Raw genomic sequence first — 57,671 nt, forward strand, 5'->3', positions numbered from 1 at the left:
CGCAGGCGCTTTAGCGCCGAGGAGGCTCACCGCCCGCCCCGCGGAAAGCGAAGCGCCTGGAACGGAAATCAACATTCACTTTTAACAGAGCCTTTATCAAAAAAGTGCAATAGGAGTTAGAGAGATGGGAAAAACGAACCATTCAACTAAAGAAATAGAATCAATATCTAATAGAGTAGAAAGATTACTTTCGAAAATGACCTTAAAGGAAAAAGTAGGCCAAGTGAACCAGAGGATGTACGGCTGGGAAGCTGTTAGGAAGACAGCAACGGGGTACGAATTGACAGAAAAATTTAAGGAACACGTTCGATTCGGTGATGGAATCGGTGTTCTCTATGGTCTGTTTCGTGCAGATCCGTGGTCAGGAATTAATTATGAAAATGGAATTCCTGAAAGCAAAAGTGCGGAAGTTGCCAATACGATTCAACAATATATTAAGCAAAATACAAGATTAGGGATTCCCGTCCTGTTATCAGAAGAGTGCTCCCACGGCCATCAAGGACTAGACAGCCTGATTACTCCCGTTAATTTAGGCGTGGGAGCAACTTGGAACCCAGACTTACATGAAGAATTGGTGGCAGCTGTTGCGGAACAAGTGCGGGCTAAAGGTGCTCATTTGGCACTCGTATCGACACTTGATATCCTCCGTGACCCAAGATGGGGGAGATCAGAAGAATGCTTCAGTGAAGATCCTTATCTTGCTGCCAGGTTAACCGAAGCTGTTTTAAAAGGGATGCAGGGGGAAGCAGACGGCCAGATTCCAGAAGGTAAAATGATTCCGGTATTAAAACATTTTGCGGCACAAGGTAATGGGACAGGGGGGCATAATGCGGCTCCAGCCTCGATAGGTGAAAGAGAACTAAGGGAAATTCATCTGCCGCCAATGATTTCAGCGATTCAATCAGGAGCCCTTGCTTGTATGGCTGCCTATAATGAAATTGACGGAATCCCATGCCATGCCAATGGTTATCTTCTCAATCAAATTCTTCGCGAAGAGTTAGGGTTTAAAGGGGCTGTTATGGCAGATGGCTGTGCTCTAGACCTTTTGGTCAATTTAACCCAGAGCCGGGAAAAGGCGGCAGCGTTAGCCCTTGAAAGCGGGGTAGATATAAGCCTCTGGGACAATGTGTATACGACATTGGAAAAGGCGGTTGAAGAAGGCCAAGTTAGTGAAGAAAAGCTTAATGACGCGGTAAGAAGGGTTTTAACACTTAAGTTTAAAATGGGATTGTTTGAAAATCCTTATACGGAAACCAATCTGTCTCAAAATAAGGAGCAAGCAGAAAAAGTCAATCTGGAATCCGCCCGGCAGTCGGTGGTGTTGTTGAAAAATAAAGGAATATTGCCATTAAAAGAGGCTGTAAAAAAAATAGCAGTCATTGGACCTAATGCAGCTGCCATCTATAATCAGCTTGGTGATTACACACCATTTCAACAAGAAGACAAGGTAATTACTGTGCTTCAGGGGATTACTACGTTAGCAGGAGATGCAGAAGTAGCCTATGAAAAGGGCTGTGGCATTCGTTCCGGCGAAAAGGAAGGAATAAAGAAGGCTGTTCATCTGGCTGACAATTCAGATGTTGCTATTGTTGTTTTAGGTGGTTCGAGTGCCAGAAATTTCGACGCCCAATTTGACCTGAATGGAGCTGTAGTTAATACATCTGGGGAAGAGGAAATGGATTGCGGTGAAAATGTGGACGTAGCTGACTTAGAGTTGGGTGGTCATCAACTGCATTTACTACAGGAAATCATGAAAACCGGAACACCAACCGTTGTGGTCCTGATACAGGGACGGCCATATGCCATTCCATGGATAGCAGAACATGCTCCGGCGATCTTAAGTGCATGGTATCCCGGACAAATGGGTGGCCAGGCCATTGCAGAAGTATTATTTGGACATGTCAATCCAAGTGGAAGATTGCCTGTTTCCATCCCAAGGTCTTCCATGCACCTCCCGGTTTTTTACAACCCCAAGGATGGGGGATATAAAAAGGACTATTTCGATTTGTCTGGAGAGGCACTATTCCCTTTTGGATTTGGACTTTCTTATACTGAATTTAAATATGAAAATCTTCGATTCACCTCTCAAACCATCCAGTCGGACAACCTGTTAGCAGGTGAAAAGTTTAAAATAATCGTTGATGTCACTAATAGTGGGGATCGCGACGGCTTTGATGTTATTCAGCTATACGTAAAAGGAAAGGGATCGAGTATTACAAGAAGAGTGAAGGAACTAAAAGGATTTAAGAAGGTATGGATTGCCGCTGGAGAAACCAAAGAAGTTCATTTGGAATTAGGGGTGGAAGAATTACGAGTATTTAGCAGCCAAAATCAATACGAGCTTGAGAAGGGCTTTTTTGAAATAGAAGTTGGAAATCCTGTCAACTATTTAAAAGCCATTCCAGAGATTGGCTAGGTCCCTAAGCTAAAAAATAAATAGATTGAAGGTGCTCATCAATGGATAATAAAACGAATAGAACGAGCCCTGAATACCGATTTCCTCAAGGCTTTTGGTGGGGAAGTGCGGCATCAGGTCCACAAACTGAAGGTGCAGCGGATCAGGACGGAAGGAAACCTAGTATTTGGGATTATTGGTACAGCATTGAACCAAATTGTTTCCACAATGATGTAGGACCTGAGAATACATCTAATTTCTATCATATGTTTAAAGAAGATATTCAACTGATGAAAGAAACGGGTCACACTTCCTTTCGAACATCAATCCAATGGTCAAGGTTGATTCCGGATGGAGTCGGGGATGTGAATGAGAAAGCCGTAACCTTTTACAACCAAGTGATAGATGAACTACTTGCAAATGATATTGAACCATTCATGAATCTTTACCATTTCGATATGCCGATGTGCATGCAGGAAAAAGGCGGCTGGGAAAGCCGGGAAGTTATCGAGGCCTATGTGAATTATGCGGCAACATGTTTTCGATTATTTGGGGACCGGGTCAAGCATTGGTTTACTTTTAACGAACCGATTGTTCCTGTTGAGGCCAGCTATTTATATGATTTACATTATCCAAATGTAGTAGATTTCAAACGTGGGGCGACTGTTGCTCATCATACCATTGTTGCCCATGCAAAAGCGGTTGAGGCTTTCAAGAAATTGAATGTAGACGGCAAAATTGGCATCATCCTAAACTTAACGCCATCTTATCCACGAAGTCAGGATGCTGCAGATGTAAAGGCTGCCCATATTGCGGACCTTATCTTTAACAGAAGCTTCCTCGATCCGGTCACAAAAGGGGAATACCCGAAAGATCTGATTGAGATTTTAAAAGATAGAGAGTTACTTCCAATAGTGGAACCGGGAGATTTAGCCGTCATTCGAGACAATCCCATTGATATTTTAGGAGTGAATTACTACCAGCCGCGCCGAGTCAAAGCAAAGGAACAGTCGGTGCCGGCAGGGAATCCGTTTATGCCGGAACATCTATTTGATCCGTATATTATGCCAGGCAGGAAAATCAATCCGCACCGCGGCTGGGAAATCTGCGAGGAAGTCATCTATGACATTATGATGGATATTCGTGACAATTATGGCAATCTACCATTCTTTATTTCAGAAAATGGCATGGGTGTTGAAGGGGAAGAGAAATTCCGAAATGAAGCAGGATTCATTGAGGATGATTACCGGATTGAATTTATCCAGGAACACCTGAAGTGGGTCCATAAAGGTCTGCAAGAAGGGGCAAATTGTCTTGGCTATCATCTTTGGACATTTATCGATAACTGGTCATGGACAAACGCCTATAAGAACCGATATGGATTAGTAGAGGTAGATTTACAGAACAACTATAAACGAACGATTAAAAAATCTGGCAGATGGTATAAAACATTAGCTGAAAATAATGGGTTTACTGTCGGATAAGTTGTGCCAACTGTCGTATAGGCAGGTCTAACTGTCGTATAAGCGATGTCAACTGTCGTATAAGTCGTTCCAACTGTCGTAAAACCCGTTCTTACTGTCGTTAGAAAATAAATCTGTAAAAAAGGGGGTGATACCAGTGAAAGCTTACATGGTTTTTGATATTGGCGGAACCTATATAAAGTATGCTGTGATGGATGATCATGCTAACAAACTTGAGAGCGGAAAGATTCCGACACCGTCAGCAGGATTGGAACCATTTTTGCAAAATATTACTGATATAGTAAAACAGTATGCACGCTCTTTTGAATTACAAGGGATCGCGTTAAGCTCGCCGGGTGCTGTCGATGTCGGCACTGGATTTATTGGTGGTGCAAGCGCCATTCCCTATATTCATGGTGTCTGCATGACTGATTTGCTGAAGGAACGGACCGGTCTAGAGGTATCAATTGAGAATGATGCCAACTGTGCTGCATTGGCTGAAGGGTGGCTGGGTGCTGCAAGAGATACGGATTATTATATATGTGTTGTCATTGGTACGGGAATTGGCGGCAGTATTGTCATGAATCAATCGATATTACGCGGAGCTACCCTTCATGGCGGAGAGTTTGGCTATATGATTATGGAAAGCTCGGCAAACCATCCGCTGCGAGCAACTTGGAGCCAAATGGCATCAACCAATGCCCTTGTAAAAGAAGTAGAAAGGCGAAAGTCGCTTGACAAAGGAACGTTGACTGGCGAAGACGTATTCCGTTTGGCGGCAGATGGGGATCCGATTGCTCGTGAATGTATTAGCAATTTATATAAAAAGCTGGCGATTGGAATCTATAACCTGAAATATGCCCTCGATCCGCAGAAAATTCTCATCGGTGGGGGGATTAGCAAGCGTCCAGATGTGATTAAAGGGATAAACGACGAATTAGCACAATTAAAAGACGAAATCTCGACTTTGGATATATCAGTTGAAGCGTGTCAATTTGATAATGATGCCAATTTAATTGGAGCCTTGTTTCATTTTTTGAAGGTGCATGCCGCATCAGGAATATAAACATAACAATATGGAGGAACCGAAAATGTTTGGTGCGATAGAAGCTGGAGGAACAAAATTTGTTTGTGCGGTCGGAGACGAGTTGGGCACGATTATTGACCGGATCAAGATCCCAACCACAGTGCCGGAGGAAACAATGGCCGAGGTAATGGCGTTTTTTAAAAAATATGATCTTGATGCGATTGGGATCGGTTCATTTGGTCCTGTCGATGTAAATCATGAAAGCCCGGCCTATGGGATGATAACCTCCACACCTAAATTGGCATGGAGGAATTTTCCGTTTGTCCAAGCATTAAAAGATGCTTTTTCAGTACCGATTGGTTTCAATACCGATGTGAATGCAGCGGCATTAGGGGAAGCCATCCATGGTGCGGCCAAAGGTTTAGACAGCTGTTTGTACATTACGGTTGGGACAGGAATTGGAGCAGGTGCAGTGGTTCAAGGAAAGCTTCTTCAAGGACTGTCCCACCCCGAAATGGGCCACATCCTTGTAAGGCGCCATCCGAATGATGAGTATCAAGGTAAATGCCCTTATCATGGAGATTGTTTAGAAGGTCTTGCGGCAGGTCCTGCGATTGAAGAACGTTGGGGGAGAAAAGGGTTCGACCTAGTGGACCAAAAGGAAGTATGGGAATTAGAAGGTTACTATATTGCTCAAGCCCTGATGCAATATATTTTAATTCTATCACCAAAAAGGATTATTCTTGGCGGCGGCGTGATGAACCAGAAACAAGTATTCACTTCCGTTTATCACTACTTGCAGGAGCTTCTAAATGATTATGTTTCCTTGCCGGATCTAACGGAATATATTGTGAGTCCTGGACTAGGCGATGATGCTGGGATAACGGGCTCTCTTTTGCTTGCCCATCAAGCATTTACAGAGGAAAACCGAAGAAAATAGGAACAATTAAAAGGAGAATATGGGGTACCGCCAAAACATATAGGTTACACCTCTTCTGTATGGTAGTGTTTTCTAGTCACTTACACTTTACCAAAGAACGAGGTGTTTTTCATTTTTTTAAAGTTGCCAATCAACATAATGAATATGCCACTGGCCTATACATAACAATCAATATTTATCACCTACTTTATTGGTGCGAAAGTTGAATAATAATAAGCAGAAAGTAGTGGACAAAAATGAAAGTACGCAATCAAGCAGCTAATTCATTATATGCTCAAATTGCAGATGATTTCCGTTTGAATATTCAAACGGAAAAATGGCGAGAAGGTGAGCGGATTCCTACCGAGCTGGAACTTTGTGATATGTATCACGTAAGTAGGATTACGATTCGGAAGGCGATTGATGAATTAATGAAAGAAAATTTACTTGTACGTATTCGATCGAAGGGAACCTTTGTTAAAGATACTTTTCAGGAAGAAGAACATTATACAATTATTAAAGGATTTACTCAAGAACTACAGGAGAAAGGAAAGCATGCTAAAACAGTAGATGTAGAGGTAAAGGTAGGGCATGCGAATAAACGTGTAGCAAAATATTTAAATATCGAGATTGGAAGTGCGGTTTTGATTCTAAAAAGGGTGCGGGGAGATGAGGATTCTGTTTTTGCCTTTTTTATCACTTATATTGCTTATAATCGCGATTATTCATTAGATACCAAAGATTATTCTTCCTCTTTCTACTCTTACTTACGTACAAAAAATATTATTGTGAATCAGGAAAGAGAATATGTTGAAGCTGTTTCACCTAATCGTGAAGTGCAAAAAAAGTTAAAAATAAAAGAATCAGAGCCTGTATTAAAAAGAGTTCGCTTTACTTCAAACGTTAGCCAGAATTTTTATGAGCTTTCAGAATGTTTCTATATTGGAAAAAAATATCGCTATTATTTAGACTTTCGAGAGTAGAGTAGTAGACAAACTTGGGTAGGAACCATTAATCGAAAATATATAACAAAGCCCGTGAACCCTACTGTCAGAAGGCTTTTAAAAAGACAATTTTACGTGTTTTTTTGTGCTAAAATCAAGAAAGTAGAAAATTTTGACTTTGGGAATTGTCCAGCTCCAGGCTCCATCGGCTCGAGGTCATAAGCCGATAGGCGGGCGCCTTGCACATTTCTTATATCTTGTCATTGCAGACAAAATAAAGGCGAGATAACACAATGTCATAATAATAGAATACTATCCTACTATGGAATCCGTTATAAAAAGCGAATCCCGCTTTTATAAATAATAAAGGAGGAGAGTGTGACCATGAAATTTAATTTCAACAAACACTTTGTAGTCATTCTAGCATTGATTTTAGCAATTGGTACGATACTGACTAATGTCTCTATCGTATATGCCGGTGGAGATACGTTGCCGCCGCGTCCCGATGAGCAAGGTTACAAAGGAAAAAACCAACCCGTTTATCACGGACATCGAAAACAAAATATTTTGAATTGGACCCCTGAAACAGATGAATATTATGAATTTATGAGGGCAAAAGTACCGCTTCAAGAACGAAATGAAGCATTTAAACCGACACAGGCAAATCCGACATTAGACCAAGAAGTTCAAAGCCTAATCTTAGCAGGTGACTACGGAAATGAATTTTTTAACCCAACATTGTATAATGACCAATTTGCGCAATATTTATTCAACTTTTGGCAGTATGTAGATTATACAGCATCTTGGCATGGTGTAGTTACAAATCCGACGCCTGATTCTTTATATGATCCTGAAGCAGAATGGTGGCAACGTGAATATGAGTTTGGTGTATTAAATATTCCAAATCCGGCATACACAAATGCCGCTCACAAAAATGGCGTTAAATCTTTAGGTAGTATTTTCTTCCCAAGAACGGAGCATACCGATGATTTTGTTTATAAAGATGAAAATGGAAGATTCCCTATCGCTGATAAATTAGTTGAAATGGCAAAGTATTACGGTTTTGACGGTTACTTTGTGAATGCCGAAGAAGAACTGCCTAGCAGCTTTATGCCGGTTTATAAAGAGTTTATTGGGGCAATGACTTCGCAAGGTCTTTATGTGCAAGTTTATGCTTCCAATCGGTATGGACAAAAAAATAAAAGCTCGTGGGGTAAAATTGACTATTACAATAAAAATGCAACAGAGTTTAGCAACTGGATCAAGGAACCTGCCGATGCGACAATTGCTGCTAATTCTTTATATATGAATCCGGACCCGAGTAAGGCAATGGTAGATGGTTCTGTTGAAACAATGAAAGAATTGGGTTTAGATCCAAGAAATACAGTATTTAATACACTTGAGGCGGGTCAGACAGGATTTAGTGGAACACGTGGGTCATTATACAACACTTATGATGAAAATTTAGTTCCAAGAACGGGTCTAGCTTCTCTTGGCAGCTCAACTGTGTTTGAGCACCTGGATGAACAACTCTTTGGTCATACGGGGCCAAATAAGTATACAGAAAATAGACGTGGTGACCCTGAATATTACAAATATATCGCTGCAAGAGAAAGAACATGGTGGTCAGGTGCCGCAGATGCTCCCACTTATGACTTGGGAAAAGGGACGCTTGCTTCAGCTGGCATAGGGCATGATCAATTGTTGCAAGCTGTTTTGAACGCTACTCCAGACCCTGTCAAAACAGCCAATGATCCTGAACGTGGAAAACCGAACGAAGGCAAGTCATATAAGACGTGGCCAGGTCTAGCGGCATACGTTTCCGAAAGGTCAGTAATTACTGGTTCAAATTTCTATACAAACTTTAATACTGGACATGGTATGCAATATTTTGTTGACGGTAAGATCTCGAATGACAACGAATGGGCTAACATCAATATTCAGGATATTCTCCCAACATGGCAATGGTGGATCGACACTAAGGGTACCAGATTAAAATTAGATTTCGACTATGGAGAGAAATATAACGCAGGACATGATTATACTCAACTTGGCGGATATAACGGCGGCAGCTCATTGGCTATCTATGGTGATTTGGATACGACAAACTTTGTTCGTTTATACAAAACGAAATTAGATATTAAGCCTACGTCAAAATTAAACATTACATTTAATAAACCATCAAAGACGGATGCAAGCAGCGTTGAAGTAGGATTGATTTTTGAGGAGGATCCAACAAAGGTCGAGTATATTAAAATCCCGAGCGGGGCTAACAAAAGTACCAAAGGATGGGTACAGAAAAACTTGGATCTTTCCAAATATGCCGGTAAAACTTTGGCTGCTTTCGGTCTATCTTTTTCTCCAGAGAAAGGAGTTATTAAGGATTATCAGTTTAACGTCGGTGAAATTAAGATTACAGACGGTAAGGCTGTTAAACCTGCCGCTCCAAAAGGGTTGAAAATTGATAAGTCCTATGATACGTCCGAAATGTATGTTTCGTGGGACTTGGAAGATTACAACAAGGTAAAACGTTACAACCTATATGCGGAATATGAGGGCGGGAAGGAAGTATTTTTAGGTGGAACGTATGACGACGTCTTTTATATTAAGTCTTTATACGATCCTAAAGGTATAGTGAAAATCAAGGTTAAAGCGGTTGGGGCTGACGGAAGAGAAGGCTCGGAAGCAGTTGTCAAAAAGAATATTTCGGAAACGGTCAAAAATATCCAAGCGAAAGAAAAGGATGGGTATATTGATTTAACTTGGGAAACTCCGGCGGTTAAACACGCCAACGTAAAAGTAGACGTAACATTTAACTATTCACCACGAAAAGATGTTTACTCAGAGACTTTTACGAAAGGAACAAATGCAGCTAAAATTGACATTCCAATTACCGATGGAAGTGCATATACAGTTAGAATTTCAATATTGGATGCTAAAGGTAACGTCATAACTTACTCAGATGACACAGGTGTATTAATAGATAATCAAGCAGACGTTTACGAGGGTGCTGCAACAATGATTGGATCAAAGGTTAAACTTTCAGGGCCAACATCCGATGACTGGTGGCATTTATATGCCTGGCAAGATGGCAAACAGATCACATTTAAAGATGGAAGAAAGTATGCCATTAGAGGCGTTGACGATTTAATATTCACAGTTAAGGGAAGTTCCGGGGTTATTGAAGTCGTTTTAGAAGACTTTAATGGCAATACGTCTGAGCCTGTACAAGTTCCGTTTTGAATAAGGACTAGTCATTCCGATGCCACATTTTGTGTTTTTACTTATCTGAAAAACAGCCCCATTATTTGAAAAGATAATGGGGCTGTTTAAGTAAGCAACAAAGGGTATTAAGATTGAAAAATCCATGCTTGGCAAAAGAGCTGGACTTATAGGAGCTGCTTGGCTCGTTTTACAATCCTTTTTTGATTATCCCAATAATAACAGAATAAGTAACCAATTCGTTCATTATTAATTATCTTCCTTGGTAACTATCGGAATGGAGTGAAGCTCGTGACAAAAACAATTAAAAAAGTGCATGTTATTTTCAAAACCCATTTGGACATTGGATTTACCGATTTAGGAAAAAACGTAATCGAACGTTATATGGAAGGTTTTATTCCACAGGCGATGGAGTTATCCGAACAGTTGGCATGCGAGGAAGGAAATGTGAAATTCGTATGGACGACTGGTTCTTGGTTGATCCACGAATTTTTACAGACGGCTTCACAGGAAAATCGAGTACGCATGGAGGAAGCGATCCGTGAAGGGCGAATGGTTTGGCATGGATTGCCGTTCACAATCCATACAGAAATTATGGATGCATCATTGTTTGAATACGGCCTTTCGCTCTCCCAAAATTTAGATCGGCAGTTTGGAAAAACAACGATTGCTGCCAAAATGACCGATGTTCCTGGACATACGATCGCGATTGTGCCGATGCTGGCAAAACACGGCATTCAATATTTGCATTTAGGTGTCAATATGGTCTCAAAAAATCCGAAGGTACCAAAGGTATTCGTGTGGCGTGCAGCAGACGGGTCGGAGATTATCGTCAATTATGCCGATAGCTACGGCAAACCTTTTCAAATGGATGGACTCGAAGATGCTTTATATTTTGCTCATACGGGAGACAATCATGGGCCTTCCACTTTGGAGGAAATTCGCGCATTGTTCTCACGATTGCAGCAGGAGTATCCCGGGGCGGAGATTATGGCTTCAACCCTTGATGCGTTTGCCGAAAAGCTTCTTGCAGTCAAGCATTTGCTGCCTGTCATAAAGGAAGAAATCGGTGATTCGTGGATTCATGGCATTGCTTCCGATCCATGGAAAGTGGCACGCTACCGGGAATTGCTTCGGTTAAGGGACAAATGGAATGCAACTGGTCAATTGGATCCCGAAAGTGAGCAGTACGCCCAATTTTGCAATCGGCTTATGCTTATACCAGAGCATACATGGGGAATGAACGCATCGGTATATCTTGTTGACTTTGCCAATTACTCTGCTGCCGATTTTGCAGCAGCCAGAGCACGCGATGTTGTAGACGATACGAAACTGAGAAAATACGATTACCTTCGCCAGCTTGCGAATGAGAGAAGATCATACAGTGACTACGAAAGCTCGTGGCAGGAACAGCGGGACTATATCGAGGAGGCGCTTCGTGCGTTGCCTGAAGAGCTGGCGAACGAAGCAAGACAAACGTTGGAAGGGATGGCCCCACGGAGTTCCATTGAAAACACTGCGTGCTCAGAGCTTGTTGAGGACCCGACGGAAATCGAGATGAACGAGTGCTACGAATTGGGACAGTTTCAAGTAAGCTTCGCTGCTGACGGATCGATTTTTAGACTTGTTGACCAATCGGGCAAGGCATGGGCTGATGACAATCAGCGACTCGGAATATTTCACTACGAAACGTTCAGCAAAGAATGTTACGACAGGTTCTTCAAAGAATATGTGACCAATCTGGAAGTCCATCACAGCTGGGCGGATAACGATTTCGGCAAACCGGGTATCGAATATGTAAAGCCAAGACCGAAACATTACCGATATCCGGCGGCATTAAAATCGCTACATTTGAAGAGAAATACCGATCGTGACATCGTTCGTGCGGAACTGAAGCTGCCGAAGGAGGTTTGCGAACATTACGGAGCGCCTAAAAAGCTAGCTGTGATCTACACGTTCCATGTGGATGAGCCAATTGTTGATATTGAATTACATTGGAACGATAAGCAAGCGTGCCGTCTTCCGGAAGCAAGCTGGTTTTCTTTTGTACCGCTTGTCGACAATCCGAACGCCTGGTTCATGGATAAACTGGGAGAACGGGTCTCTCCGTTGTCTGTTGTGAAGGACGGCAACCGGAATATGCATGGTGTTAACTCCGGTCTTTACTACGAAGGCGCGGACGGAAAAGCCGTTATTGAAACGTTGGATGCTCCTCTTGTTTGTCCGGGTGAACCGCGTTTGCTGCAATTCGACAACACCTATGCTCCGCTAACCGGTGGATTCCATTTCAATTTGCACAACAATGTATGGGGCACGAATTTTAGGATGTGGTTCGAGGATGATATGAAATTTCGTTTCAGTCTGAAGCTGCGATCAAATTCAACTTTAGAACAAAAGGTTGTAAAGGATATGGATTGAATAGTGCTGCCCAATCACGATGCCTCATTGATGAGAAAGGAAGAAAAAGTTATGTTTGAAAAAAGACCATTAAATCCGATTCGTCAAGCCGTCCTCGAAAATGGCATTGAAGAAGGATACGGTGCTCTCCTGCAGAGAGTGATTTCACAGGCTAAAAGCAAAAGCTGCAACGTCTTCACACTTGTTATAGACGGTACACATGGTGCAGATTTTAATGCTCTACTGAAGGACTTGATCCCATATGCTGAAGACCACGGATTTCGTTTTGCTACTGTGGACACTTATAGCTATTTAAAATCCGGAACAGAGCTGAGGGACCATTTCCGACAGAACATTACTGATAATCGCGCTTTCGGCTATGTAGCAAATCAGAAAATTGACGAGTATTTCCAAAACAGAGCGCAGCGCAATTTTGCAGAGGATGCAGCCAGGTTAACGGAAACATCAAGCGAGAGGTTATTGTTTGTCGTTTTTGGCCCTGGCGCGTTATGGCTTTCGGATGGTTGTTGCGATGCTTCGCTGTTTCTCGATGTTTCACGGGAATACCAGGAAATTGCCTATAAAGGCAGCTTACTGAACTTTGGGTTTAGTTGGAATATCGACGCTTTGGAAAAATACAAAATTGCCTATTTTGTTGAGTGGCCGCTGCTAGAGGGATACCGTAAGGAGCGGATGAAAGCGTTTGATTGGTATGTCGACATGAATGCCCCATGCCGTCCTGTCCTATTGACCGTTAGTGATTTGCTGGCTGTTATCCGGGACATTGCCCGTTTTCCGCTGCGTGTTAAGCCGTTTCTAATGCCAGGCGTATGGGGTGGACAATATTTAAAGCGAATCGCTGATTTGCCAGCTGACATGATCAACTGCGCATGGAACTTCGAGCCAATCGCTCCCGAAAATTCGGTGCTAGTGTCGATGGGAGAGCACGTTGTTGAAATTCCATTTCTACTCATGATGGCATTTTCTCACTTGGAAATGATCGGACGGCGCAATGTCAAGTTGTTCGGCGATTATTTTCCTGTACGATTCGACTTTTTAGATACGATAGATGGTGAAAATCTATCCTGTCAGGTCCATCCGAAGCAGACCTACCTCCGTGAAACCTTTAATGAATTCATGGAGCAGCAGGAGTCTTATTACATAATGGAGAAACAAGGCGACGCCAAGGTATACCTCGGATTAACGGAAACATGCACGGAGAAGTCGTTCCGAGAAGCGGTAGAAAAGTCCCAAGAGACGGGAGAACCGATTCCTTTTACGGAATACGTGCAAGAATGGCCGAGTGAGAAGGGTGACTTGTATCTCATTCCAACAGGTACTGTCCACTGTTCAGGAAACAACAATTTCGTACTAGAAATATCTGCGACGACGTGGTGGTTTACATTCAAAATATACGATTACGTGCGCAAAGATTTAGATGGAAAATTGCGTCCAATCAACATCGATTATGCATTCGACAATATCGATTTCTCGCGTAAAACCGGTTGGGTGCAAAAAAACTTGATTCATCAGCCGAAACTCCTTAAGCAACAAGGCAGCAATGAGGAGTACGTGCTTGGAGAACGTGACGATTTGCTCTTCTATGTAAACCGCATCCATCTGGCAGACCGATGGGAGGACGAAACCGATGACGAGTTCGTTCTGCTTAATCTAGTTGAGGGTGAGCGCGTTCGTATTATGTCATTGGATGACGAAGAAGTTTACGTCGAATTTGGTTATGCAGAGTCTTACATCATACCAGCCTCATTTGGTGCTTATGCCATTGTGAATTTGAGTAGCGCGCCGTGTAAACTGATTAAAGCAGGCGTATCGAGGAAATGGAACGTTAGCTTGGTTGATGCAGATGCATGATTACGTATTGGCCTTTGATGTAGGCGGTACGTATGTGAAAGCCGGTATCATACGTAGCGACGGTACCATTGCGAAACCTGTTATGGTGTATCCCGCGCGGTCGGAGGAGACGAGGGAGGAGCTGCTGCAGCATTTTGCCTTGCTCGTTAAGGATCAGGGGAAGAGGGTTCAAGCTGGGCAGGCGATCCGGGGCATAGGATTTGCGTTCCCCGGTCCGTTCGAATACGAATCCGGCATATGCCGAATACGAGGGCTAAACAAGTTTGAATCGTTGTACGGCGTTAATCTCAAAGAAGAATTGACGAACAGAATTGCTGTATTACCAGAGCTGCAAGGAAGATGGAGTGATTCTCCGGGTATCGCCATCGAAAATGACGCTGCTCTGTTCGCGTTAGGCGAATGCGCCTTCGGCGAGGGCAGGCCCTATCCGAGAACTATTTGTTTAACGATTGGCACAGGATTCGGCTCAGCCTTCGTGAGCAGCAACCGGTTGGTCAAACAGGGCGAAGGGGTTCCCCCTGAAGGCTGGTTGTACCGATTGCCCTACCGGGATGGAATTATTGATGATTACATCTCTCGCAGGGGAATCATTCGGCTTGCTAATGAGATGGGGATCAAGAACATATTAGCTGGGGAAGACGATGTGAAATGTTTGGCGGAACGAGCCTGCTCAGGCGAATCGCTGCCGGTACAATTGTTCCATGAGTTCGGTGAAAGGTTAAAAGAGGTTCTGAACCCTTTTATCCAATCGTTTCAACCTGATGCCATACTCATCGGCGGGCAAATTGCCAAAAGCGCGGACCTGTTCGGCTTATGTCAGATTGCTAGCGTTCCCGTCAGTATTACAACGGATACATCGGTTAGCGCATTAAAAGGTGTTTATCAGCTCTTTCAAAAATCATGATAACTAAAGGGAGTGTGTACACATGAATAAACTTAGCCGAAAATGGCGTATTTTTGCTATTCACCATTCACATACAGATATTGGTTACACGGAAAGGCAAGAAAGAATTGAGCAATACCATGTCGATTTTATCCGTCAGGCACTGAATATTTCCAAAGAGATGCGATCTGGAAAACGCGACGAGTGGAAAGGATTCAAATGGACGTGTGAGACATTTTGGGCGGTCGAGCAATTTCTTAAAGAAGCGAACGAAGAAGAAAAGAGAGATTTTGCAGAAGCGGTCCGCCGTGGAGATATTGAATTATCAGGCACCTATCTTAACATGACTGAGCTAGCAGATGAAGAACTGCTCTGTTCGATTCATTCCAAAGCAGCAAAATACGGACAGTCCATTGGTTCACCGGTTGAATCAGCTATGACAGCCGACATTAACGGTTATAGCTGGGGGTACGCAAAAAGCCTACTGGATGCGGGCATACGGCATTTGTTCTCGTGCATTCACACACACCATGGCATGTTTGCGCTGGGACGCAAGCAGATTCCATTCTGGTGGGAGACGCCGGACGGCGACAAACTGCTCGTATGGAATGGGGAGCATTACATGTTTGGTAACGAATTGGGCCTTTGTCCGGACGGCGTCGGCAGCTATATGATAAGGGACGAATTTCATACGCCGGCAATCGTTGACAACCATTACGAAATCATGTCGACCCGAATCGAACGATATTTGAGCAAATTGGAAGAGGAACAATACCCGTATGATTTTGTTCCTGTCATGGTGTCGGGACTGGCTACGGACAACGGTTCACCAAACGGGGATATTATGAAAGTGCTCCGTTCATGGAATGAGGAACATGGAGATGAAGTTCAAATCGAGATGTCGACGTTAAGTGAATTTTTCCGGCATCTGAAGCAGCAAGACGCTGAAATACCGGTATATCGTGGGGATTGGCCGGACTGGTGGTCGGATGGAGTAAACTCCACACCAATGCAAACGCAAATTTTCAAGGATGCTCAGCGCACATTGCGAAAAATCAAACGGCTAGATCCCCAGCAGCAGATTGTCAGTTCAACGGAGTTGTCCGAAATCGAGAATCAGCTTGTTATGTACGCCGAGCATACGTGGGGATATCATGCTTCGATTCATTCCCCGTGGGATTGGAATGTACAGATGCTAGAAGTGCGCAAGCTGGCCTATGCAGCCAACGCGAGCCGATTAGCGCACGGTGCTTTGGACAGAGTGAGCAATGTAAAAGGCGGATCACTGTTACATCCGAAGCGGGCTTTCCGTTATCGGGTGATCAATACGGAGCAGCATGCTTCGACGCAATTGGTCGAATTTAAATGGGACGGCTTTGAGAACGAGCGTTTCAAGGATGGGTTGGAAGTCGTAGAGGAACAAAGCGGACAGGTTGTTCCATATCAAGTGGGTCAACAAAGCGTAACAGTCGAGGTGGAACTGCAGTCGGGGGAGCAAAAGCATTATTTCATACGACCGGTGAAATCGTCGAAAGCCAGAACAACAAGCAATTATAAATTGGTCGGTGCTGACACGATTTATGACATCGAGGATATATACCCGTCGGGCGAGAAAAAGGATTTAGTTATCATTTCACAGCATGATGTTGAATCTCCATTCGTAAAAATATGCTGGAACGAGAGTGGGATTGTCTCTTGGGTGAATAAGGAGACGGGAGAGGAATTAATCCGAAAGGACCGGGAGCACGGGGCATTCACGCCTGTATATGAAATGACGCCTGCTGTTGATCCAAAGGACCCGAGCCACATCTTTACTGCTCGCAGCACAATGGGCCGCAATAGAAAAGGGATGAACGTGCAGCGTTCCGCCGGACGGTTGGTTAAGGCGAAGGCACTCTCCAGCGGACCGTTATATGGGGGAGTTGAACTTCAGTTCGAAATAAATGGGATGAGCTATTATTCTCTGTTCCTAAAAATTTATGCAACTGGAAGCAGGGTTGATGTAGCTGTCCGTTTTCATAAGGATAGCGTGTGGGAGCCGGAAAATGTATATTTTTCACTACCGTTCACTTCAGGAGCGAAGAATGACGAGACGTTGTGGCTTGATAAGGCTGGATCTCCTGTTCGCCCTTGGGTCGATCAAATACCAGGAACACTGCTTGACTATTATTGCATTCAAGAAGGATTAGCGTTTGTAGGAGAATACGGTTCACTCATGATCGCTACGCCGGATACGCCACTCATACAATTAGGCACCCTTGATTATGGAAAACGATTGCTCCATACCCAGCAAAGCGAAGAGACAGAACGACAAATATATGCTTGGGCAATGAGCAACTACTGGGAAACGAATTTCAAAGCGACATTGGGCGGTTTTTACGAATTTCGCTATTTTGTCGAGTGGAGCAAGGATTTTATTACGGAGAAACTAGCGATTGGACAGTGCCAAGCAATAAGCTCTGGATTTACAGCTTGGCGCATTAAAGCTGATGTATAATCTCCTAATCTAGTTGAGAAATGGACACCCGGATTTGGGTCGTGCAGTAGTCATTGCAATCCAAGCATGGAAGCTCAAGGGTTAATTATGTATAAATTTGGATAATCAGCATTCGTGTTTAAATGTAATATGATTTTTCCAACTAATCTATATTTTTTTAAGTTAAGCGCTTTCATATGAACTGATAGTATAGAAGAGGGGAACTATTATGAAATTTGAATTATTGGAAAAGTAGTTGCCTTAAGGTGGAAATATTATCCGTATTTCGTGCCCAGTTGACATCTTTGAGACTTATCATAATAACAAAAATCGATCCAATTTTAATAGAAAGGGAGGCTGTAATTTAGCATTCAAAGCAATTCCTGTTCAATTATGATTTTGGAAAAAAGGAGGAGTATATTATGGGTAAAACGTTAAAAAAGTCCCTATCTTTCGTTCTATCGTTAACAATGCTCGTATCGACATTCATTTTTTTGCCATTTGGTAAGGATGCAGCCTTTGCTTCGCAAGTACCAGAAAGCAAGCCCATTCCAAACGGGTATTATTTAAAAAAGGAATCGTTACAGCCCTATGGTACAAGTGTGCAAGTTGATGAGCTCAAAAACTGGAGTCCGGATAATGACCCCGACGCCAGATATAACAGGGGCTCTGTTCCACTAAAAGATCGGTACATGGGACCGTTAGTAAATGCTAATGCCTCACCAGATGCTAAGGTAATGAGCCTTGCTATGTCAAATCCGCGTGTTGGTGAAGCTAAATCACAGGGTGGTGAAGGTATCAATCAATATGCGTTCACCTATTTTCAATACGTTGATACTTATAATTATTGGGGTGGCTCTACACATGATGGTATTATTGCGATTCCAACACCGGAACATATTGACTCCGCTCATAAAAATGGAGTAAAAGCAACCGGTACAATCTTTTTCCCATGGGGGGATAGTGAGTTCGTTGGAAAAGCTATGACTCAATTTACGGAACAAGATAAGAATGGGAAATTTATCATTGCTGATAAATTATTTGAGATCGCTGAATATTACGGTTTTGATGGATTCTTTATTAATCAAGAATCCAGTGTAAGTTCCGCGCTTGCAGCAAAGCTTAGGGATATGTTGGCTTACATCCAAGAAAACAAACCGGAAAACTTTACGATGCAATGGTATGATTCCATGGTTCCAACTGGTGGTATATCCAATCAAAATGGAATTAACCAAAATAATATCGGGATGATTCAAGATGGTGAGAGACGAATCAATGATGAGGCTTTTTTAAACTTCAACTGGAATAAATCCAGAATTGATACCTCGATTGATACTATGTTAAAGGCAGGGAGAAGTCCCTATGATGTTTTTGCGAGTTGGGAGTATTTCCCATACAGCAAGGATCCAGGCCGTGTTGAGCATCTAGTTGATAATAACAACAAAATCAGAACCTCTATTGGTTTACTATCGCCGACTGTAACCCTTACAAACGCAGTAGGGCCGGAGGATTTCCAAAATGTTCAGGAATCAAAGCTTTGGGTCGGATCTACATCTGATCCAACCGATACAACAAGGGTGGCAAATCAATTCCCTGGCGTCTCCAGTATAGTCGCGGATCGAACACCAATTGTAGGCAGTAATTTTGTCACACATTTTACTGCTGGAAATGGATATAAATTTTATGAAAACGGTGTGGTGACCGGGAAGAAAGAATGGTACAACCGTTCCTTAACGGATGTCATGCCAACATGGCGTTGGATTGTTGAGAGCAAAGGGGCAAAACTTTCTCCAAAGATTGATTATGCGGATGCTTATTTCGCTGGAACTTCTTTAAAAATAGAAGGTAAGCTTGAAGCAGCTAATCCAAACCATATTAAACTCTATAGCTCAAAATTAGATATAAATTCTAAATCAAGTCTAAGTATAACGTATAAAACTAAATCAGCCGCTAACAACCTCCAGGTTGGACTAGGCTTTGGTGATACTTATGCAGATGAGAACTTTGTTTTCTTTGATGTTAAAGATGGTGAGGCTGGCAAGTGGAATACAGTTACTATTGATCTTTCAGCCTATGCAGGAAAAACTGCCAAAGCCATTTCACTAAAACTTGCTTCCAAGACAGACGTAAAGGATTTTGAAATAAATGTAGGCAGATTGGCGATTACTGATAATGCCCAGGCACCCGCAAAGATCCAAAAAGCTACATTTGATGAAATTATGTTTGAAGACTATGCACATGCGGAAGCTAGAATCTATTGGGATCAAGCCGATGATGCTGCCCTTTACACCATTCACAGAGTAAAGGCAGATGGGACAAAGGAATTTATCGGGGCAACACCAAACAATGCCTACTATATTGCTCCATTTGAAAAAGATGGCGATGAATCGGGCTTTAACTTCGAGATTACTCCGATCACTGAAAATGGCATTAAAGGTAGTGTGAAAAGTTTGCATTTTAAATGGTCGATTCCAGACAATACATCTGAGTTTATTGATAGAACGGTTAGAGAAAATTTAGCTTTAAATAAACCGGCTGTTTCAAACGTTGCTGTTGAAAACGATGGTCCAGTCCATAATATTAATGATGGTGTGATTACCTTAAGTAAATGGTGTACAAAAGGTTCGGCAACCGTTGCACGCCCTCATTTTGCAACAATTGACTTAGGCGAGGAAAAGGAGATTAGTAGATGGGTTGTTCACCATGCCAATGCTCCAGGTGCAGGTGAGAGTCCTGATATGAACACAATTGATTTTAAGCTGAGATATGCTCCGGACGACGGTTTGCCTCTATTGGATGGCGATACAACAGCAAGCAAAAACCGCGTAAATAATATGACTTTCAAAGATGCTGATACCGTAACAGATAATAGACTGGATATTACAGATCGGAACTTGAATACTCCAATTAAAGCAAGATATGTCCAGCTCTATGTGACGAATTCAGACCGCTCTCCTTGGAAAGCCACTCGCGTATACGAATTCCAAGTGTATGCTGAGAAGTTTGACCAAAGAACAGCACCAATCAATATGCAGTTTGTTAAAGCTAAGAACAATGAGGGTGCCACTGATAAAGTAACTGTTTCGAATGTTACAGCAGGTGATACGGTAAACCTTTACGAGGATCTGGCAACAAAGACAGTATTGGCAACAGCAATTGCTCCTGCTTCGGGCATTGTTGAATTCACCAATTTAGATTTTGGAGATCATGCCGGCAGAATTTACTACGCTGTCAAAAACCCGAACTACATGGAAAGTGTTAGAAGGAGTGTGCCTTTCGATGCAGCCCAAGGTGAAAAAATCTCTGTTCTTGGCAAAGAGGATTTTTCTTTGTTGCGTTCATTAAAAGGTGCCCAATTAGCAAATGCAAAAAGGTATGGCATCCTAACACTTAAAAATCTACCTGAGGGTGCACAAATTGAAATATTTGAAAATGAAAAGGATACCTTCCCAATATTATTATCTGCACCTGCAGTTGATGGGGCGGTTATACAGGAACGTATTCCCCTAAGAGATACAGATGGTAAATTTTTCATTGAAATAAAAGCGGAAGGAAAAAGAACATCCGACCGTTTTGCGGTTAATTATGATTTAGCCAACCTTCCTGGTGATATGTCTGGATTAAAGGATACTATAGCAAAATATAGTAAATTGAAAGAAGATAAATATCTCTCTAACGCTTGGATAAGATTTAACAATGCAATGAAGGAAGGTAAGGCTATACTGGCAAATAGTGCATCAACTCCGACACAATTAGCAGAAGCACAAGCTGCCATTAAAGCTGCTGCAGTGAAACTGCTTCGTAAAGGTGATCTTAGCGATTTAATTAACCTATATAACACTCATAAGGAAAAACAAGAAAGCCAGTTTATGGTAGAGGGTTGGGTTCCATTTAAACAGGCACTAGATCATGCCGAAAGAATCATTACTAAAAACGACAGTAGCCCGATTGAGGTAAAAGCGGCTGAAAGTACCTTGAAAGATGCAGCTTCAGGTCTAGTTGAAGCGAAGCTAGAAGAAGTTACCTTGGTCATTGATCACGATCAAATCGAGAGAACTAAGACTGCACAACTTCGTTTAATTGGGCAATTAAATAATGGCTACAACATCGATATCAATATAGCAGATGCTGAATTTTCGATTGATAATCCTGCAGTTGCTACCGTTGATGAAAATGGTATCATTACAGCTCTTCAAGAAGGAAGCGCGGAAATTACTGCTACAGTAAAAAAAGGTGACTCAGTTCATTTAACGAATCGAATTACTATTACAGTTGTACCGCTAGTGAACGAGAAGGTTGCAAAGGTAATTGAGCAAATTAACAATCTTCCAGAGCTAGCCGATTTGACATTGGCTGATAAAGAAGTGGTCAATGATTGCAAAGTTGCTTACAACAAGCTTCACCCGACATTAAGAGAGCAGGTCACTAATTATGATCGACTTGTTCAAGCCATGGAGCGAATGCAGGAGTTAAAGAAGAACTTTAATAATGGAAACAACTAGAACGGCTAAGTTTACAGCAGACGAAAATCAGCCAATCGATATGGATAAGTTTTTAAGATTCACAAGGGCAAGGAATGAAAGCAATTAGTTTTCAACAATACAAATTGAAAGAGGTCGTGATCATTATGAATCCGACCTTTTCCTTTGTAAAAGTCCATGTATTCATTTAGATACTATTCCATGGATAACCTTTTTTAAAAAATGTTCGATAACCGAAATTTTAAAAACTAGAAATATTTTCGTGTCCCACTTTATATGATTAAAGCATGCCAAAATATTTATCAACGGGAGGAGAAAATGTTAGTTTTTAAAAAGTTAAAGTCGTTTTATTTTCCTTATAAAAGGGATTTCATTTGGTCAACGCTCTTTCTAATCATCATGGCGGGTATTACCGTTGTTTATCCTGTCATTTTGCAGATGACGATTGATGATGTAGTGCTTGGCGGGCAAAATAGCTGGGTGCCGTGGATTTCCCTGGGATTTATCATGATTATGGCAGTAAAAGGAATGTCCGCCTATATTCAGCATTATTTGGCGGATATGTTCGGCATTAAATCCGTGTACCTTCTTAGAAATGCCTTATATGAAAAGCTGCAGCGGCTGTCGTTCAGTTACTATGATAATGCGAAGACAGGAGATTTAATGTCACGTTTAACCGCAGATGTGGAAGGCTTTCGCTTTTTTGTATCATTCGGGTTTGCGGAGGTACTTCGTTTTGTTATTCAAGTCAGTGCCAGTTTGTGTGTGATGTTCTATTATTCCGTTTCCCTTACCCTTGTAACGATTATCGCACTGCCCTTCTTGAGTATTGTTGTTTATAAGTTCGACAAAGCTGTACACCCGGCTTTTCGCGGGATCCGTGAATCGTTCGGCCGTTTAAATACAAAGGTACAGGAAAATATAAGCGGCATCCATACCGTTAAAGCCCTTTCCAAAGAAGGGGTGGAGATTGACCGCTTTACTGCATCCAATCAAAATTACAGGGCGAAACAGCTTCATACGGCATCGGTTTGGTCGAAGTACTTTCCGTTAATGGAGCTGATTGGAAATATCTCTGTTGTCGCATTATTGGCCTACGGAGGATATCAGGTTATCACTGAAGCCTTAAAACCTGGGGAACTTGTGGCTTTTTATAGTCTTGTTTGGTATATTTTATGGCCTATTATGAACCTGGGATTCACGATTAATATGTTTTCACAGGCAAAGGCATCCGGCGAGCGGCTTCTTGAAGTGTTAGAAGCAGATGAAACCATCTATGATGAAGAGAATGTAAGAAACAGTGGGAACATTAATGGGCATGTTGTTTTTCGACATGTATCCTTCCAGTATGATAAGGAGGAAACAGCCGCCCTGAAAGAGGTAAGTTTTGATGCTGCTCCAGGTTCAACCATTGGCTTTATCGGGGCTACCGGGTCTGGAAAAACCAGCGTCATTCAGCTTTTATCCCGCTTTTATGAACCATCTGCGGGAGATATTTTGATTGATGGAGTCTCGATTAAGGAATACGGGTTAAACATGCTCCGTTCGCAAATTGGAATCGTGCTCCAGGAAACTTTCCTGTTTTCCTCTACCATAAAAGCGAACATTGCTTACGGAAGACCGGATGCGACGATGGAGGAAATTATCAATGCTGCTAAGCGTGCGCAGGCCCATGATTTTATTATGGAGCTGAAGGATGGATATGACACGATGCTGGGTGAACGGGGAATGGGGCTTTCCGGGGGGCAAAAACAACGAATTGCGATTGCCCGCGCCATATGTATGAATCCGGCTGTCCTTATTTTAGATGATTCCACAAGTGCCGTGGATATGGAAACAGAATTTCAAATTCAACAAGCATTGCGGGAGGTCATGAAGGGGAGAACGACGTTTATTATTGCCCACCGAATTTCATCCTTGAGACATGCAGACGCCATTCTAGTTCTGGATCAGGGGAGAATTATTGAACGCGGAACACACGAGCAGCTGTTGGCCGGCAATGGAACTTATCAAAGAATTTATAGCATTCAATACCAGGACCAGGAAGCAATTATGCAAAAGGTTTTAAGGTAGGTGGAATCATGGAAGAGAAGCAAAAGAAACAACTGATATTAGAGAGGTTTCACTACTCTCAGGATCAAGTGATTGATAAATCGTTTAACTGGAAACAAATGTGGCGTTTATTACAGTATCTTAAACCATATGCAAAAACATTACTGCCCCTTTCGTTTATGACGGTGATCATTTCAACAGCAATCCGTTTAATCATTCCGATTTTGATTGGGGTCTATACCCTTGACAAAGCGATTATTGAAAAAGATACCACATTATTAATGAATCTTGTTTTCATTATTTCGGGGCTATATGTATTATCCTATGTCGTCAATTTGCTACGAATCCGCTGGATGAACGAGCTTGGGCAAAATGTCATTTATGATTTACGAAAGCATTTATTCACACATGTACAGTCTTTATCACATAGGTTCTTTGACCAACGTTCGGCCGGTTCCATTCTGGTGCGGATTATGAATGATATTAACTCCCTGCAGGAATTGTTTACAAGTGGCGTGATCAATCTATTAACCGATTTCCTTCTTTTGTTTGCTACCATTTTTATTTTGTTTTCCTTAAACGCAAAACTAACTATTGCGATAATGGTTATATTGCCAATCATGTTCTTCATCTCGACAAGTCTGCGAAAGAAAATCCGGCTATCGTGGCAGGAAGTCCGGCTTATACAGTCAAAAATAAACTCGCATTTGAATGAAAGTATTCAAGGAATTCGGGTGACACAGGCATTTACACAGGAAAAGGAAAATATTCAATTCTTTAAGGGTCTTAATCAAGAAAACTATCAAAATTGGAAGCAGGCCGTCCAAAAAAATGCAATGTTTGGACCATTTGTCGAGATGACAAATGCGGCGGGAACAGCGATCTTAATCTGGTATGGGGCTTTTCTTGTTTCAGGAAGTGAAGCTACGATTGGAGAATTTGTATCCTTTGCCTTTTATTTAGGCATGTTTTGGGAGCCCATTTCCCGGCTTGGGCAGTTGTATAACCAGCTTCTGATTGGGATGGCGTCTTCTGAGCGGATCTTTGAGTTTTTAGATGAAAGGCCGATTGTGGCAGAGGCCTCAAAACCATTGACACTCCCTTCCGTTAAAGGAGATATCGATTTTGATGGTGTAGAATTTTCTTATGATGCAGCACGGAAAGCGTTAAACGGGGTTTCTTTTTCGATAAAAGCGGGTGAGACCACTGCGCTAGTCGGGCACACTGGATCGGGAAAGACGACGATTGCGAATTTGGTCAGCCGCTTTTATGATGCGACAGCCGGAGTTGTCAAAATTGATAACCATCCGATTCAAGAATTGTCGATCTTAAGCCTGCGTTCGCAAATTAGTGTGGTGCTTCAGGAAACGTTTATCTTTTCGGGTACGATTAAGGAAAATATACGCTTTGGCAATCCCCAGGCAAGTGATGAAGAAGTGGTGGCTGCGGCGAAGGCGGTAGGTGCGGATGATTTTATTAACCAGTTATCAAACGGTTATCAAACGGAGGTGGAAGAGCGGGGAAATGTCCTATCTGTTGGAGAACGCCAGTTGCTTTCCTTTGCAAGGGCACTGCTGGCTGACCCGAAAATTCTCATTCTAGATGAAGCAACAGCAAGCATTGACACGGAAGCGGAAGTAAAAATACAAAAGGCATTAAAAACATTATTAAAAGGCCGAACAGCTATCATGATTGCCCACAGATTATCCACAATCAGGGAAGCAGACAAAATTATTGTACTCGACCATGGAAATATCCTTGAGCAAGGAAACCACGACACATTAATGACCAAACAAGGAGTTTACTTTGAATTGGTGAAATCCCAATATTCGTGAGGAAACATGGGGACGGTTCTTGTGCTTCATTCACTTGGTTTTTGGAGCACAAGAGCTTCCGGCATCTTTTCCAATATGAACAGTAGAACCAAAGTTACTGAACCAGTTCAAGCGTTAACCATTACCCTATAAAAAAGACGGAAAGGAAGACATCCATGACTTATTTCAATAACGTCACATCTATCAAGTATGAAGGACAAGCATCAACAAACCCATTTGCATTCAAGTTTTACAATCCGGAAGAGGTTGTAGCCGGAAAAACAATGGAGGAGTATTTGCGCTTTGGTGTCGCCTATTGGCACACAATGACAGCAAACGGTACAGATCCGTTTGGTTCAAGTACCATGGTTCGTCCATGGGACAAATTCTCCGGGATGGATCTTGCAAAGGCACGTGTGGAGGCGGCTTTTGAATTTTTTGAAAAACTTGGCGTGCCGTATTTCTGCTTCCATGATGTGGACATTGCACCTGAGGGCAGCACGTTACGTGAAAGCAACCAAAACCTCGATACCATCGTAGACATGATTAAGGATTACATGAAGAATAGCAAAACAAAATTGCTTTGGAATACCGTGAATAATTTTTCTCATCCACGCTTCGTTCATGGTGCAGCCTCGTCTAATAATGCCGATGTGTTCGCATATGCTGCGGCAAAAGTGAAAAAGGGTCTTGAAGTTGGGAAAGAGTTAGGTGCAGAGAACTATGTATTCTGGGGCGGCCGTGAGGGGTACGAAACACTTCTTAATACGGATATGAAGCTTGAGCTTGATAATCTTGGACGCTTTTTCCATATGGCGGTTGATTATGCCAAAGAAATTGATTTTGATGCGCAATTTTTAATCGAGCCAAAACCGAAGGAGCCAACAACGCATCAATATGACTTTGATGTGGCAACAGGGCACGCCTTCCTTTTAAATTATGGCTTAGCGGATTACTTCAAGTTCAACATTGAAGCGAACCATGCAACCCTTGCAGGTCATACATTTGAGCACGAGCTTCGGTATGCGCGAATCAATGGCATGCTTGGTTCGGTTGATGCCAACCAAGGTGATCCATTACTTGGCTGGGATACAGATGAATTCCCAACAGATTTGTATTCTACTACTTTAGCGATGTATGAAATTATTAAAAATGGCGGTCTTGGCCGCGGCGGTCTTAACTTTGACTCGAAAGTGCGCCGTGGTTCCTTTGAGCCGGAGGACTTATTCCATGCCCACATTGCGGGAATGGACAGCTTTGCAGTTGGTTTAAAAGTGGCGCAAAAGCTGATTGATGACAAGGTGCTTGATGGATTCGCCGAGGAGCGCTACAGCAGCTACAAGGAGGGAATCGGCATTGACATCGTTGAAGGAAAAACTGATTTCCGCAAGCTCGAGGAATATGCGCTTGGACTCACAGAAATCAAACAGCAATCAGGCCGTCTTGAACAAATTAAAGCAACGATCAACCAATATTTGTTACGTGCGTTTGCGGAGTAAAATCTGAAAGGATGATGGGTTGCTGTGAAATATGTTATTGGTATTGATTTAGGGACGAGTGCGGTAAAGATCGTACTCGTCAACCAAACAGGTACAGTGGTTCAGGAGGTCTCGAGGCCCTATCCGCTTTTCCAGGAAAAAGCGGGGTATAGCGAGCAGAATCCTCAGGATTGGGTGGATCAGACAGTTGCAGGGCTGTCTGACCTTATTCACGGTTTTGATGGAAATCAGAATGATATTGAGGGAATCAGCTTTTCCGGGCAAATGCATGGATTGGTTCTGCTTGATCAAAACCATGAGGTGCTGCGTAATGCGATTCTTTGGAATGACACGAGGACAACCGCTGAATGTAAAGAAATCTATGAAGCAGTCGGGGAAGAGCGTCTGCTTGCGATTACGAAAAATCCAGCCTTAGAAGGTTTTACGCTGCCGAAAATTTTGTGGGTGAAAAAACATGAACCGGAAATTTTCGCGAAGGCGGCGGTATTTCTTTTACCAAAAGATTATCTGCGTTTAAAGCTGACCGGAAAGCTGCATATGGAATACTCGGACGCTTCGGGAACGTTGCTGCTGGATGTTGGTCGAAAAGCATGGAGTAGGGAAATCTGTGATTTGCTGGGGCTTGATGTTGGTTTGTGCCCGCCATTGGTCGAGTCGTTTGCTGAGGTTGGAAACATAACCGCGGAGCTAGCGGAACAGACAGGTCTTTCCGGTGCGACCCGGGTCTTTGCCGGCGGTGCGGACAACGCTTGCGGCGCGATTGGCGCCGGAATCCTTGAGGACGGAAAAACGCTGTGCAGCATCGGAACATCTGGTGTTGTTTTGTCGTACGAAGAGAGTGCTGATAAGGAATTTCAAGGTAAGGTACATTATTTCAACCACAGCGCACCGGATGTATTCTATACAATGGGTGTCACCCTTGCAGCGGGCTTTAGTTTATCCTGGTTTAAGGACGTTTTTGCGAAAAATGAATCGTTTGAAGAGCTTCTTGGCGATGTCGCTTCGGTGCGGCCGGGCTCCAATGGGTTGTTATTCACACCATATCTGGCGGGCGAGCGGACACCGCATGCCGATGCCGCAATCCGTGGAAGCTTTATTGGTATGGACGGATCTCACGAGCGCAAAGATTTTGTTCGAGCGGTTTTGGAGGGAATTACTTTCTCTTTGAATGAGTCCATCGAAATCTTTCGTGAGTGTGGAAAAAGCATTGATACCGTCGTTTCAATCGGCGGGGGAGCAAAGAATCCGGACTGGCTCCAAATTCAGGCAGACATTTTTAATGCGAAAATCGTAAAACTATCAAGCGAACAAGGCCCCGCGATGGGAGCGGCTATGCTTGCCGCATACGGCTGCGGCTGGTTTGAATCACTGACAGAATGTGCGAACCAATTCTTACAAGAAGACAAAGTGTTCAACCCACACCCGGAAAATGTGGCTACGTACCGTGAGTTGTTTGATATCTACAAAGAGATTTACAAACAAACGAAGGGCCTAAACAATCGATTGGTGAAGTTTCGGCACTGAAGAAGTGAGAGAATTTTTTAACCAAATGGCTCTGTTATAACTGAATGTTGATTTCTCTGTGTATGAAAAAATAAACGGAAAAATTCCGTTTAAATTGGGAAATACCCATATTTCCTTAAAAATAAAGGGAGTTTTTCCGTTTATCTTATCCAAATCGTTGGATTTTGCCTAATTTAGAGCAGTTAATCGGAATATCTCCGCTTATATCGGCTTCTTAAGCTTCCTCTATAGACATTAGCCGGAAATTCTCCGCTTATAAATGCTCATACCTACACGAAAATCAACAATGAATAATAACCGAGCCTACCAAATAAAACCGAAGAAATCCCCTGCTTTTAAAAGCATGGGGATTCCTTCGGTTTTTTCGTATTGCGGTGCCTCGCCACTAGAAGCGGCAAAATCACCTATTCAATCGATTAATTCTCTCGTCAAGATCCGGATGTGTTGAAAATAGCATTGATTTACGTTTACCGTTAATTTTTAAAGTAGAAATCGCCGTTTGCTCTTCATCTTTCATCCGATTTGAATAAGCTTTCAGACATTGTAATGCGTGAGTCATTTTATCCTTGCCCGCTAGGTCTGCTCCGCCTCTGTCGGCGTGGAATTCCCGATGTCTTGAATAAGCAAATACCACAAGGCTACCTAAAATCGAGAAGGCAATTTGGAAGACAATAACGGCAATGAAATGAACGATTGGCGCTACGTCTTCTTTTACAAAGCGTGACACCGCCCAAGCTGCAATCCGAGCAAGGAAAACCACAAACGTATTCACTACACCTTGCAGAAGGGTCATGGTTACCATATCACCATTGGCAATATGTGCTACTTCATGAGCAATTACTCCCTCAATAGCTGCATCATCCATTTCATGAAGCAACCCGGTTGAGACCGCAACAAGTGATCGTTTTTTCGAAGGACCAGTGGCAAACGCATTTACTTCTGGTGAATTGTAAATTCCCACTTCTGGCATGTGGGTTAACCCAGCTGCACTTGAAAGGCGATAAACTTTTTCGACAATGTTTCTTTCCAAAGGAGATAATGATGCCTGAGGATCTAAAACCTTAACCTTCATCATAGTTTTTGCCATCCAGCGTGACATCGCCAAGGATATGAGAGCCCCTGTAAAACCAACTATAGCACTAAATATTAAAAGTGAAATCAGATCAATACCGCCTCGGGCATTAAAATAATTTCCCGCACCTGTAAGAGATAGCACAATACTGATGGTGACTAATACTAAAACATTCGTTAAAAGAAAAAGGAAAATTCGTTTACCCATCGTCTCACCCTTTTATAAAAATTTTTGAGTTCAAATGAGCTAATCATATGTGTCTATTATAACTGTTTCAGTAGGGAATACAACTGATACGATATAAACACGTAACACGATCCATGCTGATACATGCGACACATTAAAATCTAAGTAGAGTGCTCAATGACTATTAGAAAAAGGAAAGCTATGTGTAATTAGTGATGTAAGTTTATGTCTTTTATGTAATAATTATATATTGTAAAAATATAAATTTAAAATTCATACGTAGTGAAAGTGGGAATCATAATGGCAACGGGAACACATACAGTAGAAATTCCAGTAGATGTACAAGCAGTTTGGGATTATGTCAGTGATCTTGAAAAATGGGCAACGACAGTACCAGCCTATAAGGAACATGAAATCATAAATGACAAGCAATCTATTTGGACATTTGAAGGTAGTGTGAAAGGTATTAAAAAAACAATACAAGCGCAGGTAGATATTACCGAATGGAATGAACCTTCCAATATTAAGTTTGAACTAAAAGGTTTATCAGATAATTTTACAGGAAGCGGTCACTTTACAGCCGAAGATGTTAATGGTAAAACAACAATGACTTGTACCGTGGAAGTCCATGCAGGCGGATTATCGGGTGCGATGTTAACACCAATTATTAAATGGGCTGTTCCCAAAGTAGCATCTCGTTTAACAGAATCTATCGCACGTAAAATTGCAGTATTCTCATAGTTAAGGTTTTAGTTATTCCATTAACAAAATAACAAGTCAGTAAGGAGAATTACATGCTAATGATTTTACAAGAAGAACAATTTGAAAACCTCTATCAATTAATGGAAGATTCTTTCCCTAGCGATGAATATAGGCCCTACCAAGCACAACGTGCTTTACTTTCTCATCCTCACTATCAAATATACGTTTATGAAAGAGATCATGAGCTTGCTGCTTTTTTTGCTACATGGGAAGGGCCCGATTTTATCTTCCTGGAGCATTTTGCCGTTAAAGCAAGCTTACGCAATGGTGGCTTAGGGGCGAAACTACTCCAAGCATTTCTTAAACAGCAGGTAAAACCTATCGTGATTGAAATCGAACCACCAGAGGGGGAACTCGAAAAAAGGCGAGCTGGTTTTTATGAACGGAATGGCTTTAGCCTTAGTCAGTGGGGGTATGTTCAACCAGCACTTGCAAAGGGGCAAAGCCCGGTTCCAGTTGTATTAATGTCTTATCCGAAGCCATTACAACAACAAGCATATCAATCCTTTAAAAACTGGGTATTTAAACACGTCTATTCATAGTATTGGGTTCTTTTGTTAACAATCCAATATTCTATAACACAAAAGAGGCTGTTGATCAAACTAATGGGCCTCATATATAGACACAGAATTTAGTGAATAAAAAAGAAGATGAACACTACATTTTGTAGAGATTCATCTTCTTTTTCGTTTGAAGGGGCATTTGTCAACAGCCCCTTGAGCTGTTCATTTTTGTGTGTAACATCTAAATCTTAATATCAATCTTCGCATTTTTCTTTAACTCTGCAACCTGCTGAGCGAGTTTTTCCTGCTGTTTTTGCTGTTGAAGAGATTGTTCGATTTGCGGTTTTACTTCTTCAAGCTTTGGAACTTCTTGTCCAGTACTCTTTCCTTGTTCCGCATATTGATCATACGCTTTTTGAATTTCTTCATCGGTTATTTCACCTGCCGGCACTTCTTTCTCAACGTACTGTTTAAGTTTAATATCGTTAGCTATTTGAGTTTCAAGTGTTTTCATATCCATGCCGGATTTTTTAAGAGCGGCTTCGAATTCATTTTCTGTTTTAAACTGTTTTTTTATTTCGTCCAGCTGCTTATTAATATCTGCCTCGGAAACTTTATAGCCTTTTTTATCTACGTCTTGAAGAAGAAGAGTTTGTCCGACTAAGCTGTCGATTGTTTGGTTTTTCACTTGCTCTGCGGCTTCTTTAGAAGTCGGATCTTGTCCCATTTGCTGCATTTGTCCTTGTATAGATGCTAAAGCGTTATTATAGTCGGTTCCTAAAATTTCTTTATCATTCACTATGGCAACAGTTTTCTTTTTATCTATTTGCTGTGCTTTTAATTTCTTTTGGATTTCTTCCATTTGCTTTTGTTGATCGGTTTGCGCTGTTTTTGCTTTATCATCATTTTTAGCTTCTTTACTTTCTTCATTTCCTCCGCATGCTGCTAAAACAACGACCATTAGACCGGTTATTAATATAAACATCATTTTTTTCATAAATATCTCCTTCCTTAAGCAAGAAGTATAATTTTCCCTTAAAAAAATCATCTAGTGCGCATTATAAAGTTAATCTTACGAAAAAGAAACAGTATGCGCTCTTTTTTAATATTTATAACAGGATTGAAACATTTTTATAATGATAATGAATGCCTGTAAAAAAGCAAATTCGAAAACGATTAAGCGATTTAAAGCTTCTTAAGGGGATGCCCTGCATTTATGAAAAAGAAATTTCTGATAATAACTGCCAAAAGGTTTGTGAACAGAAAATGATGAGCTCAGAAGAGGATGTACAGTTTCTTGAACGACCAATTCTCCCAATTCTGTACAATAAATTTGTCCTTATTGGACAAAATATTTACAGGACAGTGCTGCTAATACAATAGCACTTCCTATAAAAATGAGGGAGTGAAATAGATGGCTGATATGAACGAACGGAAACGCGACGATCACGATACTGGCGAGGCGGGAAGAACTGATGTAGGTGTTGTTCCCGGGGATACTATGGCTTCTGCTCTTGATCCAATTGGTAGTGTAGCAGGTGATGCGCTGTACAACACGGCGGGAGAAGGTACCGTTGATGACGACTCTCATGGCTCAAAAACAAGAGATTAGAATTAAGTAAAGTCATCCTTTAAACGAAGGGGTATGGCATGTAGAGGACTTCCTAAATGGGAGTCCTTTTGTTTATTTTCGCACTTTCTTTGTTCAACCATCGGGCGCTATTTGTAAATAATTCCTTTTTATTGAACCAAATATTGTTCTTCAACTTGCTGGCAGTAGTCCTAATAAAGAATTGATATTTTGGGCTAAACTAACAGGAAATAACCTTATGGTTTGGGAGTGATCACATGCTGCTGACGGGGAACATTATTTCGGGAGAGTTTGATGAACTCATGAACGAATTTTCTTTACAGAAAGTAAAACATTTCACCACAGAATCGACTATTAAAGAAAGCCAGCTAAAAAGTATGTATGATTATTTGAAAAAGCACCGGAATGACATAGATGGTCAAATCATTACGCTATATGATCAAATGCCTATTCGGTTGAGCCAAGAGGAAGTTAACCTCTTTATACGTGATCTTGAAAAAGTTCAATTAATGTACCGTCAATGAGATTTAAAAAAATGGGGGTATTATCATTCGTCACCATGTTAGGTTGGGGGGGCATTCTAGTAGAGCCGAGATTCTTGGTTTCTTTTTCAAAGGGATTTTTCTGGACAGGTTTCAACACTTTTTTGTGATTTGAATAACTTAGCAATGAAAAGAACTGCAGTCATTTTGGCTGCAGTTCTTGGCTGGATTTTCTATCATCCTATCTTCTGTAAAGAATCCTGTTCGTTCCCATATAGCTCGTCCCAAAGCTCATAAATTTTCCTGCGTCCGTTTGCAATTTCAGGGTTGAATTGGATGGCAGCGTTTTGACGGACAGTATGAACGTTCTTCATTGCCTGTTCAAGCTTGTCGTTGATATCAGTGCTGCCTTTCCCTGCGTGCTTGGCAATCGAAATACCAGCAGTTGTTCCTTGGGCCATAGCAATTTTCCCACTTTCGATGCCAGTGATATTTCCTGCAACAAATAATCCTTCGAGTGGAGTTTCCATTCTTTCAGAATGATGTGGAACATGTCCACCAAGTTCTGGAACGTATTTGAATGGGCAACCGGCAACTGCTGTGAGCTCTGCTAACGGATACAAGCCACCTGCGATACATACGAAATCAGCTTCGTAAATTTTTTCCGTACCCTTGATCACATGTCCATTTACATCAATATCTGCAGTGAGGACGCCTTCTACCTGATCCTTGCCAAGAATTTCAAGAGCTGCTTTTCTAAGCTGCAATGGTGTGCCATTCACCTTAACGCCGCTCTTAGGGAAAAACTTCATTCCTAGCTTGCGGAACCCTTCATTTTTCATAAAACGACTACCGAAACGCAAGATGGGTGACGGGGCAAGATGGGCCGCATTTAGAAGCGACTTCATGACTTCCTCCGGTTCTCCGGCATTTTTGCTGAGAGGGCTCTTTTCTGGCAGAACAATGCGTTCCACATTAATTCCAGCTAATTGCAGCTCATTTAAAATCGCAAATGCTAGAATGTTAGCACCAATGATGATGCCTTTTTTGCCGACCTCGACACGATGGACATTGGTCATGACCTGTGCAGCCCCGATGGACATAACGCCTGGAAGAGTCCAGCCTGGCACAGGAATTGGAAACTCAGCTGCACCAGTTGCTACGAGCACATAAGGAGATGTTAGTGTTCCTCTATTGGTATGAACATTCCATGAATCCTCGTCTTTTTCAAGGTTATATACAGAAACGCCGCAGCGGATATCTACCGATAGTTTCTGAGCTTCATTGTGCAGACGCTCTGATTCTTTTATTCCATTCCACCATTCACCGGAAGGTTCCTGGTGCAATTGGCCGAGTAGTCTTCCACCGGGTCTGACAAATTCATCAATGACGGTTACGTTTAAGCCATTTTCAGCACAGGATATGGCACCAGCTAAACCGGCTGGTCCAGCTCCAATTACAATCACATCTATCATTGTTTCTCTACCATCCTTTTAACAATATTAGGATGCTGTTTCCCACTTTCAACAGCCATATTTTCCTTCACAATAGTTAAACAGGCTCTTACATTGGCCAGACCATTTACATTTACACGGCATTCCATACAGTGGCCAATATTGCAATAAATCCCTCTTGGTGTTCCACTTTCCTCATGAAAGCGTAGTGTTCTCACGCCATTTGCTAGCATAGCTGCTGCGATTGTTTCATTTTCATATGCTTCATATTCTTTTCCATCAAATGTGAATGGAATTTTTGTTCTATCATTTAATTTCCCTAAAACTGGATGATCTATTATTCTAGTCATGATTTTCACCTACCGTGCCAAAAGTTACAGGGCGAATTGGCGGCTGATATTTTAATGGTATTTCGCCTTCTTCTATATTAGATACGATACTTTCAATGACCCGATCGACCATGACTCTGCAAGTGCGTCCTCCACAAAAACCCATTCCTGCCCTTGTTCTAAGCTTTAATTCCCTGGATGTGCATTGATGTTCATTTGCTGTTGCGAAAACCTGTTCATAGGTAACCTCTTCACAACGGCAGATCACAAGTGCTTCTTTGTTATTCATTTGGAACCCCCCCCCTTTTCAGCTATATGTAAAAATATAATGCAAGAATCATACCAACTTTGAAGTCTCTATTTTACATTAGCTTAAGCCGAGGCGTTTTAGACGATTGTAAAGGGTTGCTCGGGTGATCCCTAGTTTTTTCGAGCATTCTAATTTGTTGCCATTGGTTAATGCCAATGCTTTTTCGAGTACCTTTTTCTCGTGCTGCTCCATTTCCTCCTGAAGTGGCAAAATGGTCGTGTTCAATTCCATATGGTTTTCCTGAAGGTCCGTATCAGATACATCTGAATAGCCCATTACTGAATGAAATGGCAAATATTCTTTTCGAATGACGCCATCTGTCGCAAAAACAACAAGGCGTTCAACGACATTACGCAGTTCTCGAACATTGCCCGGCCAATCATATTGAAGCATTTCCTGCATAACTTCCTGTGAAAAATGATGGATCGGCCGCTGATAGCGCAGTGAAAAATCCTTTAAAAAATAATGAATTAGTTCAACGATATCTTCACGGCGTTCTCTTAATGGAGGAATTTTTAAGCTGACGACATTTAGCCGATAATATAAATCCTCGCGAAATTGGCCTTCTTTTATTAGTTCTTTTAGATCCCTATTTGTTGCGGCAATTACCCGGAAATCAGCCTCAATTTCTTTTTCGCCGCCAACCTTGTAATACTTTCTTTCCTGAAGTACGCGAAGCATTTTGACCTGCATTTCTAAAGGCATTTCGCCAATTTCATCAAGAAAAAGAGTCCCGCCTTTAGCGAGTTCAATTTTTCCTTTTTTCCCTCTATGATCCGCACCGGAAAAGGCACCGCGTTCATAGCCGAATAATTCACTTTCAAATAATGATTCAGGAATGGCACCGCAGTTGATTGAAATAAATGGTGCATCAGACCCTTCGGTTGCCTCATGAATGGATTTGGCAAAGACCTCCTTACCAACTCCGCTTTCTCCTAAGATCAATACAGTCGATCGGACAGAGCACACCTTTCTCGCCATTTGCACCGTTTTTTCCATCACAGCACTTTTCCCTCTAATGCTATTAAAGGGATCTGAAGGCCTGTATTTCGCCATCTCCTGTTCTAAACGGCGAACCTCTGTCGACATATTAAATAATTTTTCATTAAGAACAACCTGGTTTGTCACATCGGTTTCCGATACAACTGCCCCGATAATCCTTTCATTAAAGTAAACAGGGTTTGCATTTATATGAACAAATAGATTAGATCTTGCTTGGTGATGCTTTCCCCGAATCCTTTTTCCTTTGTGCAATGATTCTAAGATTTCTAGATGCTGATGTTCAAAGAATTCTATAATTGGTTTGCCTAAAATCTCATCACTTTTAACGGAGAAAATTTTTTCTGCTCCTTTTGTCCATGTGCGGACACGCTCATTCGCATCGATCACTGTCACCGAGGCGTCCATCGTTTCAATGACAGTTTCATAGAAAGCCTTTAATTGATTGTAGGAATCATGCAAAAAATCAATGATTTGTTCATTTGTGATGCAGCCAAGGTCTTGACCGCTTGAATCTGTGACGGTAACGGCCGGATAGTGCTTGCAAACATCAGCTAGTACAGAGAAGGAATCATACAAATAAGCCCTTCCTAAAGTGTCTTCATGATCTACTTGGTTTAGATGAAGAAGATTATTTTCAATTATTTCTTTGACTGACGGCAAATCAAACATGACAGCCTCCTCGGTATGTAAAAATATTTTTACACTGTTTAATATTTTATACACAAGTTTATCAAAAATATTGACAATTGCAAACGGATACAAATTTAATATTTGGAATAATTGCAAAAATAGTTTGGAATTTGTTGTTTTTACGCATTTATAAAAGTTGGCACGCAATTTGCATAAATAAAATTATATAAGAAAACGAAGGGAGGTTGGTTTTGTGAGACATCATTGTGACGTTTTGGTTATAGGCGGGGGAATCATAGGTTGTGCCATTGCCTATTATACGTCTAAATCTGGACGAGATGTAACAGTTATTGAAAAAGGTGAATTTGTCAGTGGTACTTCATCCCGCTGTGACGGAAATATTTTAGCTATTGATAAAGATCCTGGCTTTGATAGTCAAATGTCACTTGTCAGCCAGAAATTAGTAGATGAATTAAGCAAAGAATTGAAACAACCCTTTGATTATCGTGCTCCTGGGAGCATCCTTGTCTGTGAGACAGAAGAGGAAATGGAAGCTGCACAAAAGTGGGTTGACCGTCAGAAGGAGGCTGGTTTGCCATTCAGGATGCTGGACCGTCAGGATATTCGCCAAGATTCCAAGTATTTTGCTGATGATTTATTAGGCGGCTTAGAGTGTGCAACAGATTCAACCGTTAACCCATATCTTCTTGCATTTAACCTTCTTGAGGGTGCAAAGAAAATGGGTGCTAAAGCCCATAAACAAACTGAGGTTACTGGAATGAGAAGGGAGCCGGACGGTACATTTACCGTTGAAACATCTAAAGGAATGTTTACCGCGAACCATGTCATTAATGCTGCGGGTGTATGGGCTCCATATATTGGCGAGATGCTGGATCTGTCCATTCCAATTAAACCAAGAAAAGGTCACATCATCGTTGCATCACGCCAGGAATTTGTAGGTCCAAGAAAAGTTATGGAATTTGGCTATCTTATCTCCAAATTTGGCGGAAAGCGCCAGGTTGATCCGATTACTGAAAAATACGGCGTAGCCCTTGTTTTCGAACCAACTGAGAGTCAAAACTTCCTGATTGGAAGCAGCCGAGAATTTGTTGGATTTAATACAAAGGTCAACAATGAAATTATTAAATGTATTGCCAATCGCGCCATTAGATTTTATCCGAAAATGGCAGACATGATGGTCATACGTTCCTATGCGGGTTTACGACCATGGACGGAGGATCATTTGCCAATAGTGTCAGAAGTTGAGGGAATTCCAAACTATTATATTGCAGCCGGTCATGAGGGAGACGGAATTAGCCTTGCCGCTGTTACAGGAAAAGTGATAGAGGAAATGCTTAATAAAAAGGATACTTGCATCCCGATTGAACCGCTGAGATTTTCTCGATTTAAGGAAAGGGTGTTGAACTAATGAAGGCAAATCGAGTTTTTACAACCATTGATACACACACGGGCGGAAATCCGACAAGGACATTGATTAGTGGACTCCCAGAGCTAAAAGGAGCAACCATGTCCGAAAAAATGCTTCATATGCAAAAGGAGTATGACTGGATTCGTAAGCTGCTGATGAATGAACCAAGAGGACATGATGTGATGTCAGGTGCACTGTTGACAGACCCATGTCACCCGGAAGCAGATATCGGTGTTATCTATATCGAAACCGGCGGATATTTGCCAATGTGCGGCCATGACACAATCGGTGTTTGTACAGCGTTAGTGGAAGCGGGGCTAATCCCTGTTCAAGAGCCAGTTACTTCAATCAAACTTGATACACCAGCAGGCCTTGTTGAGGCAGAGATTAAGGTAGAGAACGGAAAAGCAAAAGAGGTTTCCTTCTGCAATGTCCCTGCCTTCCTGTTAAAGAGTGTTTCTGTTGATGTGGAGGGTATTGGAATCGTGGATGCAGACATTGCTTATGGCGGCAATTTCTATGGAATTATTGATGCCAAATCTGTTGGCTTAGAGCTGATACCGGAGAATGCATCAAAAATCATTGAAATAGGTATCAAAATTAGAAATAAGATAAATGAAGAAACGGATATCGTTCATCCGCAATATCCATTTATTTGCGGTTTGACCCATATTGAATTTTTCACTGAGCCAACCCATGAGGAAGCAGATGTGAAAAATACGGTCATCGTTCCTCCAGGCGGGATTGATCGTTCACCATGCGGTACAGGTACATCGGCCAAATTATCTGTCCTCTATTCCAAAAAGGAGATTGGCATCGATGAGGAATTTGTGCATGAGAGTATTGTCGGCTCTTTATTCCGTGGACAAGTCCTTGAAACAACAGATGTTCAGGGTGTGGAGGCTGTTATTACAAGAATCGCAGGTTCAGCATGGCTAATGGGAATGCACCGGTTCTTTTATAACGAGGAAGATCCGCTTAAAGAAGGCTTTTTACTTATTCCCCCAATGGAACATGAAATGGAGGATGTGAGATGAGAATTCAAAAGGCTTACACAGCAACCGATGTACACGTAGCAGGCGAGGCTTATCGGATTATTAAGGATGCGCCATTTGTTCATTATCAAAGTTTACAGGAGCTGAATGAGCAATTTCCGCTTGCCTATGAGGAAGAAATTAAACTTCTTTTAAATGAGCCCCGCGGATTTGCCGGACTGAATGGCTGTTTGGTCGTTCCACCTTTTAAAAGCGGTGCCGATGCAGCTGTTGTCTTTTTCGATCATAACGGAACCGTTCCAATAAAATATGGCGGAATTGTTGCTGTCATAACCGTATTGCTGGAGTGCGGCCACTTAAAGGCAAAGCCTTCAAATGAATACAGTATTGAAACAGTCCGTGGTGTTGTTACTGTTACTGCTGTTATGAAAGACGATGAAGTGAAATTAGTTGAGTTAAAAAGCGAGCCATGCCAGGTTGTACAAACCCATGTGGCAGTATCTTATTTAGATTTACAGACAGAGGTTGCTCTAGTTCAAGCCGATCAGCTTTATGCGATTTTTGATAAAGCAGAGCTGCCTTTTGAGATTGAGATGGAGAACCTTCCTGACATTAATCAATGGGGGCAAAAGGCGATTGAAGCTTTAGAAGGCAAATATGCTGTCAGCAGAGTGGTCCTGCTTGATCATTCGCAAAAAAGTGAAGGAAAAATCAAAACGGTAACATTCCGTCCTGATCGTTATATTGTACGTTCTCCAGGATTTGGCACTCTAGCAGCCTGCAGCACCTATTTAGTAGGAAATGGCGATATATCTGCCAATAGCCCAATTGAAAATGAAAGCATTTTTCATGGCAAATTGACAGCAGAACTTTCAGCACAAATTGAAACCGATTACGAGTTTAGATTTTCAGCCCGCGGATTTATTACGGGTTTGCAGACATATGTATTAGACCCGACAGATCCATTATTCGCAGGGTTTTTATTAAAATAAAAAACTATTAACTATACAGGAGGAAAATAAAATGACGACAATTAGAGGAGCTTATCCAGTATTAATTACACCAATGACACAGGAGCAAGAAATAGATTGGGGCGGAGTAAAGAATAATGTTCATTACTTCGTGGATCAAGGTGTGGCAGGTATCGTCATCAATGGGAGTACTGGAGAATTTGTCAGTCTATCAAAAGAAGAAAAATACCAAATGGTAGAAACTGTTACGAAGGAAGTGAGCGGCCGCATCCCTGTTATTGTGGGGACTGCTGCTGAAACAACAAAAGAAACAATCGAGAATACAAAGCAGGCTGAAGCACATGGAGCTGATAGTGCTCTAATCATTAACCCTTATTACATGAAGCCAAAGGAAAATGAAATCTACCATCATTTCAAAGAAGTATCTAGTGCTGTTAATCTACCAATCATGCTTTATAACAACCCATTTACTTCTGGCGTGAATATGAGCACAGATTTAATGCTTCAGATTGGTAAGGATTGTGATAATGTCACTCACATTAAGGAATCAAGCGGTGAAATTGGCAAGGTAAGAGATCTTGCAAGAAAAGGCAAGGGAGACTTTGAAGTATTCTGCGGCGCTGAAGAGCTTGTAATGGAGTCTTACTTAGTTGGAGCAACTGGATGGATTTCTGTTGCAGGAAATATCGTGCCAAAGCTTGTTACAGACATGTATAACCATTTCCAAAACGGCGAGTTGAAAGAAGCATGGGCAATCAATGATCGTATTTTACCGCTTTGTGCGTTCCTTGAAGGATCTGGAAAGTATGTGCAGATTGTGAAGAGAGCCATGGAATTAACTGGCCAGGCTGGAGGGCCTGCGCGTTACCCTCGTTTAGGTCTATCACCTGAGGAAGATCAACAGCTAAAAAGCCTTCTTGCAAGTTTAGAAACAGTAAATAACTAAAATAGTGAAGGAGAGAGAACATGCAAGCGACAAACTACACATTGAAACCAAAAGTGCAGGAATTTTTAGGAGGTGTAAAAGGGTTATATATCGACGGTGAATATGTACAGGCGATTGGAGGTAAAACGTTTTCCGTCGTTAATCCTGCAAATGAAGAGGTCATTGCGGAAGTAAGTGAAGCGCAAGAGGAAGATATTAACGTTGCAGTAGCTGCTGCAAGAAAGGCATTTGATGAGGGTGAATGGACAAGAATGGATGCGGCTGAGCGCTCCCATCTCATCTATAAATTTGCCGATCTTTTAGAAGAGAACCGTGAAGAGCTTGCACAGCTAGAATCATTAGATAATGGAAAACCATATAAAGTCGCTCTCGCAGATGACGTCGATGGAACCATTCAGCATTTTAGATATTATGCCGGATGGGCAACGAAAATTTTTGGGAAGACAACTCAAGTTTCGAAGGATTATGTCACCTATACCGTTCATGAGCCGGTTGGCGTTGTAGGCCAAATTATTCCATGGAACTTCCCGCTTGCCATGGCTGCTTGGAAGCTCGGATCCGCACTTGCTGTCGGCTGTACAGTTGTTATTAAGCCAGCAACTGAAACACCGCTATCTCTTCTATACGTAGGAAAGCTATTTAAAGAAGCTGGTTTTCCAGATGGTGTTGTGAATATTGTGCCAGGAGCAGGAAGAATTGCGGGAGAAGCGATCATTACGCATAAAGATGTTGATAAAGTAGCATTTACTGGTTCAACGGCTGTCGGAAAAGAAGTCATGAAACAGGCTGCAGATCAAATTAAAGGCGTTACGCTAGAGCTTGGCGGAAAATCACCAGCCATTATTTTAGAAGATGCCAATCTTGAAGAAGCCATTGAAGGGGCCTTTAACGGAACGATGTACAATCATGGGCAAAACTGTAGTGCTTGTACACGTGTATTTGTACAGCGAAACATTTATGATCGTGTCGTAGAAGCTTTAGCAGAGCGAGCAAACTCCCTGAAGGTTGGACCAGGTATGGATCCTGAAACAGAAATGGGGCCGCTTGTTTCATCTAAACAGCAAAACACCGTTCTTCATTATATTGAACAAGGGAAAAAAGAAGGGGCGCGCCTTGTGGCTGGCGGTGAAAAAGCATTTGAAAAAGGATATTTTGTACAGCCAACCATTTTCGCTAATGTAGAAGATCATATGGTGATTGCTCGTGAAGAAATCTTTGGTCCAGTCATGTCCATTTTCGTTTTCGACACGATTGAAGAGGCCATTAAACGGGCAAACGATAGTGACTATGGCTTAGCTGCAAGTGTCTGGACAGAAAGTATGAAAAAGGGCCATTACATTGCAAGCAAGCTTCAATCAGGTACAGTCTGGATTAATGATTTTGGTCTTGAATGGGAAACAATGCCTTTCGGTGGTTACAAACAATCAGGAATCGGCCGCGAAATGGGCGGAGAGTATGGCTTACAAAACTATACAGAAGTGAAAAGTGTTTTTGTTAACATCAAGCAGGATGAGATATTATAAGAACAATTGGACAAACCTCGTGTACGAATCGGATTTGAAATAAAATGAGGTGCATGTCATTGCACCTTTTAGGAAACAGTTTACTAAAGCAAACGGACAGCTCTTATTGACGTTGGAGCTGTCCGTATTTTAATAAAGATCGTTACTAGTTTAAGAGAAAATGAGCACCCAATGTAGTTGCAAGATACTCCATGAAATAGATTACAATTTAGATAAAGTTGGAAAACGCTCTCAAGTATCATGAGGACAAACTATGTTTTTAGTTGTTGTAATATTCACATATTTAGGGGTGATTTAGTAGAATTGAGCTTGTTTTTTTAATCAGAAATTTTGGGGGGATTAGATGCACTCGATAGTAAATTGGTTAGTCGATCAGGTTTGGGGTATGGGATTAGTCATTTTGGTACTAGGGGCAGGGCTACTTTTCACGGTTGTTACACGTTTTGTTCAATTAAGATATTTTAAAGAAATGATCAAATTGGTATTTGAAAGTAGAAGTTCAGAGTCGGGAATATCTTCTTTTCAGGCCTTTTGTTTATCGCTAGCAGGACGCGTAGGAATTGGCACCATTGCTGGGGTGGCCACGGCTATCGCCTTCGGAGGGCCTGGGGCGGTTTTCTGGATGTGGGTAATGTCAATATTAGGAGGAGCAAGTGCATTTGTTGAATCAACACTTTCCCAAGTGTACAAAAGTAAAATTGGAAATGAATATCGAGGAGGTACACCTTACTTTATCGAAAAAGGGTTGAACCTCAGATGGTTCGGGGCTATTGTTGCCATCGTCGTTACACTTTCCTACGGTATTTTATTACCAGGAATCCAAGCTAACAGTATTGCGGTCGCATTTGAAAATGTATATGGTTTAAATAAGAGCATTACTGGTATTGTAATAGCTGCTTTGCTTGGCGTGATTATTTTTGGCGGTGTAAAGCGAATTGCTCGTGTCGCAGACATCGTTATTCCTTTTATGGCTTTAGGGTATGTGATTGTTGCATTCATCGTTGTATTTGCAAATATTTCGGAAGTTCCGAAAATGATTTCTCTAATAATCTCAAGTGCATTCGGCTTTAATGAGGCGTTCGGAGGAATTGCCGGTGCAGCGATTTCATGGGGAGTCAGGAGAGCGATTTTCACTAGTGTTGCGGGTGTTGGTGAAGCAACATACAGTTCCGCGGCAGCTGAAGTTTCCCATCCTGTCAAGCAAGGATTAGTGCAAGCGTTTACTATTTATATCGATATCATTGTGGTATGTACGGCAACAGCCTTCATGATTCTCTCATCCGGCATGTATAGCGTTACACCGGTAGGACAAGAACCGATCGTCGATACTATGAGAGGCGTAGAGCCTGGACCAACTTACACGCAAGAAGCAGTAGAAACGGTCTTACCAGGTTTTGGTTCAGTGTTCATTTCCGTTGCTATATTCCTCTTTGCATTTACGACGTTGATGGCCTATTATTACATCGCCGAAACGACACTAGTCTATCTAGATAGGAAGCTAAAAATGCAATGGTTGAAAACGGTTCTAAAACTCGGGTTATTAGTAATGGTGTATATTGGTTGTGTTGAATCAGCAGCGTTCATATGGGCACTAGGAGATTTGGGAATTGGAAGTATGGCATGGCTCAATCTTGCAGCGATTTTACTTCTGCTAAAACCAACCTTAAAAATATTAAAGGATTATGATATCCAGAGAAAAGCAGGGAAAGAGCCAGTCTTCGATCCTATCAAACTCGGCATTAAAGGTGCTGATTTTTGGGAGGAGAAAGTGAAAGAAAGCGATTCAAAAGGTAAGAAGAAAATAAAGAAAAGCAGTTAGAAACAGAGAACACTGTCCATTTTTAATTCTAAAACCCTTATTGCGGGGGGTGACAGATTGCCAACAGAGAGCTAGCCTCTCTGTTTTTATTTTTTCTAAAAAGCTGGGTTTGATATTGGATGCATTACGCCCGAGAATTTTATTTAAACGGATGAAGGGCGTTTCGATAGAGATATCCATAAGCTTATTGTTTTAGGGGGGGTTAGACTCCTGCTCCTTTAAATCTTTATTACTTTTTAAAAATCGATATGGACCTTAAAATATTGTTTGTCTTTGAATCTTCAAAAAACTCTTACATTTATTTGACGTTCCGTTTACATTCTTAAGCTATTATTTTTATTATTAGGAAAACGTCTTTCCGAGGTGGACTAAGAATCAATCGAGAGATGGCCGATCGTTTATTTTATATATTTTCATAGGTTAATAGTTAACGATCCATTGCCTTTGTTTCTAAGTCCCCAATTACTAGTCAAATGAGGTGGAAAAATGGAAAGCAAGAGAAAATGGCGTAAAGCCTTAGCAGTTGCAGCGTTAGCAACTTTCGTTGTTGGTTCAACCGCTGCTTTTGAATCAGATTCATCTGCTGCACAACCCAATACGAAGCAGGGTGCTGTTAAAGACTATCTCCCTCTTGGAGATGCTGCATTACCTGAGCATCGGACGGTTGAGCATCCGGCTCAGGGAGTAAACATCACTTCCGTTTACCGTGGATTCGCGGATAGAAAAGCGTTTTTTACTGTAACAGTAGCCTCAGTAAAGGACAGGGATACTGCGGTCAAAATGACGGATCTGCTAAAGAAGGCAGGCTTGGATGCACGTATGGAGACTCTGACCGAACGCGCACCTGATGATCCGGCTGAGGGTCCATTGGGTTACCGAGTTCGTGTAGGCATGTTTAATGAAAAGGATTCAGCAACAGAGATGGTTAATAAGATTAAAGAAGCAAATATTGTTGTGAATGGCTCAAAGCTTGGCGGATCCGTACAGTATAGCGGGGAAGACGGAGGCGCTACCACAGGGCCATGGGAAGTAAGAATTTTGACCATCGATCCGAAGCAATATCGCGGAGAACTCCAAGTTGCCCTTGCGACACCAGATGGAACAGGCAGTGAAACGGTATCATCCATTGTCAAGCGTACGGGTGCACTTATTGGTACAAATGCAAGCTATTTTGTCACGAAGGATAGTAATGGTACAACAGGTGATGTCGCCGGACTTTCCATGATTAACGGACGTCTTATTAGTGAGGCAGTAAACAATACTGGTAGCTTTATATTATCCAATCTTAATGGACAAGGAGCCAAAATTGAAAAATTGTCTACAGAGATATCTGTCCATTCATCTGACGGATCTTCGGAGATCATTGATGGAATCAATCGCAAGCCGGGACTTATTTTAAACTGTGGTGGTGTGAATGATACGCCTATCAATCAACCAAAACATGATTTTTTATGTACCGATTCGGATGAAATTATCTATTTTACAAAGGATTTCGGCCGAAGTGCAGAGGCTGGAGTTGGTGTGCAGGTGAATCTTGACAAGAATGGAAAAGTACTTTCGTTAGCCGAAGAGCGTGGCGGAACCATTCCAGAGGAAGGAATTATTCTCCAGGGTATTGGCAAAGGGGCTGATTGGCTGCGCCGCCACGCAAAGGTTGGCTTAAAGCTGAAAATAGACCAAGAAGTAAACACAGCAGATGGGAAGCCGCTCCAAATTAACAAGCATACGAGTATTGTAAGCGGTGGTCCGCTCCTCCTCAAGGATGGGAAACCGGTTGTTGACGCAAAAGCTGAGGGATTCGATTGGCCGGAAAGCACTTTCTACTATGACTTTGGCGTACGCCGTCACCCTAGAACCATAGCTGGAAAAACTCCAGACGGTAAAATTATCATTGTGGTGGCCGACGGACGGCTTCCGGGTGTTGCGGCCGGACTCAACTTTAAAGAAGAAGTGGAATTGATGAAAAGCCTCGGTGTTTCGGATGCTGTAAATCTTGATGGCGGCGGCTCCTCTACTTTTGTTGGCCCGGACGGCCTACGCGGGCACCCTTCTGATGGTCAAGAACGACCAACAGGCGATGCCTTGCTTGTCATACCAGCGTTACAAAAAAATTCAAAATAACGCAACTACATCTTATTGAATTTTTACTAGAAACGAAGCTGACTCCAAAGGTCGTTACAACCGGCCTTTTGGAGTCAGCTTTTTCTTTTAAGAGTTTAGGAATTCGGGGTGCAGCTCATAATGGCGAGTTTTCTTTATTACGGAATTCTGGTTCCTTCTCAACTAAAGCACTCCGTTGAAGAAGTGACAATTACTATCAAGTATATCCTTATAATATTTATTGCGTTTTATCTTTGGAAAGTGCAATATTATTAATTCCCATTCAAATGATAGATTAGTTGCACAACGCCAGAGGAGAACGTTCTTGTATTAACCATTTTTAAATTCAACCTCTGTTTTAAATCAATAAACAACGGTTTTCCTTCTCCTAAAATTACAGGGTGAACAGATAATCTAAATTCATCAACAAGCCCTAAATTGATAAAAGAGGTAATAAGACCTGCCCCGCCATATAGCCATATGTCTTTACCAGGCTTATTCTTTAATTTTTTTACTTCTTCAAGAATATTATCATTTATGAATATTACTTTTTTATCAGTCCCTTTTTGCGTTCTGGAGAACACATATTTTTCTTTACTATGAACTAATTCCCAAATTTCTTTTTCAGTATCAGTATCTTCATTTTCTGGAGTAAATTGTCCCCATAAATCGTAGCTTTTTCTTCCATATAAAATAGTATCAATTTGATTTAAGAAATTAATAAACCCCATCTCAGAGTCCATAATGCACCAATCAACTTCCCCATTTTTCCCTTCAATAAAACCATCTAATGTAACTGCTAAATCTAGAATTATTCTTCTTGGTCTTACGTTCTTGGACATTATTCTTCCTCCCTTTAATCATAACGACATGAATACTGACAATAGTTTTGGCATTCTTTTTTAATTGTACACACAGTCCGAACAGTGAGACAACCAATATAAAAAACAGCGAAACGGTTGAATACGGATCGCTGTTTTTTTGTTCGATGTGATTATGTCTGGCTTGGGACTTTAACGGTTTTGGTCATTTGACGGATAGCTCCAAGATGGTAGGCTGAGTGTGCTAATGCCCCTAAGATACCGTTTGAGGTCTGTTCGTCTAAGGTGGTGAGTGAATTGATGTTTTCAAGAAGCGTAGTGTACTCGTTTTGAAGTTCGACTTTAAACCTTGACCAGGTGCTTTCATCCACGGATGAGATTTTCCATGATTCCGACCAATCAAGCTCTGGTTTATCACCTTTCATACAGGTGTTCGCCACCCACAGATAATATCGGGTATGATCTATGTGTGCTGCAATAGTGGTACCTTGGACCAGTATGGATGCTTCTTCTGCAGATACTTTTTCGATCGTGCCGAAAATGCCGCTTCCTGGCTTTGATTCAGTGTACCAGCTTCCATTTCCACCAGGTCCATCAAATGTTTCCTTCAACAACACTTTGAAAGATTCCCTTAACATATCGTTCATCTCGTAACCTCCAAATTTTTGATAAAAACTAGAGACCCTTAAGTAACCATCTAAAATAATTTAGATGGTTATATTTTAATCGAGTTGAATATAACTGTCAATATAGTTTATGATGGTTATATAAAATAAAGGGGTTTTTACAATGTCTGAAACAAACAAATATATGATGGTCGGCGAGCGGTTATGTCTTGATTTCGTAAATACGATCAGTTGGCGTGAGAGTGAGGATAAAAGGCGGGATTGGTTTACGAGTTACGAAAAACTAGTGGACTGGAGTTATCATGCTGGAATTCTAGAGGAGAAGCAGGCACAGCTCCTCCTGAAAAAATCTATACACGATCCATCAGAAGCTGAACAGACCCTTGCGCAAGCCATTCAACTGCGGGAAGTGATTTACCGGATATTTCGTTCTTTCACAAAAGAGGAACTAATAAATCCAGAGGACCTGACAAACTTTAATAAAGTGATAGGTCATTATTATCAACTAATGCATCTTGTACCGGTGGGAAACGTTTTTTCAATGCACTTTGACATTCCAGAAGGGGCATTTGATAGTATGCTTCCTCCGATTGTCCAGTCTGCAGTAGATATTTTGACCTCTGAAAAGGACCTGAAACGCGTTAACCAATGTGAAGGCGATCCTTGTGGTTGGCTTTTCTTCGATACGAGCCGTAATCGGAGCCGTCGTTGGTGTTCGATGGCCGACTGCGGGAACCGTGCTAAAGCCCGACGCTTTCATCAGAACAAGAAATAGTCAGAGAAGCTGCAATTCGTGAAGTAAAAGAAGAAACGGGCTAAGACGTAGAGATTGATGGTGTTTTTTCTGTAAGTGAAGCATTTTTCGAAGTAAGAGGACATCATGCTATTTTCTTTACTATTTGAGGGATAGTTCAATGCCAAAAGAAATTACTTGGATGGATTCATAGAGTTAGAAGATTACATTCATATGGAGTAAAGACTTTTTCTTATTCAAGTAACGGGCCCCGATAGTTTAATAAGCATTCACAAAAAAATCAACCGTAAAAGAAGGTTAGATTGATAATATTAAAATTGATATTAATTTCATTTAATTACTAAAGAGGCGACGTGTATGAAAAAAGTATTTATTTTTATGTCTTGTATTGTGGTGCTTTTTGTAATGATTGTGAGTAGCAAGAGTGCTTCAAATTATTTTGCTGTTCTTACAAACATAGATCCATTGTCAAAAAGTGCTTCGTTGCTAACCTTATTGTTTATGCTCTTTTTCTTTCTTGGAGTTTTCTTTACTGCTCTGGTAGTTTTAATGTGGGTACGCTTTTCTAAGACGAAATCGTGAAGATTAATTTCAAAAGAAAACGGGTAGCTTTAGTTGAACAGCGGGATTGCGGCGGCTATCCTGTTTTTTATTGAGCTAACTGGCAGTTTAGTTGAACAAGGTTGGGATAGAATAACTATTGATTGCACTTTTTTTCACAAGGACGTGAACGACTTAATGAATTGGGATTTGTATGATTGGGGTTTTCTCATAATCATAAGTTTTATTTTTCTTGCTGTTTCTAGGAATGTGAAATTAACAATACTTGTATTGGTTATAGTTTCCTTCGTTTGTATAATTTTTAAATTAAATGTATATTGGGTAGCACCAATTTCATTTTTCATTATTTATATTATCGGAATGTATAGACAAAAGAAAAATAAGTAACGTTGTCCTACTAACGGGGGCGAGAGCACAAAAATGATCACTTCGGTGGTCATTTTTCTTATTGAAAAAACTTGGCAAGTTAGTTCAACAAAGAGAATGAAATAATTTCCGTATTAAAAAATTGATGGGTATTGTACAATGCTCTTGTTCATAACAAAGAAAAATGGAGTAAATTTAATGACCACAAAAAAGTTCGCGATTTCTTTATTTATTACTGTAATTCTTACTGTTGTTATTCGTGCTATACTGCGTGCCAATGGTATTCACAATTTTTTTAGCGACAATTATATTGGTGGATACGTATTTTATTTGGTCATTTTTTCATTGTGTTACTTATTCTTTAAAAGGCAGTCTGATAAATAAGACTTATATATAAGATGAAATCAATTAACTGGTAGCTTTACCTTGACAACAAATAGACTGTCGAGTGCATTACTTGAAGATCCGGCTGCTAATAGCGGCCTTTTTGTTTATTCAACTAATTGTCAGTTTAGTTGAACAAAAGTTTGATTTTTGTGCATTACTTTTAAGCACCGTAATAATAAAACGTATGAAATAAAACGGCAGCAAGAGCTGCGACTTCCTGAGTCGTTGATTTAATAATAATAGTATCCAATTCCATCTTTTTGAATAACGAAATATTTGTCTTAATAGGCATCGAAACAGTGGCGACTTGTTTATTGTCGCATTTTAAGTAACCTGCACCCGTATAATCTTTTTCAAAACAATATTCCTGGTTATTTAATCTAAAACGATACGCTTTTTCAATTAATTGAACTCTATGGGAAGCTATCGGCACGGTTTGTGAACATAAATGGCCCGTCAATTTGTACCTAATGCCAGGAAACGCACAATCTATAGTATAAAGTGGTTTTCCATACGCATTAGCTATTTTATAACTATAGGGAATACCACCACGTAATGAGTCGTGGACGATACGGGCAAGGAATTTATGTTGTTGTTTTCTTATTTCGAAAACAGCTTCTCCTTGTTCATTTATTATTGGTATTATTGTTGAAATATTCACCTTTTCAGGTACTTGATAAGTAAACTTTTCCATAGTTTCCCCCAGCAAATTCGATTCATTAATTATTATTATCTAAATAAGTTTCATTATTAAAAGCCATTTTTATTTGCTTTCTTCTTAATCCTACAGGTGCTTGAGTTAAAGATGGGGCTGCTGCGGCGATCCTTTTTTCTTGTTGCACTATCGGGGCAGTTTACTTGAATAAGGAGGAGTAAATTTATAAAAAAGGTTAAATTACCCCAAGTTACAGGAAACGATTTTATAAATATAATTGTCTCGATTATATTAATAAATATAATTGGAGGATGAATTGTTTACATTTATAAAAAAATATAAAGTACCAATACTATGGTGTTTAGGTGTAATGATTTTTCTTGTTTGTGTAATAGTTGCTCAATTTAAACCGTTCACTTATAAAGGTTCTGGAATCATTGTTTTTTTTTCGTTTAATTCCATTCTTCTTGCGATGACATTTTCTGCTAAGGAAAAAGGAAATAAAAAAAGAATGATATTTTGTATTGGATTGATGATTTATTTTACTTATACAACTGTTTTACGACTTATCTAGTTATTGTTTTTTAGAGGGGTCGCTTCAAGTGTGTTTGGTACAACTAACAGGTGCGATTGTTCAATAATAACAGTCGCTTTTTCACTAACGGTGCAGTTTAGTTCAATAAGGTTAAGGTATAATAGTAAAGGCTTCTTTGATAAAATTCCAAGTATGCTGCGGCGACTGAAGCAGGTTAGTAAAAGAAGGAATTACATATTATTTACAGAAATACTAACGGGGGTTATCCTTAAAGAAGGAGAATGGTCTTTTCTTAAGCTGTATGAAAGAATTGTTGATTGGGACTAACAGTTATGGAGACAACGCCCCATTTTACTATAAGAAATTCTCTTAAGTGTTTTAAAATAACAAGGAAAGGATTTTTAAAATGCATTGGATATACCTTGTTTTTATAATTGTGATGACAGGAATGGGACTTTGGGGATGGTTAGTTAGAGCGAAATGGTTAGAGAAACAATCAAAAGAAAGAGGTAAAAATACTGAACAATAACAGAGACTTTATGGTGCTTACCTTCAAGAAGGAAAAGTGCCTTTTTTGTTGAGGTTATTGTACTAACAGTGCAGGATAGTTTAACAAATTGTAGATTTCACTTAAGAATAAATGGGTTTTTATGGTAAAGTGTATTGTGGAGGCGAATAGGTTGGTGAATTATTGGATTTTGAGGGGAGATGTTCAAAATTAGAAACTTCATTTGGATATTAACAACCATTGTTATGTCAATGATGCTTTTAGGGTGTTCAGCAGATGAGGTGATAAGGGTAGGTACTCCTTACAATTACAAGGGAACCGATGGAGTAAAATTTGACACAGAAATTACAAATTCGGAAGCAATATCAAAATTAAGGACAATTATTAATCATTCAAAGGAAATAGAAAAACCAGATGGTATAGAAAATTTGGCAGATGTGTACTTTTCACTCGATAGACCTAAAGAGGGTATTGGCGAAATAGTCCGATACATGTGGTACCAAGATGATGGTAGTTCAATTTTATCTTCTGGGGATTATTACTATACTTTGACCAAGGAACAAACTGGTGAATTAAAAGGAATATTAGAAGGCAAATGAACTTGTTGAACTAAAGGGTGCTTTAGTAAAATAAGAAATAATAAATACACAAAAAACACCGTTGCTAATTACGGTGTCATTTTGTGTGCGATTTAACCTGTTAATTCTCCAACTATTTTAAGTTTTGTACTTCAAAACAGAACCCGTTACGATATTTATTCCTTTTAAGGGAAAAGCTTGTTAGTCTTCTAAAAGGTAGTTTTTGGATTCTGGTGCTTGTCACGCCTTATTTATCATATTATTGGAGAAACCTTTGAAAGGGATTGGCTGCACGGGAAAAGCCCAAGCAGCAAAATGAAAAAAAGTAAGAGTTGCTTGCGGCTCTTACTCTTCCAAATTAGTGAATCTTAGATGGCTTCCGGTTCATTAACAATTTTAACTTATTTGGGATTTCTATAATCCTGCAGCCGCCATTCCAAGTATTACCCCAAGAATTCCTCCTGCAACACCAAGAATCATCATGATAGTACCGTGTGTTTCGCTGTTGTTTTTTCTTACTAAATAGCCCATTATGACTGTTCCTGCTCCAAAAAGGACTGGAATAAATAACAATGAAATTGCAAAAAAGATCCATCCCAGAACAATGTATGCAGTCCCTGCTTTACGATCCGGCATAGAACTTTGATATTGGTCAGGAGGAGAAACGGCAGCGGCTTCTTCCATTTGTAGTGCTGACCCGCATTGGGGGCAAAACTTTCCTCCATCCCTACATTGCGCTCCACATTTTGTACAAAACACAATAATTCCTCATTTCTAAATACTGGATTTTATAAAAAGTATTATTCTATTTGGTTTATTTTTTAAATAGTAAACTGAAAATAATCCAATACCCCCGATTGACTGCATTTTGATAGCGGACAATGAAAGGGTATAAATTCCGGATAGCTTAATTTTAAATTTGATCATAAAAATTCCCCTTTTTTAGTATATTTCGGAAAAAGGGTAAATATGTTAAAATTTTCTTAGTTAATAGAATGGGGGAATATATATTTTGAAGAAGATTCAGTTTTCTAGTTTAATAGTTTTATTTCTCTTTACATTGCTACTTGGAAATAATGTCTCATTTGCTCAAATTACGCTACCGGAAAAACCATTACCATGTAATTCAGATGAAATAGAACCCAATAACACTATAGATACTGCCACTTCAGTTTGTTCTAATGATGAAGGTCGAATTTACGGCGACCTTTCTCCAAAAGATGTGGACTATTTTAGATTAAACAACTATTTCGATTATAGTGACTATACCATTGCATTCGACCATCCAGACGGTGCCCGTTTAGAATTATTAGATGGTTCAGGTAAGCAGGTTGACGGTACAGTTACCAGCGATTTTCCCTACGGTACCAACTATTACTATCACAGGTTGGAAATGGGGAGTTATTTTATTAAGGTCTACTGGGAAAGTAAACCGACCTCTACTGAAGCCCTATATTTATTAAAAATTAAACAGAAAGTATTTTTTACTGGCTGGCAATTTAACTCATCGTATTGGGAATATTGGCTGGAGGGCAAGCGAACCGATACGACTGGTTGGGTAAATTTCAAAAACCAATGGTTCTATGTAGTGGATGGTGCAAGGCAAGAAAACGGTTGGATCAGACTTGGAACGAAATGGTATTACTTAACTCCTAACACTGGTGTCATGAAAACAGGATGGTTACTAGACAAGGGGAAATGGTATTACCTTAATAAAACTTCTGGTGCTATGCAAACAGGTTGGATATTTGATGGCAGTAAATGGTACTACACCAACCAGGATGGATCAATGAGAACGGGATGGCTATTGTATAAAAATAAATGGTATTTCCTGCAAGGTAGCGGCGCAATGGCTACTGGATGGATTCTTTCTGGAGGTAAATGGTATTATTTATACTCTGATGGAAGCATGGCTGCCAATACCTATATTGGAAAATACCGAGTTGGTAAAGATGGAGCTTGGATAAAGTAATTCCTGGGTCAGACCTCACTCAGGGGAATATTGTTCTTTTTTCTGCTAGAGTTCTAACAGGATATCGACAAATATTATCTTACGAGATCCATATAATCCCTCTATAGCAGCGGTTGCATCGTATTTAATCAAACGTTTGAATAGTATATCACAATATAAAAAGGGTCGATATTTGTAACAGGTTCTGTTTTCGAGTACAAAAAATAAAAAATCATTAGAAAAAGGACATCAAATCGCAAACGATTTGGTTGTCCTTTTTTTGTTGTTATTTAGGGATTCCTAAATGAACTTAAACTAAAGGGTGATATATTTCCCCTGTGGTTTCCAGTTGGATTTACAGAAAATACATATGAGATTTATTCTCCGAAAAAATGGTTCTTATTTACTATAATCCGTGCTATATTTTTTATAAGAGAGATATTTTACTAGAGTTGGAGGAATCTGTATAGAAAAGGTTAAATAGTTTTGGAGAATGAATGTTCCGATAAGGAAAACTCGCCGATTAGCGAGCTGTTAGACGGTTCATGAAGAGAAGTTGCACTTATGCCTATTAGGAAAGTTATATTCTTCTATCGGCTAAAACAAGAAATGAGGCGGAATTAGATGAAAAGGTTTTTGTTCAAGTCTTTCCTATTCACACTCTTTTTTCTAGTAATCTTACAGGTGAACAGTGTGAAAGGATTTGCAGATCAAATTGATCGTAAGAGTATGATAGAGAGTGTTGAGGTGGATAATAAAGCCCCTAAGCCGGAGGATACTGTAACAGTTCGTGTTAAGTTTGCTGAACTAACAGAGGAAATAAAAAATGTGGAGGTATTTTATACCTCTGATGATACGTATAGATATGGAACCCTTGGATCGTATGATCGTACGACAAACATGTATACGGGAACATTAAAAGGCTCTGAGGCGGCGACGAAAGGGAATTGGCGAATTACGGAAATTGCAATTCGGACAACTGAAAGCGCTTATTCTATTTATAACTCCAATATAAGTACCGATCAAAATGCGGTGGATTTAAGCGGCGGCGATTTTCGACTCGATCCAGAGCTTTATAAACCCGTGTTTACTAGTTTGAAAGCAGATAAACAAAATGTGAAGGTCGGCGAAAGTGTCCAATTGACGCTTACTGGGACCAACTATAAGGGCGAAAGCAAGTTATCAATGGATGTCTACTATCGGAGCCCATCAGCTCAGATCGTCAAGCGTTCTTTTTCAAATCAAACAGGGTCGATTGTTGTAGATCTCCAAACAGAAAAGGGACTATGGCAAGTCGATCATCTGACGATTACCGATGCCTTTCGGAATAGCCGTACTATTTATCACTCTTCCTTTTATCAAAATCAGCAAGACACCGCTAATTTAAGTTCAGGGAATTTTACTGTAGCGGTCCAGACTGGATGGGTTCAATCGCAAGGGAAAACTTATTATATCGACCCGGCAACAGGTCAGCCTGTGAAAGGTATGCAAAAGATAGAGGGAAAGATTTACTTTTTCGATGAAGACGGCGTCTGGATCGCAGGCTGGGTTGAACATAACGGGAAAGAATATTACGCGTATGCTAATGGGACCATCGCCTATGGCTGGAAATACATTGACAACGAATGGTACTATTTCACGCCTGCTGATGGAACATTAGTTTATGATTGGAAGTACATTAATGGCAAGTGGTATTTCTTTGATGAGGATGGAGCAATGGTCACCGGGTTCATCTACTATAATGATTTGATTTATTTGTTAAAGAACGACGGCTCCATGGCCACAAGCTGGCAGTCCATTGAGGGGTATTGGTATTATTTCAATGGAAGCGGTGAACTGCAATCCGGGTGGTTATTTTGGAAAAATAACTGGTATTACCTCGATGACGAAGAGTTTAATATGGTCACCGGGTTACAGGTCGTTAATAGGAAATTATATTATTTCGATTCATCAGGAGTCATGAAGAAAGGCTGGCAGCTGGTTAAGGGTCATTGGTACTTTTTCAATAATAGCGGAGACGCCGTCACCGGGTGGAAACAAATCGGCGGGAAGTGGTATCACTTTAGTGAAAAAGATGGCACCATGCAGACAGGCTGGCAATATCTCAACTTAAACTATCAAATTTATAATGCTCCACCAAATCATCAAAGCTGGTATTATTTCAATGCAAGTGGTGCAATGACCACGGGATGGCTGTTTTATAAAGGCTCCTGGTATTATTTAGACCAGTATGGAATGATGACAGTTGGTACGCGGTGGATTGATCGAACACGTTACTACTTCAAATCGTCCGGAGCAATGGCTGCCAATGAATGGGTGCAGCTTGGACCTCGGAACGATTGGTATTATTATCTTGGCTCCGGCAAATCCGCATATGGCTGGCAGGTCATTAAGGGTAAAAGGTACTATTTTGATTCAAATGGTGTGTTGAAATAATAAAAGACCAAGGGAGCAAATTTCGGAGATGATTTCCATTCAAATGCGTAAACCAATAATTGTCCTTTTTATTCTTATTATCGGAATTATTCTAATAGGATGGGCAGCGAAAACCATTCATACTTCGAATGTTGAAGCAAAATATTCTACTCCAAACAACCTAAAGGATATACAACAGGACTTAACGAATTGGCAAAATAGAGGTGATGAAGAACATAATACTACATTAATAAAAGTAGTTCATTTAGGGAAATCGGACACCTATATCGCTTTTTTTAATAGTGAATCAGACGTTTTGGGAATAGCAACGATGAAAGAAGGTCCGAATAAAAAGCTACGGATAGTAAATAGCCAGTATGGGGATGGTATAGTAAAATACTATGGAGTAAATACAGATAAGGGGAGTTACGGCATCGTAATT

The 57,671-nt window shown here is 40.9% G+C and carries 41 protein-coding genes and 1 pseudogene (1 of these 42 running past the window's edge); 32 read left to right on the forward strand and 10 right to left on the reverse strand.

Features of this window, described 5'->3' with window-relative positions; genetic code table 11:
• Nucleotides 1-124: 124 nt before the first annotated feature.
• From ACFVSW_RS21315 to xylB, 15 genes are all read left to right on the forward strand, one after another.
• Entirely contained in the window at nt 125-2,416 is a 2,292-nt protein-coding gene (locus ACFVSW_RS21315) for a glycoside hydrolase family 3 N-terminal domain-containing protein (protein WP_387318626.1), read from the forward strand.
• Between the two features lie 41 nt (nt 2,417-2,457).
• Complete coding sequence (locus ACFVSW_RS21320) at nt 2,458-3,879, forward strand: glycoside hydrolase family 1 protein (RefSeq protein ID WP_387318627.1); 1,422 nt, start codon at nt 2,458-2,460, stop codon at nt 3,877-3,879.
• Between the two features lie 136 nt (nt 3,880-4,015).
• Nucleotides 4,016-4,924: an ROK family protein gene (locus ACFVSW_RS21325; RefSeq protein ID WP_387318628.1), complete on the forward strand. Its 909-nt coding sequence runs from the start codon at nt 4,016-4,018 to the stop codon at nt 4,922-4,924.
• A 25-nt stretch (nt 4,925-4,949) separates the two neighbouring features.
• Nucleotides 4,950-5,825, forward strand: coding sequence for an ROK family protein (locus ACFVSW_RS21330; protein WP_387318629.1), 876 nt, complete (start codon nt 4,950-4,952; stop codon nt 5,823-5,825).
• Nucleotides 5,826-6,061: 236 nt separating this feature from the next.
• Complete coding sequence (locus ACFVSW_RS21335; protein ID WP_387318630.1) at nt 6,062-6,787, forward strand: GntR family transcriptional regulator; 726 nt, start codon at nt 6,062-6,064, stop codon at nt 6,785-6,787.
• 345 nt (nt 6,788-7,132) lie between these two features.
• Nucleotides 7,133-9,991, forward strand: coding sequence for an endo-beta-N-acetylglucosaminidase (locus ACFVSW_RS21340; protein ID WP_387318631.1), 2,859 nt, complete (start codon nt 7,133-7,135; stop codon nt 9,989-9,991).
• A gap of 270 nt (nt 9,992-10,261) precedes the next feature.
• Nucleotides 10,262-12,388, forward strand: a complete 2,127-nt coding sequence (locus ACFVSW_RS21345) for a DUF5054 domain-containing protein (RefSeq protein WP_387318632.1) — start codon at nt 10,262-10,264, stop codon at nt 12,386-12,388.
• A gap of 51 nt (nt 12,389-12,439) precedes the next feature.
• On the forward strand, nt 12,440-14,239 hold the full coding sequence (locus ACFVSW_RS21350) for a class I mannose-6-phosphate isomerase (RefSeq protein WP_387318633.1): 1,800 nt from the start codon (nt 12,440-12,442) through the stop codon (nt 14,237-14,239).
• Nucleotides 14,232-15,143 carry an ROK family protein gene (locus ACFVSW_RS21355; protein WP_387318726.1) on the forward strand — a complete coding sequence of 304 codons (912 nt, stop codon included), beginning with the start codon at nt 14,232-14,234 and terminating at the stop codon, nt 15,141-15,143. The genes ACFVSW_RS21350 and ACFVSW_RS21355 overlap by 8 nt, the downstream gene beginning before the upstream one ends.
• Before the next feature lie 22 nt (nt 15,144-15,165).
• Complete coding sequence (locus ACFVSW_RS21360; protein ID WP_387318634.1) at nt 15,166-17,619, forward strand: glycoside hydrolase family 38 N-terminal domain-containing protein; 2,454 nt, start codon at nt 15,166-15,168, stop codon at nt 17,617-17,619.
• 401 nt (nt 17,620-18,020) lie between these two features.
• Nucleotides 18,021-22,100, forward strand: a complete 4,080-nt coding sequence (locus ACFVSW_RS21365; RefSeq protein ID WP_387318635.1) for an endo-beta-N-acetylglucosaminidase — start codon at nt 18,021-18,023, stop codon at nt 22,098-22,100.
• Between the two features lie 297 nt (nt 22,101-22,397).
• Nucleotides 22,398-24,152, forward strand: a complete 1,755-nt coding sequence (locus ACFVSW_RS21370) for an ABC transporter ATP-binding protein (protein ID WP_387318636.1) — start codon at nt 22,398-22,400, stop codon at nt 24,150-24,152.
• Nucleotides 24,153-24,160: 8 nt separating this feature from the next.
• Nucleotides 24,161-25,966 (forward strand): ABC transporter ATP-binding protein, encoded by a 1,806-nt coding sequence (locus ACFVSW_RS21375; RefSeq protein ID WP_387318637.1) that lies wholly within the window; start codon nt 24,161-24,163, stop codon nt 25,964-25,966.
• Between the two features lie 155 nt (nt 25,967-26,121).
• Nucleotides 26,122-27,444, forward strand: a complete 1,323-nt coding sequence (xylA, locus tag ACFVSW_RS21380; RefSeq protein ID WP_387318638.1) for a xylose isomerase — start codon at nt 26,122-26,124, stop codon at nt 27,442-27,444.
• Nucleotides 27,445-27,468: 24 nt separating this feature from the next.
• The gene (xylB, locus tag ACFVSW_RS21385) at nt 27,469-28,968 is read left to right on the forward strand and encodes a xylulokinase (RefSeq protein WP_387318639.1); all 1,500 of its coding nucleotides are present in this window, start codon (nt 27,469-27,471) and stop codon (nt 28,966-28,968) included.
• Nucleotides 28,969-29,368: 400 nt separating this feature from the next.
• Here xylB and htpX read toward each other — a convergent pair whose 3' ends face one another.
• Nucleotides 29,369-30,247, reverse strand: a complete 879-nt coding sequence (gene htpX, locus ACFVSW_RS21390) for a protease HtpX (RefSeq protein ID WP_387318640.1) — start codon at nt 30,245-30,247, stop codon at nt 29,369-29,371.
• A gap of 279 nt (nt 30,248-30,526) precedes the next feature.
• Between htpX and ACFVSW_RS21395 the strand changes: the two genes are divergently transcribed.
• A complete protein-coding gene (locus tag ACFVSW_RS21395; protein WP_387318641.1) occupies nt 30,527-30,967 on the forward strand; it encodes an SRPBCC family protein in 441 nt (146 codons plus the stop codon).
• Nucleotides 30,968-31,026: 59 nt separating this feature from the next.
• Nucleotides 31,027-31,530: a GNAT family N-acetyltransferase gene (locus ACFVSW_RS21400; protein WP_387318642.1), complete on the forward strand. Its 504-nt coding sequence runs from the start codon at nt 31,027-31,029 to the stop codon at nt 31,528-31,530.
• Nucleotides 31,531-31,732: 202 nt separating this feature from the next.
• Here ACFVSW_RS21400 and ACFVSW_RS21405 read toward each other — a convergent pair whose 3' ends face one another.
• Nucleotides 31,733-32,488, reverse strand: coding sequence for a SurA N-terminal domain-containing protein (locus ACFVSW_RS21405; RefSeq protein ID WP_387318643.1), 756 nt, complete (start codon nt 32,486-32,488; stop codon nt 31,733-31,735).
• Between the two features lie 417 nt (nt 32,489-32,905).
• On the opposite strand from ACFVSW_RS21405, the gene ACFVSW_RS21410 reads away from it, so the two are divergent.
• Complete coding sequence (locus ACFVSW_RS21410; RefSeq protein ID WP_387318644.1) at nt 32,906-33,103, forward strand: hypothetical protein; 198 nt, start codon at nt 32,906-32,908, stop codon at nt 33,101-33,103.
• Nucleotides 33,104-33,339: 236 nt separating this feature from the next.
• The gene (locus tag ACFVSW_RS21415) at nt 33,340-33,606 is read left to right on the forward strand and encodes a hypothetical protein (protein ID WP_387318645.1); all 267 of its coding nucleotides are present in this window, start codon (nt 33,340-33,342) and stop codon (nt 33,604-33,606) included.
• A gap of 194 nt (nt 33,607-33,800) precedes the next feature.
• On the opposite strand, the gene ACFVSW_RS21420 is transcribed toward ACFVSW_RS21415, so the two are convergent.
• The 4 genes from ACFVSW_RS21420 to ACFVSW_RS21435 form a co-directional block, all read right to left on the reverse strand.
• Complete coding sequence (locus ACFVSW_RS21420) at nt 33,801-35,039, reverse strand: NAD(P)/FAD-dependent oxidoreductase (RefSeq protein WP_387318646.1); 1,239 nt, start codon at nt 35,037-35,039, stop codon at nt 33,801-33,803.
• A complete protein-coding gene (locus ACFVSW_RS21425) occupies nt 35,036-35,368 on the reverse strand; it encodes a (2Fe-2S)-binding protein (protein WP_387318647.1) in 333 nt (110 codons plus the stop codon). The genes ACFVSW_RS21420 and ACFVSW_RS21425 overlap by 4 nt, the downstream gene beginning before the upstream one ends.
• Nucleotides 35,361-35,636: a (2Fe-2S)-binding protein gene (locus tag ACFVSW_RS21430; protein ID WP_387318648.1), complete on the reverse strand. Its 276-nt coding sequence runs from the start codon at nt 35,634-35,636 to the stop codon at nt 35,361-35,363. The genes ACFVSW_RS21425 and ACFVSW_RS21430 overlap by 8 nt, the downstream gene beginning before the upstream one ends.
• A 78-nt stretch (nt 35,637-35,714) precedes the next feature.
• On the reverse strand, nt 35,715-37,328 hold the full coding sequence (locus ACFVSW_RS21435) for a sigma-54 interaction domain-containing protein (protein ID WP_387318649.1): 1,614 nt from the start codon (nt 37,326-37,328) through the stop codon (nt 35,715-35,717).
• 214 nt (nt 37,329-37,542) lie between these two features.
• Between ACFVSW_RS21435 and ACFVSW_RS21440 the strand changes: the two genes are divergently transcribed.
• The 7 genes from ACFVSW_RS21440 to ACFVSW_RS21470 all read left to right on the forward strand — a co-directional run bounded on the left by ACFVSW_RS21440 (nt 37,543) and on the right by ACFVSW_RS21470 (nt 47,093).
• Nucleotides 37,543-38,718: an NAD(P)/FAD-dependent oxidoreductase gene (locus ACFVSW_RS21440; RefSeq protein WP_387318650.1), complete on the forward strand. Its 1,176-nt coding sequence runs from the start codon at nt 37,543-37,545 to the stop codon at nt 38,716-38,718.
• Complete coding sequence (locus tag ACFVSW_RS21445; protein ID WP_387318651.1) at nt 38,718-39,755, forward strand: proline racemase family protein; 1,038 nt, start codon at nt 38,718-38,720, stop codon at nt 39,753-39,755. The genes ACFVSW_RS21440 and ACFVSW_RS21445 overlap by 1 nt, the downstream gene beginning before the upstream one ends.
• Complete coding sequence (locus ACFVSW_RS21450) at nt 39,752-40,705, forward strand: proline racemase family protein (protein ID WP_387318652.1); 954 nt, start codon at nt 39,752-39,754, stop codon at nt 40,703-40,705. Before ACFVSW_RS21445 ends, ACFVSW_RS21450 begins: the two co-directional genes overlap by 4 nt.
• Before the next feature lie 31 nt (nt 40,706-40,736).
• Nucleotides 40,737-41,630 (forward strand): 4-hydroxy-tetrahydrodipicolinate synthase, encoded by an 894-nt coding sequence (gene dapA, locus ACFVSW_RS21455; RefSeq protein ID WP_387318653.1) that lies wholly within the window; start codon nt 40,737-40,739, stop codon nt 41,628-41,630.
• 20 nt (nt 41,631-41,650) lie between these two features.
• On the forward strand, nt 41,651-43,153 hold the full coding sequence (locus ACFVSW_RS21460; RefSeq protein ID WP_387318654.1) for an aldehyde dehydrogenase family protein: 1,503 nt from the start codon (nt 41,651-41,653) through the stop codon (nt 43,151-43,153).
• Between the two features lie 343 nt (nt 43,154-43,496).
• Nucleotides 43,497-44,972, forward strand: coding sequence for an alanine/glycine:cation symporter family protein (locus ACFVSW_RS21465; RefSeq protein WP_387318655.1), 1,476 nt, complete (start codon nt 43,497-43,499; stop codon nt 44,970-44,972).
• A gap of 486 nt (nt 44,973-45,458) precedes the next feature.
• The gene (locus ACFVSW_RS21470; protein WP_387318656.1) at nt 45,459-47,093 is read left to right on the forward strand and encodes a phosphodiester glycosidase family protein; all 1,635 of its coding nucleotides are present in this window, start codon (nt 45,459-45,461) and stop codon (nt 47,091-47,093) included.
• A gap of 251 nt (nt 47,094-47,344) precedes the next feature.
• On the opposite strand, the gene ACFVSW_RS21475 is transcribed toward ACFVSW_RS21470, so the two are convergent.
• Nucleotides 47,345-47,914 (reverse strand): dihydrofolate reductase family protein, encoded by a 570-nt coding sequence (locus ACFVSW_RS21475; RefSeq protein ID WP_387318657.1) that lies wholly within the window; start codon nt 47,912-47,914, stop codon nt 47,345-47,347.
• 152 nt (nt 47,915-48,066) lie between these two features.
• Nucleotides 48,067-48,531, reverse strand: coding sequence for a hypothetical protein (locus ACFVSW_RS21480; protein WP_387318658.1), 465 nt, complete (start codon nt 48,529-48,531; stop codon nt 48,067-48,069).
• Between the two features lie 151 nt (nt 48,532-48,682).
• On the opposite strand from ACFVSW_RS21480, the gene ACFVSW_RS21485 reads away from it, so the two are divergent.
• Both ACFVSW_RS21485 and ACFVSW_RS21490 read left to right on the forward strand, forming a co-directional pair.
• On the forward strand, nt 48,683-49,294 hold the full coding sequence (locus ACFVSW_RS21485; protein WP_387318659.1) for a CGNR zinc finger domain-containing protein: 612 nt from the start codon (nt 48,683-48,685) through the stop codon (nt 49,292-49,294).
• Nucleotides 49,288-49,413, forward strand: a pseudogene (locus ACFVSW_RS21490) (NUDIX hydrolase); the annotation flags it as partial. The gene ACFVSW_RS21485 and the pseudogene ACFVSW_RS21490, both read left to right, overlap by 7 nt.
• A gap of 1,334 nt (nt 49,414-50,747) precedes the next feature.
• Here the strand turns inward: ACFVSW_RS21490 and ACFVSW_RS21495 are convergent.
• Entirely contained in the window at nt 50,748-51,281 is a 534-nt protein-coding gene (locus ACFVSW_RS21495) for a tubby C-terminal domain-like protein (RefSeq protein ID WP_387318660.1), read from the reverse strand.
• Between the two features lie 1,204 nt (nt 51,282-52,485).
• Between ACFVSW_RS21495 and ACFVSW_RS21500 the strand changes: the two genes are divergently transcribed.
• Nucleotides 52,486-52,884, forward strand: coding sequence for a hypothetical protein (locus ACFVSW_RS21500; protein WP_387318661.1), 399 nt, complete (start codon nt 52,486-52,488; stop codon nt 52,882-52,884).
• 393 nt (nt 52,885-53,277) lie between these two features.
• On the opposite strand, the gene ACFVSW_RS21505 is transcribed toward ACFVSW_RS21500, so the two are convergent.
• On the reverse strand, nt 53,278-53,622 hold the full coding sequence (locus ACFVSW_RS21505; RefSeq protein WP_387318662.1) for a zinc-ribbon domain-containing protein: 345 nt from the start codon (nt 53,620-53,622) through the stop codon (nt 53,278-53,280).
• A gap of 253 nt (nt 53,623-53,875) precedes the next feature.
• Between ACFVSW_RS21505 and ACFVSW_RS21510 the strand changes: the two genes are divergently transcribed.
• The 3 genes from ACFVSW_RS21510 to ACFVSW_RS21520 form a co-directional block, all read left to right on the forward strand.
• On the forward strand, nt 53,876-54,835 hold the full coding sequence (locus ACFVSW_RS21510; protein ID WP_387318663.1) for a PspC-like choline-binding domain-containing protein: 960 nt from the start codon (nt 53,876-53,878) through the stop codon (nt 54,833-54,835).
• A gap of 672 nt (nt 54,836-55,507) precedes the next feature.
• Complete coding sequence (locus ACFVSW_RS21515; protein WP_387318664.1) at nt 55,508-57,250, forward strand: hypothetical protein; 1,743 nt, start codon at nt 55,508-55,510, stop codon at nt 57,248-57,250.
• A gap of 28 nt (nt 57,251-57,278) precedes the next feature.
• On the forward strand, nt 57,279-57,671 hold the 5' portion of the coding sequence (locus ACFVSW_RS21520; protein WP_387318665.1) for a hypothetical protein. Its footprint extends 192 nt past the window's final position; the window shows 393 of its 585 coding nt (coding positions 1-393); the start codon lies at nt 57,279-57,281; its stop codon lies beyond the right edge, outside the window.

The sequence above is a fragment of the Neobacillus sp. NPDC058068 genome, assembly GCF_042885335.1.
Classification (GTDB): domain Bacteria; phylum Bacillota; class Bacilli; order Bacillales; family Cytobacillaceae; genus Neobacillus.

Coding starts and splice junctions, on each gene's coding strand:
- ACFVSW_RS21315 (WP_387318626.1), top strand. CDS start 125: ATGGGAAAAACGAACCATTCAACTAAAGAAATAGAATCAATATCTAAT.
- ACFVSW_RS21320 (WP_387318627.1), top strand. CDS start 2,458: ATGGATAATAAAACGAATAGAACGAGCCCTGAATACCGATTTCCTCAA.
- ACFVSW_RS21330 (WP_387318629.1), top strand. CDS start 4,950: ATGTTTGGTGCGATAGAAGCTGGAGGAACAAAATTTGTTTGTGCGGTC.
- ACFVSW_RS21335 (WP_387318630.1), top strand. CDS start 6,062: ATGAAAGTACGCAATCAAGCAGCTAATTCATTATATGCTCAAATTGCA.
- ACFVSW_RS21340 (WP_387318631.1), top strand. CDS start 7,133: ATGAAATTTAATTTCAACAAACACTTTGTAGTCATTCTAGCATTGATT.
- ACFVSW_RS21350 (WP_387318633.1), top strand. CDS start 12,440: ATGTTTGAAAAAAGACCATTAAATCCGATTCGTCAAGCCGTCCTCGAA.
- ACFVSW_RS21355 (WP_387318726.1), top strand. CDS start 14,232: ATGCATGATTACGTATTGGCCTTTGATGTAGGCGGTACGTATGTGAAA.
- ACFVSW_RS21360 (WP_387318634.1), top strand. CDS start 15,166: ATGAATAAACTTAGCCGAAAATGGCGTATTTTTGCTATTCACCATTCA.
- ACFVSW_RS21365 (WP_387318635.1), top strand. CDS start 18,021: ATGGGTAAAACGTTAAAAAAGTCCCTATCTTTCGTTCTATCGTTAACA.
- ACFVSW_RS21370 (WP_387318636.1), top strand. CDS start 22,398: ATGTTAGTTTTTAAAAAGTTAAAGTCGTTTTATTTTCCTTATAAAAGG.
- ACFVSW_RS21375 (WP_387318637.1), top strand. CDS start 24,161: ATGGAAGAGAAGCAAAAGAAACAACTGATATTAGAGAGGTTTCACTAC.
- xylA (WP_387318638.1), top strand. CDS start 26,122: ATGACTTATTTCAATAACGTCACATCTATCAAGTATGAAGGACAAGCA.
- htpX (WP_387318640.1), bottom strand. CDS start 30,247: ATGGGTAAACGAATTTTCCTTTTTCTTTTAACGAATGTTTTAGTATTA.
- ACFVSW_RS21395 (WP_387318641.1), top strand. CDS start 30,527: ATGGCAACGGGAACACATACAGTAGAAATTCCAGTAGATGTACAAGCA.
- ACFVSW_RS21400 (WP_387318642.1), top strand. CDS start 31,027: ATGATTTTACAAGAAGAACAATTTGAAAACCTCTATCAATTAATGGAA.
- ACFVSW_RS21405 (WP_387318643.1), bottom strand. CDS start 32,488: ATGAAAAAAATGATGTTTATATTAATAACCGGTCTAATGGTCGTTGTT.
- ACFVSW_RS21410 (WP_387318644.1), top strand. CDS start 32,906: ATGGCTGATATGAACGAACGGAAACGCGACGATCACGATACTGGCGAG.
- ACFVSW_RS21415 (WP_387318645.1), top strand. CDS start 33,340: ATGCTGCTGACGGGGAACATTATTTCGGGAGAGTTTGATGAACTCATG.
- ACFVSW_RS21420 (WP_387318646.1), bottom strand. CDS start 35,039: ATGATAGATGTGATTGTAATTGGAGCTGGACCAGCCGGTTTAGCTGGT.
- ACFVSW_RS21425 (WP_387318647.1), bottom strand. CDS start 35,368: ATGACTAGAATAATAGATCATCCAGTTTTAGGGAAATTAAATGATAGA.
- ACFVSW_RS21430 (WP_387318648.1), bottom strand. CDS start 35,636: ATGAATAACAAAGAAGCACTTGTGATCTGCCGTTGTGAAGAGGTTACC.
- ACFVSW_RS21435 (WP_387318649.1), bottom strand. CDS start 37,328: ATGTTTGATTTGCCGTCAGTCAAAGAAATAATTGAAAATAATCTTCTT.
- ACFVSW_RS21445 (WP_387318651.1), top strand. CDS start 38,718: ATGAAGGCAAATCGAGTTTTTACAACCATTGATACACACACGGGCGGA.
- ACFVSW_RS21450 (WP_387318652.1), top strand. CDS start 39,752: ATGAGAATTCAAAAGGCTTACACAGCAACCGATGTACACGTAGCAGGC.
- dapA (WP_387318653.1), top strand. CDS start 40,737: ATGACGACAATTAGAGGAGCTTATCCAGTATTAATTACACCAATGACA.
- ACFVSW_RS21460 (WP_387318654.1), top strand. CDS start 41,651: ATGCAAGCGACAAACTACACATTGAAACCAAAAGTGCAGGAATTTTTA.
- ACFVSW_RS21465 (WP_387318655.1), top strand. CDS start 43,497: ATGCACTCGATAGTAAATTGGTTAGTCGATCAGGTTTGGGGTATGGGA.
- ACFVSW_RS21470 (WP_387318656.1), top strand. CDS start 45,459: ATGGAAAGCAAGAGAAAATGGCGTAAAGCCTTAGCAGTTGCAGCGTTA.
- ACFVSW_RS21475 (WP_387318657.1), bottom strand. CDS start 47,914: ATGTCCAAGAACGTAAGACCAAGAAGAATAATTCTAGATTTAGCAGTT.
- ACFVSW_RS21480 (WP_387318658.1), bottom strand. CDS start 48,531: ATGTTAAGGGAATCTTTCAAAGTGTTGTTGAAGGAAACATTTGATGGA.
- ACFVSW_RS21485 (WP_387318659.1), top strand. CDS start 48,683: ATGTCTGAAACAAACAAATATATGATGGTCGGCGAGCGGTTATGTCTT.
- ACFVSW_RS21495 (WP_387318660.1), bottom strand. CDS start 51,281: ATGGAAAAGTTTACTTATCAAGTACCTGAAAAGGTGAATATTTCAACA.
- ACFVSW_RS21500 (WP_387318661.1), top strand. CDS start 52,486: ATGTTCAAAATTAGAAACTTCATTTGGATATTAACAACCATTGTTATG.